The sequence below is a fragment of the Pseudomonas sp. W2Oct36 genome (assembly GCF_041060465.1).
Lineage (GTDB): Bacteria > Pseudomonadota > Gammaproteobacteria > Pseudomonadales > Pseudomonadaceae > Aquipseudomonas > Aquipseudomonas graminis_B.
The window spans coordinates 1-57,671 of record NZ_JAUERW010000001.1 but is presented as its reverse complement, the minus strand read 5'-3'; the positions used below and the strand labels follow the sequence as shown (position 1 = coordinate 57,671).

General features: G+C 62.4%; 37 protein-coding genes and 2 pseudogenes. 14 read left to right on the top strand and 25 right to left on the bottom strand.

Going from position 1 to position 57,671, the window contains the following annotated elements; translation table 11 throughout:
• Window positions 1-194: 194 nt before the first annotated feature.
• The 6 genes and pseudogenes from QWI18_RS00195 to QWI18_RS00170 all read right to left on the bottom strand — a co-directional run.
• A complete protein-coding gene (locus QWI18_RS00195) occupies window positions 195-458 on the bottom strand; it encodes a PAAR domain-containing protein (RefSeq protein WP_369317858.1) in 264 nt (87 codons plus the stop codon).
• Window positions 459-501: 43 nt separating this feature from the next.
• Complete coding sequence (locus tag QWI18_RS00190) at window positions 502-1,314, bottom strand: DUF2931 family protein (RefSeq protein ID WP_369317857.1); 813 nt, start codon at window positions 1,312-1,314, stop codon at window positions 502-504.
• Entirely contained in the window at window positions 1,311-1,853 is a 543-nt protein-coding gene (locus tag QWI18_RS00185; RefSeq protein ID WP_369317856.1) for a hypothetical protein, read from the bottom strand. The genes QWI18_RS00190 and QWI18_RS00185 overlap by 4 nt, the downstream gene beginning before the upstream one ends.
• Window positions 1,854-1,971: 118 nt before the next feature.
• Window positions 1,972-2,610: a DUF2931 family protein gene (locus tag QWI18_RS00180; RefSeq protein WP_065986138.1), complete on the bottom strand. Its 639-nt coding sequence runs from the start codon at window positions 2,608-2,610 to the stop codon at window positions 1,972-1,974.
• Window positions 2,607-3,479 (bottom strand): DUF2235 domain-containing protein, encoded by an 873-nt coding sequence (locus QWI18_RS00175; RefSeq protein WP_369318157.1) that lies wholly within the window; start codon window positions 3,477-3,479, stop codon window positions 2,607-2,609. The genes QWI18_RS00180 and QWI18_RS00175 overlap by 4 nt, the downstream gene beginning before the upstream one ends.
• Before the next feature lie 837 nt (window positions 3,480-4,316).
• Window positions 4,317-6,632: pseudogene (locus QWI18_RS00170) on the bottom strand (type VI secretion system Vgr family protein); the annotation flags it as partial.
• A gap of 249 nt (window positions 6,633-6,881) precedes the next feature.
• Between QWI18_RS00170 and QWI18_RS00165 the strand changes: the two are divergent.
• Complete coding sequence (locus tag QWI18_RS00165; protein WP_296313328.1) at window positions 6,882-8,024, top strand: MalY/PatB family protein; 1,143 nt, start codon at window positions 6,882-6,884, stop codon at window positions 8,022-8,024.
• Between the two features lie 166 nt (window positions 8,025-8,190).
• Here the strand turns inward: QWI18_RS00165 and QWI18_RS00160 are convergent, their stop codons facing one another.
• The 3 genes and pseudogenes from QWI18_RS00160 to QWI18_RS00150 all read right to left on the bottom strand — a co-directional run.
• Window positions 8,191-9,375 (bottom strand): DUF1624 domain-containing protein, encoded by a 1,185-nt coding sequence (locus QWI18_RS00160; RefSeq protein ID WP_369317855.1) that lies wholly within the window; start codon window positions 9,373-9,375, stop codon window positions 8,191-8,193.
• Between the two features lie 193 nt (window positions 9,376-9,568).
• Window positions 9,569-11,296 carry a gamma-glutamyltransferase gene (gene ggt / locus QWI18_RS00155; protein WP_369317854.1) on the bottom strand — a complete coding sequence of 576 codons (1,728 nt, stop codon included), beginning with the start codon at window positions 11,294-11,296 and terminating at the stop codon, window positions 9,569-9,571.
• 163 nt (window positions 11,297-11,459) lie between these two features.
• Window positions 11,460-11,999, bottom strand: a pseudogene (locus tag QWI18_RS00150) (TIGR04211 family SH3 domain-containing protein); the annotation flags it as partial.
• Between the two features lie 142 nt (window positions 12,000-12,141).
• On the opposite strand from QWI18_RS00150, the gene QWI18_RS00145 reads away from it, so the two are divergent.
• Window positions 12,142-12,333, top strand: coding sequence for a hypothetical protein (locus tag QWI18_RS00145; RefSeq protein WP_369317853.1), 192 nt, complete (start codon window positions 12,142-12,144; stop codon window positions 12,331-12,333).
• A 236-nt stretch (window positions 12,334-12,569) separates the two neighbouring features.
• On the opposite strand, the gene glgB is transcribed toward QWI18_RS00145, so the two are convergent.
• From glgB to QWI18_RS00130, 3 genes are read right to left on the bottom strand one after another with little or no spacing between them, the layout of a single operon-like run.
• Window positions 12,570-14,819 carry a 1,4-alpha-glucan branching protein GlgB gene (gene glgB / locus QWI18_RS00140; protein ID WP_192131743.1) on the bottom strand — a complete coding sequence of 750 codons (2,250 nt, stop codon included), beginning with the start codon at window positions 14,817-14,819 and terminating at the stop codon, window positions 12,570-12,572.
• A gap of 2 nt (window positions 14,820-14,821) precedes the next feature.
• Complete coding sequence (gene treS, locus QWI18_RS00135) at window positions 14,822-18,142, bottom strand: maltose alpha-D-glucosyltransferase (protein WP_369317852.1); 3,321 nt, start codon at window positions 18,140-18,142, stop codon at window positions 14,822-14,824.
• A gap of 16 nt (window positions 18,143-18,158) precedes the next feature.
• Window positions 18,159-20,195: an alpha-1,4-glucan--maltose-1-phosphate maltosyltransferase gene (locus QWI18_RS00130; RefSeq protein WP_369317851.1), complete on the bottom strand. Its 2,037-nt coding sequence runs from the start codon at window positions 20,193-20,195 to the stop codon at window positions 18,159-18,161.
• A gap of 375 nt (window positions 20,196-20,570) precedes the next feature.
• Here QWI18_RS00130 and QWI18_RS00125 point away from each other — a divergent pair, with 375 nt between their 5' ends.
• Window positions 20,571-20,747: a hypothetical protein gene (locus QWI18_RS00125; RefSeq protein ID WP_369317850.1), complete on the top strand. Its 177-nt coding sequence runs from the start codon at window positions 20,571-20,573 to the stop codon at window positions 20,745-20,747.
• 249 nt (window positions 20,748-20,996) lie between these two features.
• On the opposite strand, the gene QWI18_RS00120 is transcribed toward QWI18_RS00125, so the two are convergent.
• A complete protein-coding gene (locus tag QWI18_RS00120) occupies window positions 20,997-21,542 on the bottom strand; it encodes an MgtC/SapB family protein (RefSeq protein ID WP_369317849.1) in 546 nt (181 codons plus the stop codon).
• Window positions 21,543-21,770: 228 nt separating this feature from the next.
• Here QWI18_RS00120 and mapR point away from each other — a divergent pair, with 228 nt between their 5' ends.
• Window positions 21,771-23,207: a GntR family transcriptional regulator MpaR gene (mapR, locus tag QWI18_RS00115; protein WP_369317848.1), complete on the top strand. Its 1,437-nt coding sequence runs from the start codon at window positions 21,771-21,773 to the stop codon at window positions 23,205-23,207.
• Between the two features lie 166 nt (window positions 23,208-23,373).
• Here the strand turns inward: mapR and QWI18_RS00110 are convergent, their stop codons facing one another.
• From QWI18_RS00110 to QWI18_RS00075, 8 genes are all read right to left on the bottom strand, one after another.
• Window positions 23,374-24,120 (bottom strand): SDR family oxidoreductase, encoded by a 747-nt coding sequence (locus QWI18_RS00110; RefSeq protein ID WP_065990613.1) that lies wholly within the window; start codon window positions 24,118-24,120, stop codon window positions 23,374-23,376.
• A 48-nt stretch (window positions 24,121-24,168) separates the two neighbouring features.
• Complete coding sequence (locus QWI18_RS00105) at window positions 24,169-26,259, bottom strand: bifunctional diguanylate cyclase/phosphodiesterase (RefSeq protein WP_192131750.1); 2,091 nt, start codon at window positions 26,257-26,259, stop codon at window positions 24,169-24,171.
• A 126-nt stretch (window positions 26,260-26,385) separates the two neighbouring features.
• Complete coding sequence (locus tag QWI18_RS00100) at window positions 26,386-27,864, bottom strand: efflux transporter outer membrane subunit (RefSeq protein WP_296306357.1); 1,479 nt, start codon at window positions 27,862-27,864, stop codon at window positions 26,386-26,388.
• 8 nt (window positions 27,865-27,872) lie between these two features.
• The gene (locus QWI18_RS00095) at window positions 27,873-30,980 is read right to left on the bottom strand and encodes an efflux RND transporter permease subunit (RefSeq protein WP_065990611.1); all 3,108 of its coding nucleotides are present in this window, start codon (window positions 30,978-30,980) and stop codon (window positions 27,873-27,875) included.
• Window positions 30,981-31,092: 112 nt separating this feature from the next.
• On the bottom strand, window positions 31,093-34,188 hold the full coding sequence (locus QWI18_RS00090) for an MdtB/MuxB family multidrug efflux RND transporter permease subunit (protein ID WP_369317847.1): 3,096 nt from the start codon (window positions 34,186-34,188) through the stop codon (window positions 31,093-31,095).
• Complete coding sequence (locus tag QWI18_RS00085; protein WP_192131994.1) at window positions 34,185-35,525, bottom strand: MdtA/MuxA family multidrug efflux RND transporter periplasmic adaptor subunit; 1,341 nt, start codon at window positions 35,523-35,525, stop codon at window positions 34,185-34,187. The genes QWI18_RS00090 and QWI18_RS00085 overlap by 4 nt, the downstream gene beginning before the upstream one ends.
• Window positions 35,526-35,722: 197 nt before the next feature.
• Window positions 35,723-36,223, bottom strand: coding sequence for a thiol peroxidase (tpx, locus tag QWI18_RS00080; protein WP_192131756.1), 501 nt, complete (start codon window positions 36,221-36,223; stop codon window positions 35,723-35,725).
• Window positions 36,224-36,310: 87 nt separating this feature from the next.
• A complete protein-coding gene (locus tag QWI18_RS00075) occupies window positions 36,311-37,240 on the bottom strand; it encodes a LysR family transcriptional regulator (protein WP_369317846.1) in 930 nt (309 codons plus the stop codon).
• Between the two features lie 126 nt (window positions 37,241-37,366).
• Here QWI18_RS00075 and QWI18_RS00070 point away from each other — a divergent pair, with 126 nt between their 5' ends.
• Window positions 37,367-38,362, top strand: a complete 996-nt coding sequence (locus QWI18_RS00070) for an aldo/keto reductase (protein ID WP_369317845.1) — start codon at window positions 37,367-37,369, stop codon at window positions 38,360-38,362.
• 106 nt (window positions 38,363-38,468) lie between these two features.
• On the opposite strand, the gene QWI18_RS00065 is transcribed toward QWI18_RS00070, so the two are convergent.
• From QWI18_RS00065 to QWI18_RS00055, 3 genes are all read right to left on the bottom strand, one after another.
• Window positions 38,469-42,089 carry a translocation/assembly module TamB domain-containing protein gene (locus QWI18_RS00065; RefSeq protein ID WP_369318156.1) on the bottom strand — a complete coding sequence of 1,207 codons (3,621 nt, stop codon included), beginning with the start codon at window positions 42,087-42,089 and terminating at the stop codon, window positions 38,469-38,471.
• Window positions 42,090-42,157: 68 nt separating this feature from the next.
• Window positions 42,158-43,888, bottom strand: a complete 1,731-nt coding sequence (locus QWI18_RS00060; RefSeq protein WP_192131762.1) for an autotransporter assembly complex family protein — start codon at window positions 43,886-43,888, stop codon at window positions 42,158-42,160.
• A gap of 66 nt (window positions 43,889-43,954) precedes the next feature.
• Window positions 43,955-44,605, bottom strand: coding sequence for a GNAT family N-acetyltransferase (locus QWI18_RS00055; RefSeq protein WP_065990601.1), 651 nt, complete (start codon window positions 44,603-44,605; stop codon window positions 43,955-43,957).
• 221 nt (window positions 44,606-44,826) lie between these two features.
• Here QWI18_RS00055 and xthA point away from each other — a divergent pair, with 221 nt between their 5' ends.
• Both xthA and QWI18_RS00045 read left to right on the top strand, forming a co-directional pair.
• Window positions 44,827-45,639 carry an exodeoxyribonuclease III gene (gene xthA, locus QWI18_RS00050; RefSeq protein WP_192131764.1) on the top strand — a complete coding sequence of 271 codons (813 nt, stop codon included), beginning with the start codon at window positions 44,827-44,829 and terminating at the stop codon, window positions 45,637-45,639.
• A 139-nt stretch (window positions 45,640-45,778) separates the two neighbouring features.
• Window positions 45,779-47,125, top strand: a complete 1,347-nt coding sequence (locus QWI18_RS00045; RefSeq protein WP_369317844.1) for a substrate-binding domain-containing protein — start codon at window positions 45,779-45,781, stop codon at window positions 47,123-47,125.
• A 52-nt stretch (window positions 47,126-47,177) separates the two neighbouring features.
• Here QWI18_RS00045 and QWI18_RS00040 read toward each other — a convergent pair whose 3' ends face one another.
• A complete protein-coding gene (locus QWI18_RS00040) occupies window positions 47,178-48,410 on the bottom strand; it encodes an acyl-CoA dehydrogenase (protein ID WP_369317843.1) in 1,233 nt (410 codons plus the stop codon).
• Window positions 48,411-48,567: 157 nt separating this feature from the next.
• On the opposite strand from QWI18_RS00040, the gene QWI18_RS00035 reads away from it, so the two are divergent.
• The 7 genes from QWI18_RS00035 (at window position 48,568) to QWI18_RS00005 (ending at window position 57,389) form a co-directional block, all read left to right on the top strand.
• Window positions 48,568-49,512: a LysR family transcriptional regulator gene (locus QWI18_RS00035; protein ID WP_369317842.1), complete on the top strand. Its 945-nt coding sequence runs from the start codon at window positions 48,568-48,570 to the stop codon at window positions 49,510-49,512.
• Window positions 49,513-49,744: 232 nt separating this feature from the next.
• The gene (locus QWI18_RS00030) at window positions 49,745-50,125 is read left to right on the top strand and encodes a MerR family DNA-binding transcriptional regulator (RefSeq protein ID WP_192131772.1); all 381 of its coding nucleotides are present in this window, start codon (window positions 49,745-49,747) and stop codon (window positions 50,123-50,125) included.
• A 54-nt stretch (window positions 50,126-50,179) separates the two neighbouring features.
• Window positions 50,180-51,079 (top strand): hydroxymethylglutaryl-CoA lyase, encoded by a 900-nt coding sequence (locus QWI18_RS00025; RefSeq protein ID WP_369317841.1) that lies wholly within the window; start codon window positions 50,180-50,182, stop codon window positions 51,077-51,079.
• A 689-nt stretch (window positions 51,080-51,768) separates the two neighbouring features.
• Window positions 51,769-52,932 carry an isovaleryl-CoA dehydrogenase gene (locus QWI18_RS00020; protein WP_369317840.1) on the top strand — a complete coding sequence of 388 codons (1,164 nt, stop codon included), beginning with the start codon at window positions 51,769-51,771 and terminating at the stop codon, window positions 52,930-52,932.
• A 16-nt stretch (window positions 52,933-52,948) separates the two neighbouring features.
• Complete coding sequence (locus QWI18_RS00015; protein ID WP_369317839.1) at window positions 52,949-54,556, top strand: carboxyl transferase domain-containing protein; 1,608 nt, start codon at window positions 52,949-52,951, stop codon at window positions 54,554-54,556.
• A gap of 17 nt (window positions 54,557-54,573) precedes the next feature.
• Window positions 54,574-55,425 carry a gamma-carboxygeranoyl-CoA hydratase gene (locus tag QWI18_RS00010; RefSeq protein ID WP_192131779.1) on the top strand — a complete coding sequence of 284 codons (852 nt, stop codon included), beginning with the start codon at window positions 54,574-54,576 and terminating at the stop codon, window positions 55,423-55,425.
• On the top strand, window positions 55,425-57,389 hold the full coding sequence (locus tag QWI18_RS00005; protein ID WP_369317838.1) for an acetyl-CoA carboxylase biotin carboxylase subunit: 1,965 nt from the start codon (window positions 55,425-55,427) through the stop codon (window positions 57,387-57,389). The genes QWI18_RS00010 and QWI18_RS00005 overlap by 1 nt, the downstream gene beginning before the upstream one ends.
• Window positions 57,390-57,671 lie beyond the last annotated feature (282 nt).

The following is a 57,671-nucleotide window of genomic DNA, read 5'->3' as shown; positions in this document are numbered from 1 at the left end:
GCGCTTAAAGTTTAATAACGGTGGGCGTGTCCCGACAGGTGGTCTGTTATTTAAACGACAGCCGAACGAATTGAATTTCGCGACCCTAAGCGATCTGAATGGAGAGTTGTCAGGAGTTGGATCGACGGCATTGCACCGTCGATGACCATGAAGATTTTTCGTGGGGACATGGCGCAGGTTGCGCAGGTGGATTATCAGCTGATAACGGCGGCTCTCGGTCCACTGGCGATCAGGGCCGCACCACAGGCGGTCTTCATGCCGTCCAGCGCAACCGGGACTCCATCCACGGCGTACGTGCTGCTGCCTTCGGCGATGGGGAAAATACCTTTGCATAACGGGCAGCTGACGTTGTGCCCTACCCCGGCGATGGGCTTGCCGTTGAGGTTAGTCTGCGGGAAGGCTTCAAGCACGACGCCGCCGTGGGTGGTGAGGTCGCCTAGGCGGATGATGTCTTTCATAGTTGTGAAGTCTCTCGGTTAGTTTAATTCAGTCACTATCTGTTTACGGTGATTGCTTATAAGCGGCTGGGAACTGCTCACTCTTTGGAAGTGCATTCGGGTGTAGGAGCTTGTTTGCTGGCGAACGCGCTGTATCAGGCAACAGAATTGTTGTGCCATTTGACGGCCCGCACGACTCAACTGGAAATCGGCGCACATCGAACTTTGGCAGTTGAAATTGCCAACTGCCATACGGAATGCCGTGTTGGTCGACGTAGGCTTTGTTCTCAGGTTCGAGATCGATGTACTTGCCCTTGCTTGCGCCACGGTACGGGCCGAGCGGCTCGACTTTGGCTTGGTAGCGGCCAACTTCTTTGAAGCTCAGGCATGGCCCACCGACCCACACTTTGACGATACCTCCCGGAGCCATTCCCAACGTAATCGCGAAACGGTAGTCGTTCATCCATTCTTTTGAACTGCGGCAATACACGCGCTGTGGCGTCACCATCTCATCGCGTACCCACTGCGGTATCCGGATGCTGATTTTGTAAGCCTGAGGCTCCACTAGTGACTGCCAGCGCAGAAGAAGTTGGTCTGGTAAGTCAACGTTGTTGATGGGTTTTCCGCCAGATGTGCCCTTGTGCCAGCCCTCGGGCTTTCGCGTGTAACCGGCGACTCCGGCATGTACGTTAAAAAAAACGTATCCCCGCTGATCGAGCACATCGACGCTTTCAACCCATACTTCCATGTGTTTGGGCGCGGCGAAGCCGATATACCACGCCGGATATGGCAGCTTGACAGGTGGGGGTACTGAGCTACCCGTGGCACAGGCACTCAAGCTGAGTAGGAATCCGACTGCAAAACCCAGGCACCTCATTCCGGATAACCTTCTTGCGGACTATTGAGGTGCACGTTCCTGCGATTCGGCGGCGCCGGTTTGCTGAATAGAAACGGACCCTCAGGGGTCCAGTGCGCGGACAGGTGGATGTAACGAACTCGCAGCAATGACTCTTGCGCAGGTTCAAGTCTTACGAGCCTATCCGTCATTATCTGCTGCAAGATTCGATTCGCGATAGGCATGAGCTCATCCGGCATTGCGAGTTCAGGCCGCTCCTCCAGACCCTTGAATGGAACGCCGTGACGTATCCCCAGCTCACGCATGACACGCAATGCAATCAGGCTCAGTTCGCCATGCACGGGGCGTTCGAGCAGCACGGTTATCCAGTAGTCCTGCATGACCGGCTCAGCTTTGCCGCTAGGGTTAGTTGCTGCAGGCCAGGCCTTCACGGCAACGTAGCCATCGCGAGCCACGCCTGATTCGCGCAATACGTTGGCGTCCGCCTCTGCACGGGCCCAAGCCGCGTGGAACTCAACCTTTTGACCGGTCGGAACGCTGGCCTTGCAGGGCTGCGTCATCCACAACTTTTCTCGTGCTCGTGGGAGATAGCCCCCGCCGACATCGGAGTTAGCGCCGCACTGGATTCTGAGACGTTCATTTGTGCGGTGGCGCGATGGGTGCGGGGCCGCAGCAGCATTACCAGCTGCCATAGGGAATGCCGTGCTGGTCGATGTAGGCTTTGTTTTCAGGTTCGAGTGGGATGTACTTGCCCTTGCTCGCCCCACGATAGGGTCCGAGCGGTTCGATTTCAGCCTGAAAGCGGCCGACCTCCTTATGCTCTAAACACCCCGATCCGACCCAGACCTTTGCGATGCCTCCGGGCGCCATGCCCAGGCTTATGGTGTCCCGATATAGAGTGACAACTTCCTGATCCCAGCTACAAAACTCCCGCTGTGGCTTGATCATTTCATCGCGTACCCATTGGGGTATTTTGATCAAAACTTTATAGGTTTGTGGTTCAACTAAGGATTGCCAGCGCAGAAAAATTTGATCTGGTAAATCGACGTTATTGATGGGCTTGGACTTGCCTCCTCCTTCGTGCCAGCCATCCGGCTGACCCGTGTAGCTGGCGACGCCACCGTGCACGCGAAAAAAAGCAAGGCCGCGCTGATCCAGCACATCAACCGTCTCCACCCACACCTCCATATTTTGGGGCGCTGCCAACCCTACGTACCACGCCGGATACGGCAGCTCGGGCCTCGCTGGAAGTGGAGAGTTCGCTGCACAGGCACTCAGGCTGATTAGCAATCCCAGTGCATACGCCAAGCGCCTCATTCGGGATAACCTTCTTGCGGACGATTGAGGTGCACGTTCCTACGATTCAGCGGTGCCGGTTTGCTAAGTAAGAAGGGACCTTCAGGGGTCCAGTGCGCTGATATCTGGATGTAACGCGATCGTAGCAATGCCTCTTGCGCAGGTTCCAGGCGTACGAGCCGGTCCGTCATTACCTGCTGCAAGATTCGCTTAGCGATAGGCATAAGCTCCTCTGGCACTGCGAGTTCAGGCCGCGCTTCCAGACCCTTGAAGGGAACGCCGTGACGTATCCCCAGTTCACGCATAACACGCAGTGCAATCAAGCTCAGTTCGCCATGTACAGGGCGTTCGAGCAGTACGGTTATCCAGTAGTACTCCATGGCCGACGCAGCTTTGCCGCGAGAGTTAGTTGCTGCAGGCCAGGCTTTCACCGCAACGTAGCCATCGCGAGCCACGCCTGATTCGCGCAATACCTTGGCGTCCGCCTCCGCACGGGCCCAAGCGGCATGGGACTCAACTCTTTGACCCGACGGAACGCTGGCCTTGCAGGGCTGCGTCATCCACAACTTTTCTCGTGCTCGTGGGAGATAGCCCCCGCCGACATCCGAATGCGCGCCCGGCAGTCCGATTTGGAGGTGCGTGTGGTGGACGTTATTAAGAGAAAAGTCGGCGCGGTACTCGTCGAGCGCTTGAAGGTGAATGACCTGCCGCGCGCAGTCGGGTGGCAGATAGAGATTGACGCCCTGATTCAGGTCGTTGCCAGGACTGAAGTCCCCATTTAGAGGGTCTGAGATGGCCGCAACCGTATCGAACAGGCCAATCAGATTGATGCAAACATCAGCGGCGTTATCAAAGCTTTTCAGCAGACCGCCCCTCCCCCTTGCGAACATCTCGCTGAATATCCCGCGTCCGGGTTTAAGGACTTCGTTTGCGCAATGTCGTGCAGCAGCAGCTCCACGGCTGAAACCAAAGACGTCAAATTCGACTTTGCTTATCGCCACACTAGGATTTTTGGTAATGAATGCACGCAGGCGCTGCCTGATTGAGTCGGGTGCTTGTCTCACCCGCGCCACCACCCCAGTTTCACCCTGCCCGAGTCCTTGGCCGATCAGTCTGTCATCTTTGCCGCCACTACGTGTGCCGATGCCTTCCATGTAGACGGATAGGTAGGCGATCTTTTGGTCTTTATTAAGCGGCGTGGTGCTGTTATCCGGATACAAGTCATACAAATACGCCACATTGCTCGGCGCATTCCCGTAACTGTTGTTCGGCGCGCTGTTAAACGCACTCCCGTCAAACTCCCCAAACCCATACTGCTTGCACGTCGCTGCAATGCTCTCAAGCTCTTCAGCGCTAAAGCTGTCCAAGTCCTGCCGTCGGCACCGTTCAGTCGCCGCCGCATTGCTCTGGTTATTACCGGTCCCGTCAAAGAACAGCCCGATGCGCAGGGTGATGCCTTCGGTGGTTTCCTCTTCCTCTTCTTCCTCCTCAAGCTCAGGCGTGGGACGCGGTGTCAGCCATTCTTCAGGCTGAGGAAAGTCGATCGCGATGTTTCCAGGCAAAATCGTGTGGACGGGCATGGTCTTGCCGTCCTTGTCGGTCACGCCGTTGAACACTTCGCCAGCCTGCGTGGTGATCCGGTAACGGACGAAACGGGCAGCGGCCTGTTGCGCGTCGACCAGGGTGTACCCCGCCCCATAGCCATAAGGTATTGGCGTCACCGGGGTGGTCAGCGTGGTGGCACCGGCCTTCAGCACGTAAGCGGCCCGGTGATAGATATTCCCCGGCGCGCCCAGCTCGATCTCGCCATCCTTGATACGGATGAATGCGTCACCGCAATTCAGGAGGAGCTCTTCCGGGGCGCTGATTTCGATCCGGCCGGCCAGGCTTTCAATCTTGATGTCGTCTTGGGCGAGCGCGTGCAGTGCGGCACTTTGGGCGTGAAGCTGAACGTCGCCCTGAACCGCTTTGAGTTGCAGGCCCCTGGTCACAGCGCACAGGCTGATCGCACCTTCGGCGGTGCCGGTGATGTTGCGTCCGGCGCTGATGTCGGTTGAGCGTGACGAGGTGATGGCGACGCTTTCGCGACCGGAGGACACGCAGATCGCTTCGGGGCTGACCATGCCGATGCCGGCCGGTGCGTGCAGCAGCAGACCGGGCTCGGTGAGGTGAGTCAGCGCGTCGTTTAGTTGCGAGTGGCTGCGGGTGTCTGCGGCGATAGCACCAGCACTTCTCGCGGCCTGGGCCATGGTGCGTGCCACGGACAACGCGCTTTCCAGTTCCTCGATCACGGCATCCATGTCGAGCTGCTGACCGTGGGCTTTGGTCTGTTCATCCGCACTGATAAACAGCCCGCTTCCCGCCCGAATCGCGCCCCAGCCATCCGTGCGCAACTCCAACCCTTCGCCGCGCTTATCCTTCTCGTTGTCGACCAGATGCCCAAGGTTTAGCTGGCTCTTGCCGCTGTGCTCGGTGCTGAGTTTGATGTGTTCCTGGCCGCGGTCGTCTTCCATGCGCAGCTTGTTGTTGGCAGGGGTGCGCAGGACGTTGCGTTTGTAATCGCTGCGCAGCAGCGTCACAGGGTCGGGATGGCGACTGTCGTGCAGGGCATGGGCGATGTAAGGCCGATCAGGGTCGCCTTGCTCAAAGGCAATCGCCACTTCGGTCCCGCAGATCAGCGGCAAGTGCAGGCCGTGGGTATCCCCGGCATAGGGGCGGGCCAGCCTCAGCCAAAGGCTTTCTTGACCCAGCTTCCAGCTGTCGCGGTCAAACAGAAAGCTGACCTTGTAACGGCCTTCGCGGTCAATGTGGCTGTATGGATCGTTGGCCAGCGAACTGGTGACACGGGCCGGCACAGTGCCCGCTATCGCAGGCTTTGCCAGCAACGGCGGCCGAAAGCACACGCTCTCCGAATAGGGAATCGCTTCAAAGCTCAGCTCGAAACTGCGGTCCCGCGCGGCACGCAGCTGCAATCGAGTGATCACCGCACCCGGTTCAAACGCTTGCGGCGCACCACCCGAGATCTGCTGCACCTGCGCCAATCCCAACGAAGCACTGCTGCTCACACCACTTAAGCGAGTCTGATTATTCAGATACCGCTCATGCCGCAACCGGGCGTAGAAAAACCCGCTTTCACCCTCTAAATCTTCATCCTGATCCAGCTTGTCGCCGAGCACCTTGTACGGCTCGGCATAGTGATACGCCTCGCCGTAAGTGGTGGAATCCCCACGCGTCTGATCAACATCCCCATCGAGCCATGCGTTCGCATCCCGATGGTGATAAGCCCGAAAGTGTACGTTCTTCTCCACCACCTCATGACTGACCTGCAGCCCCCAAACCCCGTCCTGACCACTGCTGCCCAACCCCGACCGCGGCCGAAACGGCAAGCTCACACGCGGCCGAACGTAATGCCGCTGGTCATCATGAAACTCAACGACCGCAATCCCCAATCGCTCATCGTTAGTGAAGCGGAACCAGATCCCCACCTCGGGTAATAAGCGTGAAATAAACGCCAGATCGCTCTCGCCGTACTGCATCACCTGCTCGCGCTTCGGATACTCCCTTACCAGCGAGAACAAAAAGTCCTGCCCCTCAAAGTCATGCCGAGTACGCAGAACGCTCTCGACAATCTGCGGCACCGACTGATGCTGATAGATCCGGAACTGCCGCCCACGGGCCAGCAACGCAAGGCGCGGTTCAAGCGTCACTTCATAACGCGCCTCGTCAGCCGAACCAGAGAGCCGTTTAAACCCCGTCACAACCCCATGCAAAGTTCGCAACGGTTTAACCGGAGGCACCGGCAAACCACGAATCGCCACCGGCAACGTATGCGCCGCAGCATGCAGACTGAACTGCGCATCCTGCCCGAGCATCCGCTCGGCGCCGATGTCCTGCTCGATGGAAGTGAATTCCACCCGGTAACGAAACGGCTGACTCAGCTGTTCCTCGCCCTCGAAGGCAAGAACATCGAGTTCAATGGGCAAACGATGAACAACAAGCTTATGGCGACTGTGGTCGAAGAAAGGCGGCAACACGGTGAGCATGAATGAGCGTCCCTGGCAGGAAAAATCCCCCCTGAGCAGCGCGTAAAGATCTGATCAACTCGTCCATGAGAGAGGGCTGAGGCCGGCGAAGATGAGGCATTTCAAAGTGTGACTCCAGAGGGCGAGACACGAAGGAGACGGTTCCAGCGGCATTTACGGACTAATCCTACAATCCGTAAATCGACAGCAAGCCCGCCCGCCAATCTCTGGCACAATCCTCTCTTTTTTTCGAGCAGGACAGGCCAGCACATGGATCTGAATAACGTTTTTCAGCGCTTGAACACCGGCAGCAAAAAGTGGAGCCAGTACCCCGAGGACGTGCTGCCAATGTGGGTGGCGGACATGGATTTCCCGGTGGCCGCGCCCATTGTGCAGGCGCTGAAGAACCGTCTGGAGCATCCGCTGCTGGGCTATTCCGTGCCCCAGCAGGCGCTGCGTGAAACCCTGGTCAAGCATCTCGCCGAGCGTTACGGCTGGCAGATCGACGCGCAGGACCTAGTGTTTCTGCCCGGGGTCGAGCCCGGCGTGAACATGGCGCTCCACGCACTGGTCTCGCCGTCCAGCGCGGTGCTGGTGCAGACGCCCAACTACTCGCCGCTTCTGCACGCGCCGGCCAACTGGAAGCTGCCGCGCATCGATCTGCCCTTCCATGCCAACGCCCAGGGCGAATACCCCACCGACATTGCGGCGCTGGAACGCGCCCTGCCTGACCATGGCGCACTGCTGCTGAGCAATCCGCACAACCCGCTTGGCAAGGTCTTCGAACGCGACGAACTGCTCGCCATCGGCGAAGCCTGCGTGCGACGGGATGCGCTGATCATTTCCGATGAAATCCACGCCGACCTGCTGTTCGACGGCCGTCAGCACACGCCGATCGCTTCCCTGAGCCCGGAGATCGCGGCGCGCAGCGTGACGCTGATGTCGGCGAGCAAAGCGTGGAACATTGCCGGTCTGAAAACCGCGTTCGCCGTGGTGCAGAACGCCGAACTTCGCCAGCGTTTCAATGCCGGGCGGCTGGGGCTGGTCGACAGCGTGAACGCCCTGGGCCTGGAGGCGACTGAAGTGGCCTATCGCGAGGGCGGCTCGTGGCTGGCACAGGTAGTGGCGTATCTGCAGGACAACCGTGATTACCTCGCCGAGGCGATCAACACCCGTTTTCCGGGGATCACGATGCATTTGCCCCAGAGCACGTATCTGGCGTGGCTGGATTGCTCGGGCCTGGAACTAAAAAACCCACAACAGTTCTTCCTCGAACACGCCAAAGTCGCGCTCAGCGACGGGCTGGAATTCGGCGACGACTGCGGCCAGTTCGTGCGCCTGAACTTCGGCTGCCCGCGAGCGATGCTGAAAGAAGGCCTGGCGCGCATGGAACGCAGCCTGCGCGACGCCTGATGCCTTCCCGGCTAAAGCGGGTCCTACATGGGTTCCACCACCCGTCCCACTGGATGCATACGATGCTTTCAGTAGGACCGGCTTCAGCCGGGAAGAGGCCCGCGCCTGCACCGTAAGTTTTGCAGCGTGACGCCTGAAGCCCTGCGCAGCCCTGAAATGGGCGTGCTCAGAAATACTTCAGCCAGGCGATGTCCCGACGTCGCGCCTTGAGCGCGGCAAACCAGCTCACCGCCGGCAACAGCACAACGGTCAGCACCGCAGCGCAACCCCACAGGCCCAGTACCGAGGTGAAACCGAAGTACTGGCCTTGGGTGGTGCCCCAGATCGCCACCGCGCCGACATACAGCAGCTTGAGCACGTACAAGTGGAGCAGGTAGAAAAACATCGGCGCCGCGCCAAAGGTCACCAGAGGTAGCAGCCATGCCCGCCCCTGTTGACGCTCAAGCCAGGCCAGCACCAGCAAGCCAACCCCCAGGGTCAGACTGATAAACAGCAACGACGGCGGGTACTTGGTGACGTTGAGGACGCTCATCAGCGTCTGCGCCGTGGTGTCACCCTCCACCCACGGCTTCTCGCCATAGCCATTGATGCCGCGCAACGCGAGAAACAGCGTCAACGCGCCAAAACCCCAGGCAATCAGGTTGATCTCGCGCTTTTCTCCATTTGCGCCTCGGCCAAACCACGGCCCGGCGGCGTAACCCACGGCGATCACGCCGATCCACGGCAGCAGCGGGTAGGAGGTGCGCAGGCGCAAACTGTCGCCGACCTCGATCCAGCCGCGGTCATGGAGAATCGCCCACGGGATGTGCAAAGCCGAGCCCGCGGCAAAATGCACGTTGTCCAGCAAGTTGTGCCCGGCGATGATTGCCAGCCCCAGCGCCGCCAATACGCCGCGCGGCAAAACGACCATCGCTGACAGCGCGATCATGCTCAGGCCAATCGCCCAGATGACCTGTAAATAGATCACCGTCGGCGGAAACTGGAACGTCCAGGCGAAATTCACCAGCGTCAGTTCCAGCGCGATCAGCACCAGCCCGCGCTTGAACAGAAAGCCCGCCACCGCGCCTTTGCCCGCATGCCGTTCGCCGTACAGCCAGGCGGAAAGCCCCGTCAGAAACACGAACAGCGGCGCGCAGAAATGCGCGAGGGTGCGGCTGATGAACAGGTCAACGCTGGTGTGAGCGACATCCATCGGATCGCTGACCTGATGGTGCAGAAAGAAGGTCTCGCGCACGTGATCCAGCAGCATGAAGATGATGATCAGCCCACGCAGGGCATCGATCGATTGCAGGCGGCCGGGATGGGCGATGGACGTGGCGGGAGATTGCAGAGGGACAGACAGGGTTTGCATACGCGGTGGACTCTCGAAGCGCGATAACCGACAGGCCCGTGATCGACCTGAAAAACGGGTTATAACATAACACTTCGAAGGGGCCTGTGCGCAACCTGATTCACGCGCAGGGTCTGGCTTGGGAAGCGCTAAACCCTCCCGTCACCGGACAGGAGCACCCTGCCCCGTCCGATGAAGTCAGCTCCTTGGTGACTCAATAGCCCAAGGACAACCCCGTGCTACGACGCGGATCGTTGGCCCCGTAAAACCGGTTATTGCCCACCGGCTTGCCGCCCAGCGAAGGTGCGCCAACGAGGATCGCGGCCAGGTGGTTGGCGTCCTGGGGACCGGCAAACGTGTGACCCCAGCTTTCCAGGATCTTCCGTGTGTCAGGGCTGACGGCGAAGGCTTCCAGGTTGGTGGTTTCCGGCATCCACTGCTGGTGGAAGCGTGGCGCATCGACCGCTTCCTGAATATTCATGCCGTAGTCGATGACGTTGAGCATGGTCAGCAAGGTCGCGGTGATGATTCGGCTACCGCCAGGCGTGCCGACGACCATTAGCGTCTTGCCGTCCTTGGTGACGATGGTCGGACTCATCGATGACAACGGCGACTTGCCCGGTGCGATGGCGTTGGCTTCGCCCTGAATCAGGCCGTACATGTTCGGCACGCCGACCTTGGAGGTGAAGTCGTCCATCTCGTCGTTGAGGATCACGCCGGTGCTGCTCGCCATCACGCCAGCGCCGAACCAGTCGTTGAGGGTGTAGGTGACGGATACGGCGTTGCCCCATTTGTCGACGATGGAATAGTGCGTGGTGTTGTTGCCTTCGTGGGGCGCGACGCCGGGTTTGATATTCTGGGAGATCCCGGCTTTCTGCGGTTCGATGGCGGCGCGCAGCTTGGCCGCGTAGTCGCGGTCGAGCAGATGGCTGATCGGGTTTTTGACGAAATCCGGATCGCCCAGGTAGCTGTTGCGGTCGACGTAGGCGTGACGCATGGCCTCGATCTGGTAATGCAGCCCCTGGGCGGAGTGATAGCCCAGTTCCTGCATCGGGTAGCCTTCGAGGATGTTCATGATCTCGCAAATCACTACCCCGCCGGAGCTCGGCGGCGGCGCCGAGACCACGTGGTAGCCGCGGTAATCACACTCGATCGGCGCCAGTTCCCGGGTCGCGTATTTGTCGAGATCCGCCTGGGTGATGATGCCCTTCCCTGCCTGGCTCGAATCGACGATCGCCTTGGCCACCCAGCCTTTGTAGAAGCCGTCGCGGCCTTTGGCGGAGATTTCCTTGAGGGTTTTGGCCAGGTCTTTCTGCACCAGGGTGTCACCCACTTGCAGCGGCTGGCCCTTGTTCAGAAAGATCGTGCCCAGGTCCTTCGCATCTGCCTTGAACTCGTCGGTGGCGGTGCCGAGCAGGTCGACATCGCCTTGCTCCAGGACGAAACCGCTTTCAGCGAGTTTGATCGCCGGCGCAATGACTTCCGCGCGCTTTTTGGTGCCGTATTTGCTCAGCGCCATTTCCATCCCGGACACGGTGCCGGGCACGCCGACGGCCAGGTGACCCTTGGCACTCAGGTCCGGTACGACATTGCCTTCTTTGTCCAGGTACATGTTGGCGGTGGCCGCCAGGGGCGCTTTTTCGCGGAAGTCGAGGAAGGTCTTCCGCCCGTCTGCCAGCTGGATCGTCATGAAACCACCGCCGCCCAAGTTGCCGGCGGCCGGATAGACCACGGCCAGCGCGTAGCCCACGGCAACGGCCGCATCCACTGCATTGCCACCGGACTTGAGCACGTCGACACCGACATGGGTCGCCAGGTGCTGGGCGGTAACGACCATGCCGTTTTCAGCGGCGGCCGGGGCCACGGAGGCGGCGTGAGCGCAGGACAGACCAAGGATAAGCGCCGTCGCAACGAGCGGCTGGGCAAAGGGTTCGAACTTCATGGGCGGTTTCTCTTTTTCTTGTGAGGGGGGAACAGCGGCGGGCAGAAGGCGCCCCGCACTAAACTAGCGCATGGGGGGAAAGTTGCCAGTGGGGGTCAAAAACCCGGCATGGAGAATGCCGGGCTCGGTCCGTGTTTAGGCGGACGGCAGAACTGGGTTTGCTTCAGAACCAGCGATCGTTGCGCTTGCGGCCCTTGGTCAGGGACGGCAGGATCAGGCCCAGCAGCAAGCCGGCGCCGGCGATGCTGCCGCCGTACACCATGTAGCGCATCAGCACCTGATTGTTCTCGTCACCCAGCTTTGCCTGGGTGGTGCGCAAATCCGACTGGGCGCTGGCCAACTGCGCGTTCAGGTCCTTGGTCCGGGCTTCGAGCTCGTCGACCAGCTTCTTGCGCGATTCCAGGGTTTCCTGCATGCCCTGAACCTTGGTCTTCCAGTCATCGTCGATGGTCTTGAGTTGCGCGCTGAGGTCAGCGGCCTTCTGGGTCAATTGCGGCAAGCGCTCGGCCTGACCCGGCACTTCCTGCAGGTCAGCGGTGGGAATCCACACGTTGTCGCCGGCGCTGCCACGCACTTGGCTGTAATCGCCCTGGGTGTTGATCAGCTCGACCTTCTGGCCGGATTTCAGCGTGCCGACGATGCGGTAGCCATCGGTGGGGCCGCTGCGCACGTAGGTGCTGAGGGTATCGCTGACCCAGCGATCCTTGCTCGTGGTTTCGGCCAGTGCGAAGGGGCTGGCACAGCTCGCGGTTAAGACGGTAGTCAGCAGGCCGGCGTTGAGCAAACGGCGTCGAACGCCCGACACGGGGGTAAAGCGAAGGGAGGCATCGGAGGCAGAAATAGGCATGGATAATCTTCGACAAATTGACAAGAAGGCCGATGGGCGGGCCGCATGCAAGGGAATCACGCCTGATCGGACAGCGACGAACAACGCGCTGCAACGGCTGGAAAAGGCATCTGGCGCGGGCGAAATTCAGCCGCACGCCGAAGGCCATGGCCCGGGCGTACTGCGCGCGCAGTGGTCAACAGACCATTGAAAAGAGGTCAGGTTCACTGGGGAGGGATGACATTCGTCCGGGAAAGGTCCCACAACGCTTGTCGAAGTGACTGATACAACTGTGGGAGCGGGTCCGCTGGCGAATGCTTCATCAGGCGACGATGTCGACTGATGGAAAGCTATTCGCGAGCAAGCTCGCTCCCACAGGTTTTCCGCTGAGAGACTACTCGGCGAGTGCACCGCGGCTACACGCGCACAACGCCAGAGCAGGAGGTGTCAGACCTCGTGGTGCAGCTGCTCCACGGTCGGCTTGAGGATCACCACACCCAACGGCGGCAGGTTCAGGGACAACGAGAACGCCTGGCCGTGACTCTTGATCTCGTCGGTGCGCACGCCCCCGCCGTTGCCGAAGTTCGAACCGGCATAGATCCCCGCGTCGCTGTTGAACAGCTCGGCCCACTTGCCGCTGAACGGAACACCGACGCGATAGGCCTCACGCGGCACAGGCGTCAGGTTGGCGACCACCAGCAACGGCTCGCCCTCCTTGCTCCAGCGCAGGTAGGCATAGACGCTGTTGCCGGCATCGTCACCGATGACCCACTGGAAACCCTGGGGCTGGCAGTCTTGCTCGTACAGTGCCTTTTCGGTCCGATACAAACGGTTGAGGTCGCTGACCAGCGTGTGCACACCCTTGTGCTCGGCGTACTGCAGGAAATGCCAGTCCAGCTCGGTGTCGTGGTTCCACTCGCGCCACTGGCCGAACTCGCAGCCCATGAACAGCAGCTTCTTGCCCGGGTGGGTCCACATGAACGACAGGTACGCGCGCAGGTTGGCGAATTTCTGCCAGCGGTCGCCGGGCATCTTGTCGATCAGCGAATGCTTGCCGTGGACCACTTCGTCGTGGGAAATCGGCAGCACGAAACGCTCGGACCAGGCATACACCAGACCAAAACTGAGGCGATCATGGTGATGCTGGCGATTGATCGGGTCCTGCTCGACGTACTTGAGCGTGTCGTGCATCCAGCCCATGTTCCACTTGTAGGAGAAACCCAGCCCGCCCTGTTGGGTCGGCTGGGAAACGCCAGGCCACGAGGTGGATTCCTCGGCGATGACCAGCGCCCCGGGCGCTTCGATCGCGACCACGTCATTGAGGTGACGCAGGAAGTCGATGGCTTCCAGGTTCTCGCGGCCGCCGTAACGGTTCGGCACCCACTCCCCGGCGTTGCGGGAATAGTCGCGGTACAGCATCGACGCCACCGCATCCACGCGCAACGCATCGACGTGGAAGTTCTTCAGCCAGTGCAGCCCGGACGCGATCATGAAACCGTGGACTTCGGTGCGACCCAGGTTGTAGATCAGCGTGTTCCAGTCCTGATGGAAGCCCTCATGGGGGTTGGCGTATTCGTAGAGCGCAGTACCGTCGAATTGAGCCAGACCGTGTGCGTCGGTCGGGAAGTGGGCAGGCACCCAGTCAAGAATCACGCCGATGTCGTTGCGGTGGCACGCGTCAACGAATGCGGCGAAATCCTCCGGTTTGCCGTAACGCGCACTTGGGGCGAATTGCGACAACACCTGATAACCCCACGACCCGCCGAAGGGGTGTTCCATGATCGGCATCAGTTCGATGTGGGTGAAGCCCGTTTCCTTGATGTAAGGAATCAGATGCTCGGCCAGCTCGCGCCAGTTGTAAGGGCGATCGGGCTCATCATCGCCACCGTGGTGCCACTTCCACGACCCAGCGTGCAGCTCGTAGATCGACAGCGGCTGGTGGATGTCATGCTTCTCGCCCCGCGACTGCATCCAGTCGCTGTCCTGCCATTCGAAGGCAAGCGGCGCAGCGACTTTCGACGCCGTGGCCGGCGGCAGCTGGGTCGCCAGGGCCATCGGGTCGGCTTTCAGCGGCAGAACGCCGTGCTGGCCGAGGATCTCGTACTTGTAGGCCTCGCCCGGGCCGATGCGCGGAATGAAGATTTCCCACACGCCCGTCGGGTGACGCAGGCGCATCGGATGACGACGGCCATCCCAGCTGTTGAAATCACCCACCACCGAGACGCGGCGGGCGTTCGGTGCCCACACCGAGAAACGCACGCCATCGACACCGTCGACGTTCTTCACCTGTGCGCCCAGCGCGCTGCTCAGGTCACGGTGGTTACCCTCGGCGAACAGGTACAAATCCATCTCGCCCAGTTGCTCGCCGAAGCTATACGGGTCTTCGGTGATTTGCTCACCGGTGGCCCAGGAAATTTTCAGCAGATAGGGTTCACGCACCGCGAAGTGCCCGGCAAAGAAGCCCGGCTTGTCGGTCATGCTCAGTTCGCCAAGATCACGTTCGCCATCGCGAGCGAGCACGCGCACCGCCAGTGCATTGGGCAGATAGGCGCGGATTACCTGGCCTTCAGCGCCATCGCTGTGGGGGCCGAGCATCGAGAACGGGTCGCGGTGCTCCGCACGGATCAACGCGTCCATGTCAACGGCGCTTGGCAATGCTGCGTGGTTGCCATTACCGAATTGGTCAGAGGCACTCATTTTCATTCTCCATCAGACAGGTCTAGAAGCCCGCGCAAGCCTTGAAGCGGAACCGACAACCAAGTCGGCCGATTCTCGGCCTCGTAGGCCACTTCATAAGCGGCTTTTTCCAGGGTGAACAGCGCCAGCGCGGCCGCCTCACCTTTGGCATCTTTCCAGTCGTGACCCACCTCGACGGTGGCCTTGCGGTAGCCCTCCAGGAAGGCTTCCCGCGCCTGCAGCAAATACGTCTCGGCCACTTGCTGGCGGGCGGTGTCGGCCTGCACCGAGGTGTCGGCACTCTGCGCGTTGCGCATGGCCATCGCCGCAGCGTAGTCGAACGAACGCAGCACGCCGCTGACATCTTTGAACGGGCTGTACTTGGCCCGACGCTCCTGCAGGGGACGCGCCGGCTCGCCTTCGAAGTCGATCAGGTAAGCATCGCCCTTCACCACCAGCATCTGGCCGAGGTGCAGGTCGCCATGGACGCGCATTCTCAACCCGCCGACCGACTGCTTCGCCAGGGTTTTGACCTGAGCCAGCAGCGCTTTGCGCTTGCCCAGCAGTTCGGTGATGAGCTGCTGATCCTGGGCTTCCAGAGAGTCACGGTGCTGTTCGAGCAGCTGCAAGGCACGCTCGATCTGCGCCGAAACGCTCTTCGCCGAGGCCTCGCTGTCCTTGACGCTGGTCACTTCGGTCTTGAAGTCCGGGTTGTCCGTCGGCGCGCCGAGGATCACGTGCATCTCGCCCAGACGCTGACCCAGGAGGCCGGCAAAGTCTTTCAGTTCGATCAGCGCGTTGGCTTGCTGCTCCAGCGCCGACTGACCATGGGCCATGTGATCACGCACGGCGCGTTCGAGGTTGTTCTGCGTCCATTCCCACGCATCGCCCTGATTGCTCAGGTAACCCTGTGCGATCATCAGCAGGTTCTTCTCGCCCTGCCCGTCGACGCGCACGACTGCGCCCAACAGTGGCGAGATGTGCGGGTAACCCGCTTCGGTGAGGTACGCGCCCATTTCCAGCTCGGGGTGAGTACCGGCCGCGACACGGCGAATCATTTTCAGCACCAGCTTTTTGCCGACCACCACCGAGCTGTTGGACTGCTCGGCCGAGAGGTAGCGCACCTCGGCGTCTTCGTTCAGGCCCAGCGGTGCCAGTTGCGAGGTGCTCTGGAATTGCAGCTCGCCATCCGGCGTCGCCAGCACGGTGTTTTCCTGCATGCCGCGGATGACGCTGCGAATGAACGGCTCAAGGGTGAACGCATCGGTAATCAACCCGACCTGACGGCCGCGACGTACGCGGGACAGGGCCAGCTGTTGCGGCAAGGCGCTGCTGATGTCGTCTTCCGGCAACAGGCCGAATGGCAACTGGTAGCGCACCGTTTCGCCGCCGGAAGTGACTTCGATTTCGCTCAGCAACACCGGACGCACCGTGGTGCCGAAGCGCACGGCGTAGGCGATGTGGATGTTGTCGATGGCCGTACCTTTGCCAGCGAACCAGCGGCGTTTCGGCAGATAGACCGACAGTGACTGCTGCTCCATGGTCTGGCGCAGGGGTTCTTCGAGCAGTTCTTCCAGGCGCTGCTTGAGCACCAGGGTCGGGAAGTCCGGCATGCTCTGGGCCGGTTCAACGTGCCAACTGGGCATTTGATTCTCCGCGGCCAGCAAGAACCAGTAGAAGCCATAGGGCGGCAACGTCAGCAGGTAATTGAGCTGGCCAATAGGTGGGAAGGCGCTGCCGCCAAGCATCTCGACCGGAACGGTCGCGGCGTACGGGGCCAGTTCAAGCTCGGCGGCCTGGGAGGCGGCCGAGACGTTGGCGACACACAGGATGATTTCAGTCTTGCCGTCCGGCCCGGTGTACTCGCGGGTGTAGGCCAGGATGCGGCGGTTGCTCGGCGAAAGCATTTTCAGGGTGCCGCGGCCGAAGGCTTTCTGCTGCCGACGCACGGCAAGCATGCGGCGGGTCCAGTTCAGCAACGAGTGCGGGTCATGGTCCTGCGCCTCGACGTTGACCGACTGATAACCGTACAGCGGGTCCATGATCGGCGGCAGCACCAGGCTCGCCGGGTTGGCGCGGGAAAAGCCGCCGTTGCGGTCGATCGACCACTGCATCGGCGTGCGCACACCGTCGCGGTCGCCGAGGTAAATGTTGTCGCCCATGCCGATTTCGTCGCCGTAATACAGGGTCGGCGTGCCGGGCATGGACAACAGCATGCTGTTGAGCAGTTCAACGCGGCGGCGGTCACGTTCCAGCAAAGGCGCCAGGCGACGACGGATGCCCAGGTTGATCCGCGCGCGACGGTCCGAAGCGTAGTAATTCCACAGGTAATCACGCTCGCGGTCGGTGACCATCTCCAGCGTCAGTTCATCGTGGTTACGCAGGAAGATCGCCCACTGGCAGTTTTCCGGAATTTCAGGGGTCTGGCGCAGGATGTCGGTAATCGGAAAACGGTCTTCCTGGGCCACCGCCATGTACATGCGCGGCATCAGCGGAAAGTGAAACGCCATGTGGCATTCGTCGCCGTCCTTGCCCTTGCGATCACCGAAATACAGCTGGGTGTCTTCGGGCCACTGGTTGGCTTCGGCCAGCAGCATGCGATCGGGGTAATTGGCATCGATTTCAGCGCGAATCTGCTTGAGGACCTGGTGGGTCTCCGGCAGGTTTTCGTTGTTGGTGCCGTCACGCTCGATCAGATACGGAATCGCGTCCAGACGCAGGCCGTCGATGCCCATGTCCAGCCAGTAGCGCATGACCTCGATGACCGCCTTCATCACCTGCGGGTTGTCGAAGTTCAAGTCCGGCTGGTGGGAGTAGAAACGGTGCCAGAAGTACTGCTCGGCGACCGGGTCCCAGGTCCAGTTGGACTTCTCGGTGTCGAGAAAGATAATCCGGGTGCCGTCGTATTTCTGCGGGTCATCGGACCAGACGTAGAAATCCCGCGCCTTGGAGCCTTTTTTGGCATGCCGCGCGCGCTGGAACCACGCGTGCTGGTCCGAGGTGTGGTTGATGACCAGTTCGGTGATCACCCGCAGGCCGCGGTTGTGCGCCTCGGCGATGAATTTCTTGGCATCAGCCATGGTGCCGTAGTCGCTGTGCACACCGCGGTATTCGGAGATGTCATAGCCATCGTCGCGGCGGGGCGACGGGTAGAACGGCAGCAGCCAGATGGTGTTGACGCCCAGCTCGGCAATGTAATCGAGCTTGGCAATCAGCCCCGGGAAGTCACCGATGCCATCGTCGTTGGAATCGAAAAACGACTTAACGTGGACCTGGTAAATCACCGCATCCTTGTACCAGAGCGGGTCTTCGATAAAGGCAGCGTTGCGGGGTTTCTTTGCCATGACCACATCCTTTGAATTATTGGTTTGTGGCTTTGATGCGCCAGATGCCGAACGGCTGGTAAGACGGGTCCAGACGCATGAACTGGGTCTTGCCGTACCAGGTCCAGGAATGCCCGGTCATCAAATCTTCCCCCAACGTCGCGGCGTCATCCGACAGGCCCATTTCCCACAGCGGCAGTTCGAAATGCGCTTCCTGCGCGTTGCGCGGGTCAAGGTTCACGGCCACCAGAATGAAGTTGCTGCCATCCGCCGTGCGCTTGCCGAAGTACAGGATGTTGTCGTTGTACGCGGTGTAGATCTTCAGGCCCAAGTGCGTCTGCAGCGCCGGGTTCTGGCGACGGATGCGGTTGAGCTGGGCGATCTCGGCAATGATGTTGCCAGGCGCGGTGAAGTCCCGGGGACGGATTTCGTACTTCTCGGAATCCAGGTATTCCTCTTTGCCCGGTACCGGCGCCGATTCACACAGTTCGAAGCCCGAGTACATGCCCCACAGGCCCGAACCCATGGTCGCCAGCGCCGCGCGGATCAGGAAGCCGGGGCGCCCTGAATCGTGCAGGAACGGCGGGTTGATGTCCGGCGTGTTGACGAAGAAGTTCGGCCGGTAGCATTCACGCCATGGCGACTCATTGAGCTGGGTGAAATACTCGCTCAGCTCGGCCTTGTTATTGCGCCAGGTGAAATAGGTGTAGCTCTGGGAATAACCGACCTTGCCCAGGCGCGCCATCATCGCCGGTTTGGTGAAGGCTTCGGCGAGGAACATGACTTCCGGGTGCTGGCTGCGCACATCGGCAATCATCCACTGCCAGAACGGCAGCGGTTTGGTGTGCGGGTTGTCGACGCGGAAGATCTTCACGCCCTCTTTCACCCAGCCGAGGATCACGTCACGCAACTCGGTCCACAGGCCTGGAATGGCGTCCGGCGCATAGAAATCGACGTTGACGATGTCCTGGTATTTCTTCGGCGGGTTTTCCGCATAGCGGATGGTGCCGTCCGGACGCCAGGAGAACCAGCCCGGGTGCTCCTTGAGCCACAGGTGGTCCTGAGAGCACTGGATGGCGAAATCGAGGGCGATTTCCAGGCCATGCTCGGCTGCAGCGGCGACCAGCTCGCGGAAGTCTTCACGGGTGCCCAGTTGCGGGTGAATGGCGTCATGCCCGCCTTCAGCGCTGCCGATGGCGTAAGGGCTGCCCACATCATCCGCGCCTGCGGTCAGGGAGTTGTTCGGGCCTTTGCGGTGCGCGCGGCCAATCGGGTGGATCGGCGGGAAGTACAGCACGTCGAAGCCCATGTCGCGGATCATCGGCAGGCGCGTGTGAACGTCCTTGAAGGTGCCGTGGCGCTTTTTGTCATCGGTGATCGAACGCGGAAACAGCTCGTACCAGCTGGCGAACTGGGCCAGCTCACGTTCAACGTCCAGCGGGAATTCCAGGCTGCGGCTGAGGAAGGCGTGGTTGTCCGCCTTGGCCATGACGGCGGCAGTTTCGCTGTTCAGCAGCAGTGCGACCTTGGCCTCGTTTTCGGTGGCCTCGCCCAGGCGCTTGATCAGGCTGTCGAGCTGACCGCGCAATTCCAGGGTGCTGCGCTCGGCGGCGTGCACCAGGTGCAGGCGCCCTTCTTCCAGCTCCAGGTCGATCGTCACGCCCGCGGCGTACTTCTTTTCCAGCTCGTAGCGGTAGCTGCCGAACTGATCGATCCAGGCTTCGAGGCGGTAGATATAGCGGGTGAAGGTCGGCGGGGTGAATTCGCCAATCCAGCTGTCGTTGCCCAACTCGCGCATGGGCACGGACTGCCATTGTTCATCGTCAGCGGCCCGGTAGACGATACGTACGGCCATCTTGTCGTGGCCGTCCGCGTAGATTTTGCTGGTGACCGTGACCGGCTGACCGACAACGGCCTTGGCAGCCAGCTGACCGTTATCGATCACCGGTTGGGTGTCCTCGATCACGATCCGCGGCAGCTGCAAGGCTTGGGTCAGGGGGATAGGGTGGATAGAGTGGAGAACATCGTTGGCCAGGGAATCCGGGCCGTACGGCTGATCAGCAGTATCATTCATCGAGCATCACTCCTCACGCCCAGGGACGCCCGCTGTGGGGCGCCCATTGCTTCAGCGTCTTTGTCCATAACATAAGAGAGAGCCACGGGATCAACGCATCCGGACGTGGCAGCATAGGTTCCGAACGCCAGCCTCGGGCAAAAGTTCAAAGAGCTTGCGTGACGGTTGATCAACTCAGCGCACGGCACGCGGACTGGTTTTGCTCAGCACCGGGAAGGCAGCAGCGCAACGGTTGCAGTGAATCATTGGCAACGGGGAGCGGTCGTAACCTGGGAGTGCTGCGGCGTTGATGAACAGCCGCTCGACACGCTTGCCTCGATAACCTCACGCATGCCTCGATAACCCATGCCTCGATAACCAAAGGAAGGTAACACCATGAGCATTCCCGTTCCCGCAGAAACGCCCGATCCGAACATCGATGACCCCGAGCTGCCGGTGCCCAAGCCGGACGAGCCGCCTTCCCCGCTTATGCCCCCGGTGATCGAACCGCCGGCCGGTGACCCGCCGAGCAGCGAGCCGCCGGCGATTCTGGATGAGAAGTTTCCTGAATGATTGAAGGCCCTCCCCGGGGAAGCCGGTCCCTGCTGACGCAACACGTTTTGTGGGACCGGCTTTAGCCGGGAAGCTTTTAGCGGGCCAGCTGCGATTTCGAGGGTGCGCCGACTGGCCTCTTCCCGGCTGAAGCCGGTCCTACCTGCGCATGTTTTCCGTAGCACCGACTGCGCGTGTTTTCCGTAGGACCGGCTTCAGCCGGGAACGCGTCAGCAGCCCCACTATCGAAGTTGCCAAATGACCCCAGGCTCACGGCTCCTGCGCTTCGCCACCTGTGCTGCGAGCCGGATCCCTGGCGCGATCTTCCGGCGATTCAAAGCGCCTGACAATCCGCGGCATAAGGCTGAAAATCCCCAGCGCCAGCAACGTACTCAGCACCGCCGTCATCTCCCTGCCCATTCCCGCCGCGATACCGATCGCCGCCGTCATCCACAGACCGGCTGCCGTAGTCAGGCCCTTCACTTGCGTCGCGTTGAGCGCATCGCCCTTGAGGATGGTCCCGGCGCCGAGAAAGCCGATCCCCGCCACAATGCCCTGCACCACCCGGCTGAGTGCAGCGTCGTCGGCACCGGCCATACGCGGCACCAGCACAAACAGCGCAGCGCCCATGCACACCAGCATGTGAGTTCGAACCCCGGCCGCCTTGCCTTTGTGTTCCCGCTCGAAGCCCAGAATCCCGCCCAGCAGCGCCGCAATCACCAGGCGTATGGTCACGCGGGTGATCTGCCCGGCATCGGTGATGTCAGAGAACTCGGCCTGCAGTGTTTCCACCACTTCTTCCCACCAGGCATTCATCAGTGCATTCCCCTCATTCAGCGTCAGTGCCGTATGGACCGCAGCAGGGGCCGAGAGTGCGGGAGGTGCCCGACGACCCTCACCCCTGATCCGGTTCTCGGGTGCATATCTGCATCTGTACTAATTCGCAGACGACGCGCATATTCCGCCTGCACCGGGTCGCCCGCCCTTCCCGCCGGCCACCCACTGGCGGCTGCGCCCCAGACGCCCCTCAGCATGAGCCCCGCCATGAAGCGTTATGAAAAGTTTGCCGATGACATTGCCGAGCTGATCCGCACCGGGGTGCTTGCTGCGGGGCAGCGTGTGCCGTCGGTGCGCTACGCCAGCCAAACCCACGGCATCAGTCCGTCGACGGTGTTCCAGGCCTACTACTTGCTGGAACGTCGAGGCCTGATCCGGGCGCGGCCGCGCTCCGGCTACTTCGTCAACGACAGCATTCGCCTGCAAGGCCTGAGTGACAACGCCATCGAGCAGGATGCGCGCCCCGCGCCACAGCTGAGCGAATCCACCGAAGTCGACGTCAGCGAACTGGTGTTCTCTGTGCTGGAATCGATCAAGGACCCGAACACCGTGCCATTCGGCTCCGCCTTCCCCAGCGCCGCGCTGTTCCCGTTGCAGCGCCTGGCCCGCTCCCTCGCCAGTGCCACCCGCGACATGGACCCGCGCATGGTCGTCAGCGACCTCTCGCCCGGCAATCCAGCCCTGCGCCGGCAGATCGCCCTGCGTTACATGGTCGCCGGGCAGATGCTGCCCATGGACGAGCTGCTGATCACCAACGGGGCCCTGGAAGCCCTGAACCTGTGCCTGCAAGCGGTGACCGAGCCCGGTGATCTGGTGGCCATCGAGGCACCGGCGTTCTACGCCTGCCTGCAGGTGCTCGAACGGCTGAAGCTCAAGGCGGTGGAAATCCCGGTGCACCCGCAACAGGGCATTGACCTGGCAGTGCTTGAGCAGGCGCTCGAGCGTTACCCGATCAAGGCCTGCTGGAGCATGACCAGCTTCCAGAACCCCACCGGCGCGACGGTGCCTGAGGCGCGCAAACGGGAGCTGGTGCAGCTGCTGCGCAAGCATGAGGTGCCGCTGATCGAGGATGACGTGTACGCCGAGCTGTATTACGGCCAGCACGCGCCGAAACCGGCGAAGGCGTTCGACACCGAAGGCCTGGTCCTGCATTGCGGCTCGTTCGCCAAGAGCCTGGCGCCCGGGTATCGGGTGGGCTGGGTCGCTGCCGGGCGTTATGCGCAGAAGGTCGAGCGGCTGAAGATCATGACCTCGCTGTGCGCCTCGATGCCGGCCCAGGCCGCCATCGCCGATTACCTGCAACACGGCGGCTACGACCGGCACCTGCGCAAGTTGCGCCACAGCCTGGAAGATCAGCAGCGTGCCATGCTCGGCGCCATCGCCCGGTATTTCCCCGCGCAGACCCGCGTCAGCCAGCCCACCGGCGGGTACTTCCTGTGGGTGGAGCTGCCGGAACAGATCGATTCGCTGAAAGTGTTCCAGGCCGCCCTCGCTCAGGGCATCAGCATCGCCCCCGGCCCGATGTTTTCGCCAACGCGGCGCTTCCAGCCCTTCATCCGCCTGAACTACGGCAGCCCGTGGGGTGAAACGCCCGAGCGGGCGATGGAGACACTGGGGAAGATCATTCGCTCGATGAGGGGTTAAAAAGTGCCGGGCGAAGGGGCAGCGCTGCATATCTTAAGTGCCAGGACTGGCCCCTTCCCGGCTAAAGCCGGTCCTACAAGGGACCGCGTGCAGTCAGCGGAATTGAATGTGAACGCGGATGTAGGACCGGCTTCAGCCGGGAAGACGGCGGCACATTCAGCGGTGACTACCGACCGCCGCCCAGATCAATGAACGACCCCGTCGAATAGGACGCCTTGTCCGACAGCAGCCACAGAATCGCTTCCGCCACTTCATCGGCCAGTCCGCCACGGCCCATGGGGATGGTCGGTTCCAGCTTGCTGACGCGGTGAGGGTCGCCGCTCAGGGCGTGGAATTCGGTGAAGATGTAACCGGGGCGCACGGCGTTGACCCGCACCCCCTCGCCCGCCACTTCCTTGGCCAGCCCGACGGTGAAGGTGTCCAGGGCGCCCTTGGACGCCGCGTAGTCGACGTATTCACCGGGTGATCCGAGCCGTGCCGCCACGGACGAGACATTGACGATGCTGCCGCCGCGCCCGCCATGACGGGGCAACATGCGCAGCAGCGCGTGCTTGCTGCAGAGCATGGGCCCGACTACGTTGCTCATCATGATCTTCAGCAGACGAAACTCGGACATCGTGTCCAGCCGCGAAGCCTCGCCCACCGTGCCGGCGTTGTTGACCAGCGCAGTGATTCGGCCCATGTCGGCATCGACCCGGGCAAAAAGACGAATGATCTCATCCTCGTTGCTGACGTCCGCCTGTACCGCAATGGCATGCCCGCCCGCCTCGCGAATCTGCCCGCACAACCGCTCGGCCGAAGCGTGATCGGACAGATAGTTGATGCACACGCGATATCCCTGCGCTGCGGCCAGCACCGCCGTGGCGGCCCCGATACCCCGGGAGCCGCCGGTGATGAGGAGATTTTTATCCATAAACGTTCCCAGTCGATCAATGCGTGGAGGTGGGGTGGGTGTTAACACTCAATCGGTGATTTCGCGGACACGACGCCGGGCAGCTTCAATGTCAGCCATGAAACCCTCGGCCGGCAATGGAGAACCCAGCAGGTTGCCCTGCAACGCGTCGCAGCCCAGCCGCGTCAGGAAACTCTGTTGGCTGGCGGTCTCGACCCCTTCGGCAACGATGCGCAGGTTCAGCGCCTGACCCAGCGCAACGATCGCCGACACGATGGCCGCATCGTCGCTGTCGGGCTCCAGGTCGCGCACGAAACCGCGGTCGATTTTCAATTCGTTGGCCGGCAGGCGTTTGAGGTACATCAGGCTGGAGTAGCCGGTGCCGAAGTCGTCGATGGACAGGTCCACGTCCATGTCCGAGAGCTTGCGCAGCACGGTCATGCTCGCGTCGGCATCGCTCATGGCGGTGGTTTCGGTGATTTCCAGGGTCAGGCAGTTGGCCGGCAGCCCGTGGGTCGTCAATGCATCCGCGACGGCTTCGATCAGCCCGACATGGCTGAATTGCAATGCCGACAGGTTCACGGCAACGCGCCAGTCAGTGTTGCCGGCGTCGTACCAGCACTTCATCTGCCGGCAGGCCTCGCTCATTACCCATTCGCCGACCGGAATGATCAAGCCGGTTTTTTCCGCCAGACCGATGAAGGTATCCGGCATCAGCAGCCCGAGCTGCGGATGGTTCCAGCGCAACAGTGCTTCGGCACCGACCGGCCGGTGGGAGCTTGTGCTGAACTTGGGCTGGTAATGCAGGCAGAATTGCCCGTCACGCAGCGCAAGGCGCAGGTCCTGCTGCAACTGCAGCTTGTTGCGCGCATTGGTGTTCATCGACGCGTCGAAGAAGCTGTAGCCGTTCTTGCCGGCGTTCTTGGCGTGGTACATCGCGGCGTCGGCGTTCATCAGCAATTCCTGCTGGGTTCGGCCGTTCCCCGGGTACAGGCTGATGCCGATGCTCACTGTCACCTGCAGATCGTGTTCCTGCACGCTGAACGGCTGGTTCACCAGCGAGACCTGACGCGACGCCACGCTGACCGCCTCTTCGCCATCGTCGAGTTCGACCAGCAACACGAATTCATCGCCGCCGATGCGCGCCAGGGTGTCATGGCGATGGAAGTTCTCGCGCAATCGGAAGGCCACGGCCCGCAAGAGCTGGTCGCCGACGTGATGGCCGAACGCATCGTTCACCGGTTTGAAGCCATCCAGATCCAGAAACATCAGGGCGAACATGCCGCCCTGGGCATCGACCTTGCGCATGGCCTGATCGATACGATCGGCCAGCAACATGCGGTTGGGGAGCCCGGTCAGGTTGTCGTGCAGGGCCAGTTGCGTGAGCTCGCGGTTGGCCTCTTTCAACGACAGTGACAGTTGGGCGGTACGCGCCGCCATGCGCGCGTCCAGCACCGACGTCAGCAAGGTGATGCCCAGCACCGCCAGACTGGTGACCAGGACCACCTTGTCCAGACCGTCGGTGCGCAGGCCATTGGAAAGCGCGCCGCAGAAACTGCCCTGTGGAAAGTTGGCGGCGGTCATGGCGGTGTAGTGCATGCCCAGGATCGCAAACCCCATGACCACCGCCGCGCCCCCGCGTGCCAGGCGAACGTAAGGGGTTTCCTTGCGCAGCCGCACGGCGATGCTCAGCGCGACGGCGGACGCGGTGACGGCAATGACCAACGACAACCCGAACAAGGTGGGGTCGTAGTCGATGCCCGGCTGCATGCGCATCGCCGCCATGCCGGTGTAATGCATGGCGCAGCTGCCCAGGCCCATGACCAGTGCGCCGAACAGCATATTCGACAACGGGACGCGGTCGTGACTGACCAGCCACAAGGCAAAACCCGAGGAGAAAATGGTCATCAGCAACGAGAGCAGTGTCAGCGGTATGTCGTACGCCAGCTCGATGGGCAGCGTGAACGCAAGCATGCCGATGAAGTGCATCGACCAGATGCCGATGCCCATGGAGAGCGCGCCGCCGCACACCCACAGCATCCTCGCCCGACCGCGGGCCGACGCAATGCGCCCGGCCAGATCAAGGGTCGTGTAAGACGCGAGAATCGCTACGAGGACTGAAATCAGAACCAGCGAATTGGTGTAATGGCCGATCAACATGGCTGGCTCTTGGCTCAACGGAGTGCGGCCTTTCAGCCCTGATCAATTCGGCCGCGATTGTACCGAAATTCCTGTGAAAGTCCCGTCACTCCGTTGCGAAGGTGGCACATCGCTATTTAATTCACATCAGCGGTCGGAGACTTCGGCGCCCGCTTTCAGCCCGGTGGCAGCGTCCCAACCGCCGCCCAATGCCGCGATCAATTGGGCGCTGGCAACCAACCGGCTTTCCAGCACATTCAGCACACTGCGTTCGTTGCTCAGTGCGGTGGTCTGCACGTTGACCACGTCCAGGTAGCCGATCAGCCCTGCCTTGTACTGGTTGTTGGTCAGGCGCAGGGAGTCGCGCGCCGATTGCAGCGCCTCGTCGCGCACCCCGGATTCCTGCTCATAAACGCGCAACTGGGCCATGTAGTCTTCGACTTCCTTGAAGCCGTCGAGCACGGTCTGGCGGTACTGGGCGACGGTCTGGTCGTAGACCGCCTCGGTGCGGTCCACTTCGGCCGCACGCTGGCCACCGTCGAAGAGGGTCATCGCCAATTGCGGGCCGACCGACCAGAAGCGGTTGGGCAGGGAAATCCAGTTGCTGACGGTGCTGCTGCTGTAGCCGCCGCTCATGCTCAGGGTCAGGTCCGGGTAATACGCGGCCTTGGCCACGCCGATATTGGCGTTGGCGGTCATCACCGATCGCTCGGCTGCGGCGATGTCCGGGCGGCGTTCGAGCAATTGCGACGGCAGCTGCGCCGGAATCTGCGGCACCGCCGGAATTGAGGTGGTCGCCGCGAGGCTGAAGTCCGCCGGCGCCTGCCCCATCAGCACGGCAATCGCGTTTTCGAACTGCGCGCGCTGCCATTGCAGGTCGATCAGGTCGGCCTGAGTGCTCTTGAGTTGCGTCTGCGCCTGGGCCGTGGCATCGCGGCCGGAAATCCCGGCGCGGTACTGGTTCTGGGTCATGGTCAGCGAGCGCTGGTAGGCGTCGACGGTCGCTTCGAGCAAACGCTTCTGCTCATCGATCACCCGCAGTTGCAGGTAGTTCTGCACCAGCTGCGATTGCAGGCTCAGGCGCATCGACGCCAGGTCGGCGAGGCTGGCCTGGGCGCTGGCCTTGTCGGCTTCCAGCCCGCGGCGCAACTTGCCCCACACGTCGGCCTCCCAGCTCACGCCCAGTTGCGCGTTGTAGGTGTCGCGAATGCCGCTGCTGGAACTGCTCAGGCTGGAACTGCTGCTGCCGGTGCCCTGGCTCGAGCGGTTCTTGCTGGTGGTCAGGTCCAGCGTCGGGAAAAACGCGCCCCGCGCACTGCGCACCAACGCGGCGGCCTGCCGGTACTGCGCCTCGTACTGCGCCACGGTCTGGTTGGACGTATTGAGTGTTTCCACCAGCGCGTTGAGCTGGGCGTCGCCGTAGATTTCCCACCACGCGCCGCGCGCCATCGCATCGCTCGGGTTGGCCTGGGTCCAGCCTTCGGCCTGCTTGAAGTGCGCCGGGGTCGGCATGTCCGGTGTCTTGTAATCCGGGCCGACGGCGCAGGCACTGAGCAGCAGCGCACACAAGGCAACGCCGAAGGTCCTGTGAAACGGCAACGTCCGCTGTGGGCCAGGCGCTTTCATCGAGTCGTTCATAGCGGAGTGTCCAGGGCAGCATCCGTCTGCACACCGCGCCATTGGTTGAAACGATGGCGCAGACGGTCGAGATAAAGGTAAACCACGGGCGTGGTGTACAGCGTGAGGATCTGGCTGAGGATCAGGCCGCCGATGATGGTCAGGCCCAGTGGGCGACGCATTTCCGCCCCTTCGGCGCTGCTCAGCAGCAACGGCACGGCGCCGAGAATCGCCGCCAGCGTGGTCATCAGGATCGGTCGCAGGCGCTGCAGGCAGGCGTTGCGAATGGATTCCACCGGGGTCATGCCGCCCTGGCGTTCAAGCTGCAAGGCGAGGTCGATCATCAGAATCGCGTTCTTTTTCACCACGCCGATCAGCAGGAACAGCCCCAACAGCGAGATCAGGCTGAATTGCCCGCCGGTGAGGTAGATGCTCAACAGCGCGCCGACCCCCGCCGAGGGCAGCGTCGACAGTATGGTCAGTGGGTGGATGTAGCTTTCGTAGAGAATGCCCAGCACCAGGTACACCGCCACCAGCGCGCCAAGGATCATCCACGGCTGGCTCTTCTGGGTGGCGGCGAAAGCGTCGGAGGTCCCGGCCATCTTGGCGATCACGTCCTCGGGCAGGCCCACCGCCGCGACGGCGCGTTCAATGGCGGCGTTGGCCTGGTCGAGGGTGACGCCGTCGGACAGGTCAAAGGAGATGTTTTCCGAGGCGAACTGACCGTCGTGGCTGACGCGGTCGTCTTCCAGGCTGCGCTCGTAACGGGCAATGGTCGACAGCGGCACCCGCGCGCCGTCGGCAGTGATCACCTGGACCTGCTCCAGGGTGGTCGGGTCGAGGGCGTATTTCGGATTGACCTCCATGACCACCTGATACTGGTTCAGCGGGTCATAGATGGTCGATACCTGACGCTGGCTGTAGGCGTTGTTCAACACGGTGGTGACCATGTTCATGTCGATGCCCAGGCGCTTGGCCGCATCGCGGTCGACGATCAGCGTCACCTGCTGGGTGCCGCCGCCATCGTTAGCGTCGATGGCAGTCAGCTCCTTGAGCGACTTCAGTGCCGCGACGACCTTCGGATACCACAGGCGCAGGGTTTCCAGGTCGCCACTTTGCAGGATGTACTGGTATTGCGAGGTGGTCTGCTCGCGGCCGCCGCCCAGTTGCAGGTCCTGATCCGGCTGGAGGAACAGGCGCCCGCCCGGCACCAGCGGCATTTCCTTGCGCAGCCGCTCGACCACTTCCATGGCGCCGATGTTGCGTTCCTTGATCGGCTTCAGGCGCACGATGATGAACGCGTTGCCGGTGCCGCCGTTGCCGCCAATGAAGCCCGCGACGCTCTCCACGGCCGGATCCTTGAGGATCGCCGAGCGAAACGTGTCCATCTTCGGCTGCATCACGGAAAACGACAGGCCGTCATCCCCCCGTACAAACCCCATCAATTGGCCGGTGTCCTGCTGCGGCAGGAAGGTCTTGGGCACCACGACGTACAGGGCGATGTTGCCGACGATGGTCAGCAGCAGCGTCAGCAGGGTCAGGCGCCGATGGCGGAGCACCCAGCGCAGGCTGCGGTCATAACCGGCAACCATGCGGTCGTTGACGCGCTGACTCCAGCGCTGCAGGCGGTTTTCCGAGCCCGGCACATGGGGCTTGAGCCAGCGCGCGCACAGCATCGGCGTCAGGGTCAGCGAAACCACCAGGGAAACGACGATGGACACCGACAAGGTGATGGAAAACTCGCGGAACAGACTCTCCACCAGCCCGCCCATGAACAGGATCGAGATGAACACCGCGACCAGCGACACGTTCATCGACAGCAGCGTAAAGCCGACTTCCTTGGCGCCGAGATAAGCCGCCTCCATGGGGGGCACGCCGTCGTCGATGTGCCGGGAAATGTTCTCCAGCACCACGATGGCATCGTCGACCACCAGGCCGGTGGCGAGAATCAGCGCCATCAGCGACAGGTTGTTCAGCGAGAACCCGTACAGGTACATGATCGCGAAGGTGCCCACCAGCGACACCGGCACGGCCAGGGTCGGGATCAGCGAGGCACGGAAATTCCCGAGAAACAGGAACACCACCAGAATCACCAGCACCACGGCGATCAGCAGGGTCATTTCGGCTTCGTGCAGGGTGGCCTTGATCACCGGCGAGCGGTCCATGGCCAGGTCGAGCTTGACGCTGGCGGGCAGCACGGCCTGCAACGCTGGCAACTGCGCTTTGATCGCCGCTACGGTTTCGATGATGTTGGCGCCGGCCTGGCGGTTGATCACCAGCAGTACGGCGGCCTTGTCATTGAAGAAGCCGCTGTTGTAGCGGTCTTCCACCGAATCCTTGACCTTGGCCACATCTTTGAGCCGCAACGCCGCGCCATTGGCGTAATGGATGATCAGCGATTCGTAATCCTTGGCCTTCTCCAGCTGGTCATTGGCCTGCACCTGCCAGTTGTGCTCGCTGTTCTCCACCGAGCCTTTCGGGCGGCGCACATTGGAATTGGAAATGGTCGTGCGCACTTCGTCCAGCGACACGCCGTACTGGGACAGCAGCTTGGGCTCCAGCTCCACGCGCACGGCGGGCAGCGAGCTGCCGCCGATCTGCACTTCGCCGACGCCGTTCACCTGGGACAGGCTCTGGGAAAGGATCGTCGACGCCATGTCGTACAGCTCGCCCTTCTCCAGCACGTCGGAGGTAAGCGACAGCACCATGATCGGCGCCTGGGACGGGTTGACCTTCTTGTAGGTCGGCATGCTGCGCATCCCGCTGGGCAGCAGGCTGCGCGACGCATTGATGGCCGCCTGGACTTCCCGGGCAGCACCGTTGATGTCGCGGTCCATGTCGAACTGCAGAATGATCCGCGTCGAGCCCTGACTCGATCGGCTGCTCATGGTATTGACCCCGGCGATCACCCCGAGGGAGCGCTCCAGCGGCGTCGCCACGCTCGACGCCATGATTTCCGGGCTGGCGCCGGGCAACGAAGCGCTGACCACGATCACCGGAAAATCCATGTTCGGCAGCGGCGACACCGGCAGCAGACCGAAGCTCATCCCGCCCAGCAGCATGATTGCCAGGCTCAAGAGCATGGTCGCTACGGGGCGTTTGATGAAGGGCCCGGACAGATTCATGGGCGGGAGCTCCAAGCGGCAAGCTTCAAGCTGCAAGGGAAGGCAAAAGCCCCGGCCTGCGCATGGCTGCTTCTAGCTTGCAGCTTGAAGCTTGAGGCTTGCAGCTGGCCGGTCATACCGCCACCTCGGTTTTCTCGTTGCGCTGGAACCGGCGCCCCAACCGATCAAAGTACAAATAGATGACCGGCGTGGTGAACAGCGTCAGGACCTGGCTGACCAGCAAGCCGCCGACCATCACCAGACCCAGGGGCTGGCGCAGCTCGGCCCCGGAGCCTGAGGCGAACATCAGCGGGATCGCACCGAACAGTGCCGCCAGGGTGGTCATCAGAATCGGGCGGAAACGCAGCAGGGCCGCTTCGTAGATCGCGGTCTCCGGGTCGATGCCGCGGTTGCGTTCGGCGTCGAGGGCGAAGTCGATCATCATGATCGCGTTCTTCTTGACGATGCCGATCAGCAGGATGATGCCGATGATGGCGATCATGCCCAGGTCATTGCCGCTGAGGATCAGCGCCAGCAGCGCACCGATGGCCGCCGACGGCAGGGTCGACAGAATGGTGATCGGGTGGATGTAGCTCTCATAGAGCACGCCCAGCACGATGTACATGGTGATCACCGCCGCCAGCACCAGCAGCAGCGTGCTGGACAGCGAGGCCTGGAAGGCTTCGGCTGCGCCCTGGAATTCCGTCTGCACGCCGATCGGCATGCCGATGTCTTTCTGCACCTGCTCGATGACTTCCACGGCCTTGCCCAGCGCGACGCCCGGCGCCAGGTTGAACGACATCATCACCGCCGGAAACTGGCCGATGTGGGCAATCGCCAACTGCGCCTGACGTTGTTCGACCCGGGCCAGGCTCGACAGCTTGACCTGCCCGCCGTCGGTGGTCTTGACGTGAATCTGTTCCAGCGCCTCGGGCCCCAGCTCACTGCGCGAGTCGGCCTGCAACACCACCCGGTACTGGCTGGCCTGGGTGTAGATGGTGGAAATCTGCCGCTGGCCGAAGGCGTCATACAGCGCGTCGGTGATGTTGGCGACGGTCACGCCCAGCCGACTGGCGGCATCGCGGTCGATGTTGAGAAACACCTGCAGACCCCTGTCCTGCAAGTCGCTGGCGACATCGGTCAACTCCGGCCGCTGAGCCAGCGCCTCCACCAGTTTGCCGCTCCACAGATTGAGCAGGTCGGCGTCCGGCGAGGACATGCTGAACTGGTACTGGGTGCGGCTGACCCGGTCCTCGATGGTGAGGTCCTGCACCGGCTGCATGAACAGGCGGATGTCCGACAGCTGATCGACTTCGGGCTGCAGGCGCTGGATCACTTCGGACGCCGTCACATCCCGCTCGCTGTGGGGTTTGAGGTTGATCAGCATCCGACCGCTGTTGAGGGTCGCATTGTCACCGTCGACGCCGATGTACGACGACAGACTGGCGACCGCAGGGTCCTTCAGGATGATTTTCGCCAGGGCCTGCTGGCGCTGGCTCATGGAGGCGAACGACACCGACTGGGGCGCTTCGGAAATGCCCTGAATCACACCGGTGTCCTGCACCGGAAAGAAGCCCTTGGGCACGGCCAGATACAGCAATACCGTGATTCCAAGGGTGGCGATGGCGACCAGCAGGGTCAGCGGCTGATGCTTGAGCACCCACTGCAACTTGCGCCCGTAGGCGGCCACCAGCCAGTCGATCCACGCGCCGCTGGCCCGGTAAAAACGGCCCTGCTCTTCTTCTTTCGGCTCACGCTTGAGCAAGCGCGCGCACATCATCGGCGTCAGCGTCAGGGACACGACGAGGGAAATCAGGATCGCCACGGCCAGGGTGATGGCGAACTCGCGGAACAGCCGCCCGACCACATCGGCCATGAACAGCAGCGGAATAAGCACGGCAATCAGTGAGATGGTCAGCGAGATCAGCGTGAAACCAATCTGCCGGGCGCCCTTGAGCGCCGCCTGCAACGGCGTCTCGCCCTCCTCCAGGTGCCGGGAAATATTCTCCAGCATGACGATGGCGTCATCGACCACGAAACCGGTGGCAATGGTCATCGCCATCAACGTCAGGTTGTTGACCGAAAAGCCGGCCAGGTACATCACGCCGAAGGTGCCGATCAGCGACAGCGGCACGGCCACCGAGGGAATGATCGTCGCGCTGAAGCGCCGCAGAAACAGGAAGGTCACCAGCACCACCAGCACGATGGAAATCATCAACTCGTGCTGCACGTCGCTGACCGACGCGCGAATGGTCTGGGTGCGGTCGGTGAGCACGGTGACGTCAAGCCCGGCGGGCAGATTCTCGGTGATGCTGGGCAGCAGCGCCTTGATCCGGTCGACCACGTCGATCACGTTGGCGCCTGGCTGACGCTGGATGTTCAGCAGCACGGCCTGGTTCTCATTGGCCCACGCGGCAAGGCGATCGTTTTCGGCGCCGTCGACGATCTCGGCGACGTCCTTGAGTCGCAGCGGGCCGCCGTTGTTGTACGCCAGAATCAGGTTGGCGTATTCCTCGGGGGATTTGAGCTGGTCATTGGCGTCGAGCATCGACACCCGCGTCGGGCCGTCGAAATTACCCTTGGGCGTGTTGACGTTGGAGGCGCTGACCAGCGTCCGGACGTCCGCGAGGTTCAGGCCGTTGGCCGCCAGTGCGTCGGCGTTGACCTTGATCCGCACCGCCTGACGCTGGCCGCCGGCGATGGTGACCATGCCCACCCCGCTGATCTGCGCGATCTTCTGCGCCATGCGCGTGTCGACCAGATCATTGAGTTTGGGCAGCAGCATGGTTTTCGACGTAATGGCCAGGGTCAGCACCGGCGTGTCGGCCGGGTTGACCTTGTTATACGTCGGGGGCGCCGGCAGGTCGCTCGGCAGCAGGTTGGTCGCGCCGTTGATAGCCGCCTGCACCTCCTGCTCGGCGACGTCCATGTTGATGTCGAGGCTGAAACGCAGGGTGATGACCGAGGCCCCGCCGGAACTGGTCGAGGCCATCTGGGTCAGGCCCGGCATCTGCCCGAACTGGCGCTCAAGGGGCGCGGTCACGGCACTGGTCATCACTTGCGGACTCGCGCCGGGGTACAGCGTCATCACCCGAATGGTCGGGTAATCCACCTGCGGCAGCGCCGACACCGGCAGCAGCGTGTACGCGATCAGACCGGCCAGCACGATGGCGAGCATGCTCAGCGTGGTGGCGACCGGCCTGAGGATGAACAGGCGTGACAGGTTCATACGTTGCCTTTCTTCGCGGTCTCGGTACCCGCTGACTCACCGGGCTCCTTCGAGGGCTTGCCCTGCAACTGCTGACCCGGCGAGGCCGGCACGTCCTTGCTGTCGTTGACCACGTCCACCGCACTGCCGTCTTTCAGGCGGTCGGTGCCTTCGAGCACCACACGGTCGCCGGCCGCCAGACCTTCGGTAATCACCGTGGCGTTCTCGTCGCTTGGCCCGGTCTTGAGGGCGCGAATGCGCACGGTCTTGTCGCCGTCCATCACGTACACGAAGGTGCCGTTAACGCCGAACTGCACCGCGGCCGACGGCACCAGCACCACGTTTTTCAGGGTATTGGCCAGCAGGCGTGCGTTCACGAACTGATTGGGGAACAGCGCTTCGTTGTCGTTATCAAACCGCGCCTTGAACTTCAACGTGCCGGTGGTGATGTCGATCTGGTTATCGATGCTGGCGAGCACGCCGGTGGCCTGGAGCTTCAGGTCGCCACGGTCCCACGCCTCGACCGGCAACTTGCCGCCGCTGCGGTAACGGCTCAGCACCTCGGCGAGGTCTTTTTCCGGAAGCGTGAAGTTGACAGTGATCGGTTTGGTCTGGGTGATCACCGCCAGGGCGGTGGTGTCGTTGGCAGCGACCAGATTGCCGACGTCCAGCTGGCGCAGGCCGATGCGGCCCGAGATCGGCGCCCGGATCTGCGAGAACTCCAGGTTGAGCTTCGCGTCGCCCACGGCTGCCTGATTGGTCTTGATCGTCCCCTGGTACTGGCCGACCAGGGATTCGGCGGTGTCCAGGGTTTGCTTGGCGATGCTGTCTTCTTTGTACAGGCCCCGATAACGCTGTACGTCGAGTTGAGCATTCTTGAGCAGCGCCTGGTTCTGCATCAGCGTGCCTTCAGCCTGTTGCAGCGCGATCTGGTAGCTGCGCGGGTCGATCACCGCCAGCAAATCGCCGGCCTTGACCTGCTGGCCTTCCTGGAAATTGATCTTCATCAATTCGCCTGCCACGCGGCTGCGCACGTTGATCGTGTTCAGCGCGGTCACAGTGCCAAGGGCTTTGTAGTAAATGGGGAAGTCGCCGGTGTTCGCGACTGCGACCCGCACCGGTACCGGGGCGGTGGAGCCGCCGAACCCGGGACGCTTGGCCACCGCCTTGCCGTTGCCGCCGCTGCGGCTTGCGCTGGCCTGGGCCTGATCGCCTTTCTGCGCCGTGGCGTTCGGTTGCGACGCGGATCCCGGCCAGAAGCGCCAGCACAGGCCAGCGACGATCAACAGAACCAACAGGCTTATCAGCCAGCGACGGGAATTACGGGGGCCAGACAATTGCATGGATAAATCAACCAGTGTGCGCGTGAGCGTCTTCGGGAGGCTGAACAATAAGCATAGAGTCCGGCAAGGCAAAGGGGCTTTACCGGCAATTTACCTAGTGCTTACTCGGAATAAGGTGCTGACGTACCCATAAAAAACGGCCTGAGGGTGTCAGGCCGCCTGGATGTTGCCGGGTAATGCCGTCGACTGATGGCAATACGCCGCTTGCCAGCTTACTTCAATACGGCCAGCGCCGCGTCGTAGTTCGGCTCCTGGCCGATCTCCGGTACCAGTTCGCTGTGCAGCACCGTGTCGTTTTCGTCCAGCACCACGACAGCACGGGTGGTCAGCCCCACCATCGGCCCGTCGGCGATGGCAACGCCATAGTCCTGCATGAACTGCGCGCCGCGCATGGTCGACAGGTTCTTCACGTTTTCCAGACCTTCGGCGCCGCAGAAACGCGCCTGGGCAAACGGCAGGTCGGCGGAGATGCACAGCACAACGGCGTTGTTCAGCTCGTTGGCCTGGGCATTGAACGTGCGGATGGAGGTGGCGCAGGTCGGGGTGTCGACGCTCGGGAAGATGTTCAGCACCTTGCGCTTGCCGGCGAAGGTTTCCAGGGTTGCGTCGGACAGATCGGCCGCCACCAGTTTGAAGGCCGGCGCCTTGCTGCCGACGGTCGGCAGTTCGCCGCTGATCTGTACCGGAGAGCCTCTACGAGTCACTTGTGGCATGAGCTGAGTCCTTGTTTGAGTGGCATTCAAGGGCGGAAGTTAACCATGAAAAAGCGTGGCAACCTACCGCCAGAAACGATTTTATTGTCAGGAAACGGGGTGCATTACCGGTTTGTCCATCAGCCCCGGGCGGGCGCAGACGTCCACTACCCAGTCGACGAATACCCTCACCCGCCGCGACGTCTGCCGGTGTGCCGGGTACAGCGCGGTCAGGGGCAACAGCGGTTGTTCGACATCGCCCAGCACTTCGATCAGCTCGCCGCGGCGCAACGATTCGGCGACGTGGTAGTACGGCGTCTGCACCAGTCCGTACCCTGCGCTGCACGCCGCGAGGTAGCCATCGGCGCTGTTGGTCGCCAGAGCCTTGGGCAGGTCGGGCGCGTGAACTCGGCCATCAATGACGAACTCAAGCCCATAGCGTTTGTGGGTGGTGGAAGAGAAGTATTCGATGATCTGGTGGTGCTGCAGATCGGCCAGGGAGAGCGGCGTGCCCCTGCGCTGCAGATACCCGGGACTGGCGCACACCACCTGGCGCATGTGAGCGAGCGGTCGCGCCACCAGCGACTGATCGAGGGGCTCCCCGCCACGTATCACGCAGTCGTAGCCCTCCCGGATAAGGTCCACGGGACGATCGTTCATGCCCACTTCCATTGCCAGCCGGGGATAACGCTCGGTGAACTCTGGCAGCAGCGGCATGATGATCAGTCGGCCGATGCCCGACGGCATGTCGACTCGCAGCACGCCTTCCGGGTCCCGGGCCACCGAAGAGAACAACGATTCGGCCGCTTCAAGCTCGTTCAGCACGCTGACGCAGCGGTGGTAATAGGCCTGACCGTCCGGCGTCGGCGTCACCTGCCGCGTGGTGCGCATCAACAACTGCACGCCCAACTGTGCCTCCAGCTGCTTGATCAGAATGGTCACCGACGCCCGGGGCATGTGCAGGCTGTCGGCGGCCCTGGCGAAACCGCCCAGCTCGACAATGCGCGTGAAGGCCCGCATCGCGTTGAATTTATCCATGGCTTGTCACGGTTCCGCTGAGAGATTGTTTAGAAATTACCAATAGTGAAAGCACTTTTAGCCGGTTTATCCCGACGCTGTCGAGGCGCAAGAATGGTGGTCCTCTTGATCGACAAGGCATCCATCATGCAAACGCGTCAACTTGGCAAAAACGGCCCGCAGGTCTCGGCCCTGGGCCTGGGCTGCATGGGCATGACCGACTTCTATACGACGGGCGGCAACGCCGACGAAGCCATCGCCACCCTGCACCGGGCGCTGGAGAGGGGCGTCACCCTGCTGGACACCGCCGATATGTACGGCCCCCACACCAATGAGGAACTGCTGGGCAAGGCGCTGGCTGGCAAGCGGGATCAGGCGTTCATCGCCAGCAAGTTCGGCATCGTGCGTACGCCAGGCGACGCCGGCGCGCGCGGGGTCAATGGCAGTCCCGAATACATCCGCGCCGCGATCGATGACACGTTGCAGCGTCTGAAAATCGACACCCTGGATATGTATTACCAGCACCGCATTGATCCCGGCGTGGCGATCGAAGAGTCCGTTGGCGCCATGGCCGAGCTGGTCAAGGCAGGCAAGGTGCGCTTTCTCGGCTTGAGCGAGGCGTCGGCAAGCACCCTCGAACGCGCGCACAAGGTTCATCCCATTGCCGCCCTGCAGACCGAATATTCACTGTGGAGCCGCGAGCCGGAAGAAAACGGCGCGCTCGACACGTGCCGCCGGCTGGGCATTGCGTTTGTGCCGTACAGCCCGTTGGGGCGCGGTTTTCTGACCGGCGCACTGAAGAGCCCGGACGACTTCGCCGCCGATGACTATCGCCGCAGCAGTCCGAGGTTCCAGGGCGAGAACTTCGCCAAAAACCTGCTGCTGGTGAAGAAGGTGGAACAACTGGCGGCAGAAAAAGGCATTACCGCCGGCCAGCTGGCGTTGGCCTGGGTCCTCGCCCAGGGCAATGACGTGATTCCGATTCCCGGCACCAAGCAGCGCAAATACCTGGAAGAGAACGTCGCTGCGCTGGACGTGACCCTCAGCGCAGCAGAGTTGCAGGCGCTGAAAGACCTGTTCCCGGTTAACGCTGTCGCAGGCGGCCGTTATCCCGATGCGGCGATGAAGCTGGTCAACGGGTAAGCGGGTAACGCTCTCCAATCATCGCTGCGTCTTCGATGAACCCCGGCCTGTTGGCGGCGACACTCCGCCGCCAGCAGGCCCTGTCCCGCCCCGTTTCGCCGGGTTGTCAGAAGTCCCGCTTGTAGAAGATGTCCAGCGAACTCGCCACACCGCCCGCGACCTCCAGGTACACCTTCTTGCTCAGCAGGTAGCGCAAGGTCAGGGTGTTGGCCGGCTCGAACACCCCCACGCCGTAACGCAGGCTGAGCTTGTCGGTGATCTTGCCGCTGGCGACCACCGCCGTCTTGTCGCCGCTGCCCGAGGTGTCCAGATCGAAATCCTGAATCCCCAGCCCGGACGCCAGCTTGCCCGCCGTTGACGAACCGCCGGCCAGACCCAATGCCAGCGCCGCCTGGGCGACCATGTTGCTGTCTTCGCCGTTGGTGCTCAGCGGACGGCCCAGCACCAGATACGAGAGCGCCTGCTCCTGACTCATGGCAGGTTCGGAGAACACCGTGGTAGTCGGCTGCTCGGCGCTGCCGCTCAGGCGAATGCCGGCGATCACGTCGTCGGTCTGGCGGATGGCTTCGATGTCCAGATACGGCTGGTCGACCGGTCCTGCGAACAGCAGGCGCGCCTTGCGAATGGTCAGGCGCTGGCCGTAAGCGCGGTAGCGGCCGTCGTTGAGGTTCAGCTCGCCGCGGGTGTCCATGTTGTCGCCGATGTGCACGTGGCCGACGAGATTCGCAGTCAAACCGAAGCCGCTGAAACTCAAGGTCTCCTGGCCCACTTCGACGTTCACATCCATGGCGATGGCCAAGGGGGTTTTGCCCTGTTCGGTCTGCTGGCCCACGATCACGGTGTCATCAGAGACTTTCACCGTTGAAGGCGGCAGCTGGCGCACCGTGATCTCGCCTTTCGGGATCAGCACCTTGCCGGATACCGCGAGCCTGTCGCCCTGCAGGGTAATCTTCAGGTCCGGCGCCGCTTCCAGCTTGGCGTACGGTTCAACGGTGATCGGCAGGTGCGTGCCCTTCAGGTCAACGTCGACATCCAGCGCATTGGCCCAGGCCACATGCCCGCCAATGCTGCCTTGACCCGTCGTGCCGCTGCGCCAGTTGCCGGTCAGATCAACGCGCTCGCCGGCAATCAGGGCCTGCACATTGAGCTTTTCAAGACTCACCGGCAATTCGGGACCGGAGACTTCGGCGTCGTTGAGCGTCACGTTGCCGTTGACCTGAGGCGCCAGCAGGCCGCCCGAGATCCGCCCGCTGCCATTGAGCTTGCCGTTGAGCTTTTCCACCATGGGCACAAACGGCCTTGCGACCGACACGTCCAGGCCGCTGAGGGTGAAGTCGCCGGTCACGGGCTTGTTCCTGGCGATCGGATCGATGCTCAGTCGCGCCAGCAGTTCACCGAGCTTGCCGCCACGAAAATTGAGGCTGGTGTCGACTTTCTTCGGGGTCAGGCTGCTGGTCAGCTTCAGCGTGTCGTAGGGGAAGTCCAGCCACTGGTTCTTGTCCTTGACCCGCAGCGTCCCGCCACTGGCGTCGATGACCACCTGGCCATTGGGGCCGGCAGCGGGAACGTCCAGCTGGATGTCGGCATTCAACGCGCCCGTCCAGGCGAAATCCTTGGGCAGCCACTGCGCCAGGCTTTCCAGCGGGAAGCGCTTGAGGTGGTAGCGCAGGCGCGGTTCGGGCATCAGGCGCTGATCTTCGCCGCACAGGCTCGCAGGCCCCGACACCCAGCAATGAGCACCAAAGTTGACCTTGCCGTTGGCCAAACGCTCCAGCTTGGCCGGCTGTTGCAGCTTCCAGTCCTGCCCGCCGCTCTGGATGTCGCCGCTGGCCAGACGCCCGCGCCAATTACCTTTGTCCAGATTGCCGTCCAGCGCCAGGGCCAGTTTGAGCAGCGGACCTTTGAGATCGAGTTTGACTTGCTGACGCTTGATGTCGCCCTGGCCATTAACCGTCAGCGCGCCCAGCGCCGTGTCGCCGGCCTGAATGCCGGAGGTCTTCAGGTCAAGGGTGGCGCGCTGGGCGCTGTCGAGCCTGCCGGCCAGGGTCAAGCTCTGCAGCGTGTTCGCCTGAAACGCCAGTTGCGTGCCTTGCAAGGCCAGCTGCCCTTGGGGCGCCTGTACCGTGCCGGCGACGTCGATGCGCCCTTTCATCTGGCCTTGCAGGCCAGGCCATAGCTGACCCAGTCGCGCCAGGTTGATGTCCAGCTGGCCGGCGATTTTCTGCTGAAGGCTTCCTGTGCCCTGAATCCGGTTGTCGCCCAGGCGGATGTCCAGGGCGTTGAGGTTCCATTTGTTGTCGGCGCCATCGGCCTTGGCCTGCAGCACCGCGGGCTGACCGCGCAGGCGCCCCTTCAGGTCCAGATCGGCGTTCAGGGTGAGTTGCTCGTTGCGCATTGAACCCTTGCTGCGCAGCGGACCCGCCAAGGAGCCCGGCAATTCCGCGACCCAGTAAGCGGGATCGATGGCGCTGAGATCCAGTGCCGTGTCCCAGGCGATGCCGTCGGCAAATTGCAGATTCAGGTGACCGCTGGCCTTGCCCTGCCCGGCTGCCAGCTCAAGTTGAGGCAGGAAGATCTGTTGCAGATCGCCGCTGAACGGACTCTGAAGCGTGAACGGGCCGGCCGGGCCCTTGAAGTCGCCGGCGAAATGGCCGAGGTATTTGCCGTCGGTGTAGGACACTTCCCCGGTGAACGTATGCACGCTGACCTGGGGCTCGTCGATCAACGGGTACAGGCGATGCCAGGGAAAGTCGAGCCAGTCGATTTTCGCGTCGGCGCGCAGGCCCTGTTGCCAGTCCAGTTTGCCGCTCGCCTTGAGGCGCTGGTTGTCGCTGGCGGTCAGATCAAGCGCCGTAATGTCCGCGCCCTTGGCGTCGACCCGGCCTTGTAATGCCAGCGCCACCGGGCCTTTTTCCGCCGGAAGGCTGGCGTTGCCGGTGATGGCGTAGCCTTGAGCAAGATCGCCCTTGGCGTTGAGCATCAGATGATCGAGCTGCAACGTGTCCGGCAGATCAGCGCTGGGCTTGAAGTTGTCGCTGGTGATGGCGATGTCCGCCGGCAGGTTCTCCACCAGCGGTTGCAACTGCCCGACGAGCGTGGCGTCGAGGTAGCCCTTGCTCTGCGCGTTGAGGGTCAAAGTCTTGAGCAGGTCCCCTTGAATGTTCAGTGCCAGTGACAACGGCTGACCACTGACGTCGGGTAGCTTCAGCTGTCCTTCGGCGGTCAACGGCCAGTTACCCTCGGGTTTGAGCAGGCCCGACAGATCAAGGGCGATGTCATCACGACCGGCGTGCAGCGAATCGATCTTCAACCCCTCAGCGGTCCAGTGCGCCGCCAGCTTCACGTCGCGAACCTGTTCGGTGCCGTCCAGATGAAGACTGCCGATCTGCACGCGCCCTAGTTGCAGGGCCAGCGGCAGCTTGAGGTCCGGCAGCGTGATCGGCCCGCTGGCTGCCTCGTCGCTGGAGGGCGGAAACTGCAGCCTGATGTCGCCCGTTTGCAGGTTGTCGATGCAGAGCGTCATGCGCGCGAGGCACGCGGGTGACCAGTCGAAAACCGGTGCGTCGACTTCGACCTTGCTCTGGCCTTGCTGCCAGACCAGGTGATCCGCCTGCCACGCGCCGCCCAGACGACCGGAAAACCCTTCGACCGTCAGGCCCGGCACCCACCCGAGGGCCCAACGGCTGCCGCTTTGCGTACCGAGGAGGATGGTGGCCGTCAGCACCATCAAAATGATCAGCGACAGCAGCGTAATCGCCGTGATTGCCGCGGTGCGTTTCAACAAAGCCAGCTTCGTCACAGTTCAGGTCCCATCGAGAAGTGCAGACGAATACCGCCGTCTTCATCCAGCGCGTGGGCGAGGTCGAGGCGCAGCGGCCCCACCGGCGACACCCAGCGCACGCCAATGCCGACGCCGGTTTTCAGGCTCGGCAGGTCCAGTGAATTGAACGAGTTGCCCTGATCGACGAACGCCGCCACCCGCCATTTTTCGGCGATCGAGTATTGGTACTCGGCGCTTCCGGCGATCATGTAACGGCCGCCGATCTTGTCACCGTCGGAGTTCTCCGGGGACAGCGATTGGTAGTCATAGCCGCGCACGCTCTGGTCGCCACCGGCAAAAAAGCGCAGGGATGGCGGGATCGACTTGTAGCCGTTGCTGGCGCTGCCCCCAACCTGCACACGCCCGAGGAAGCGGTGGTTCTGCGCCACGGTGGTCAGCCCTTTGAGCATCACCGTGCCGTGCAGCAGGTTGGCGTCAGAACCCAGCCCTTCCTTGGCGACCTGGGTGTCGAACCGCAGCCGGTAGCCGTTGTGCGGGTCGATGCGGTTGTCGCTGCGCAGGTACGAATAGCTGACGCCGGGCATGAGCAAGGTGCTGAGGCCTTCGTCGTTGCCCAGCCGGTATTCTTCGCGCTGCCACTTCAGCGATATCACGCGCTCCCAGCCGCTGGGCAGTTTGCTGTGCCATTCGGGCCCAACGGTCAGCAGTTTGCTGAGGCTGTCGGTGTCGGCGATTTCTTCATATTGATAGCCACCGGCAAATCGCAATTTGTCGGTCAGGGGCGGGTCCAGCGGGATGTCGTAGAACAGGCCGACGTTCTGCCGAGGGGCGGAGATTTCCGCCTCGGCGCCATAACTGTGGCCCTGGGGATTGACCCAGTGGCGCGTCCAGTTGGCCTTTACCCGTGGGCCGACGTCGGTCGAATAGCCGACCCCGAGCCCCATGGTCCGCGGCTTGCGGGTCTGCAACTGCACGTCGACCGGAATGACCTGGGCCTGGGCATCGGTGGGCGATGCGTTGACCCGAACGCCTTCGAAATAGCCGCTCGACTGCATGGCCTGATTGAGTTCGGCGATCAGTTCGGAGTCGTAGGGCGTGTCTTGTTTGAACGGCACCATGCGCCGCAGCAAGTCTTCATCGAATGGCGCGTCGCCGCTGAAGGTCACTTTGCCAAGGGAGAAACGCGGCCCGCTGTCGTAGACCAGTTCGATGTCGGCGACACCGGCGCGCGGGTCGACGGAAAGGCGCTGGGTCACGAACCGGCCCTTGAAGAAGCCGTAGCGCGCCGCCTGGGTTTCAATCAGGTGCTTGGCGTCCTCGTAGACACCATGGTTGAGCACCGCGCCGGGCTTCAGGGCGTCACCCTTCGGCACCCGGAAGCTTTTAAGCTGGGTCGCCTGCCCGGTCACGCGGATGGATACGTTGCGCAGGTGCACAGGCTCGCCGGCCTGAACCTTCAACAGCAGTTGCAGGTTGTTGTCGACGTGGCGGACTTCGCTGTCAATCTGCGCCTGATAATAGCCAAGGGCCTGAGCGGCCTTTTGCGCCTGCTCGACGGCCCCGACGCTGAAGCGTTCGAGCGCTGGCTCGTCGCGCTCGCCGAGGCTGCCCACATACCCTTCGATGTTGGACTTGAGCGCGGCATTGGACGGCTTGACCCGGACTTCCAGCTGCGCATCGGCAAACGCCGCGCAACTGGACAACATCAGGAGAAAGCCACTGGTGTATCGATGGGGAAACTTCATAGGCGCGAATGCTACACGAGCGACGCGGGCTGCTGGAACCCGCGGAAATGGAGAAGCGTGCGCGGCTCAGGCCACAGAACCCAATGAAACCTGCGGATTTGGGTGGAAAAAGATGTGTTCGCGGACAGGTCCTACTGCCACCTCACCGATTTCCTCATAACCCTGTCGGTTATAGAACTCCAGATAATCGCCATTGCCGGTGTCGAGAACGATGCCCTGGGAATTCCTGTCCTGGGCACACCAGTCATGCAACGCCAGCAGCAACCGCTCGCCATAGTGCCGCCCCTGAAAGTCGGGATGCACGCCGAACAACGGCAGGACATGAACCGCTTCCGAAGGCACGCAGGCCAGCACGGCGTGGTAGTACTCCAGATAGCGCTGAGTGCAGCGCAGGCCGGTGGTCATCAACATGCGAATGCGCCAGGCCCAGCTTTCGGTGATGCCCAGCCGCCGCTGCGGAGGCGCAATCAGGGCAACGCCGACCAGGCGGTCCGCCACGAATAGCCCCAACGCCGGCAGGTCCTGCAGATAGTGCTGTTTGACCAGCGCCCGAATGGTCGCCTTGACCCGATGGTCGTAGCCGGAGCGGCCGGATTCGAAGAGGTAGGCAAAACTCGGCTCCTGGCGGTAGGCGAGGTACAGCAGCGCGCGGGTTTCGCGGGAGTAGCCGCTGTCGAGCTGACGGATCTCCGCCGTTTCGCTAGGCAGTTCAGGCATGGTGTGCGTCCTTTTGATGAGCCCCGGGGCGGCCGCTCGGGTGCTTGACTTCAAGGCTTCGAGTCGCCGCCCGCCAGCGCAGTTCCCGCGACGTGGCCGCCGATCAGAAATGCACACAGCGCAACCGCCATCGCACACAGCGCCTCTGACGCTGGCCGTGGCCGGGCAGGTCGGCTAGCATCGCCGTTTGTATTTGTAAGGAGCTGCCAGGAGCGCCGCCCATGAAAATTGTGTCTTTTAATATCAACGGCCTTCGCGCCCGACCGCATCAACTGGCGGCGTTGATCGAGAAACATCAGCCCGACGTCATTGGCCTGCAGGAAACCAAGGTCTCCGACGAGCAATTCCCCCAGGCCGAGATCGAAGCGCTGGGCTACCACGTTCATTTCCATGGCCAGAAGGGCCATTACGGCGTCGCACTGCTCTCCCGCCAGCCGCCGCTGTCGATCCACAAGGGCTTCGACAACGACGACGAAGAGGCCCAGCGCCGTTTCATCTGGGGCGCATTCGCTGATCGCAACGGCAATCCGGTCACGGTCATGAACGGCTATTTCCCACAAGGCGAAAGCCGTGATCACCCGACCAAGTTCCCGGCCAAGCTGCGCTTCTATGCAGATCTGCAGAACCTGCTGGAAACGAAATTCAGCAACGACCAGCCGCTGGTGGTGATGGGCGACGTCAACATCTCCCCGGAGGACAGCGACATCGGCATTGGCGCCGACAACGCCAAGCGCTGGTTGAAAACCGGCAAGTGCAGCTTCCTTCCGGAAGAGCGCGAGTGGCTCGGCAAGCTGAAGAACTGGGGCCTGGTGGACAGCTTCCGTCACTTGTACCCGGAAGTGGTCGATCAGTTCAGCTGGTTCGACTATCGCAGCCGCGGCTTTGAAGACGAGCCCAAGCGTGGCCTGCGCATCGACCTGATCCTCACGTCCCATGGCCTGCAACCGCGCATCAAGGCGGCGGGCGTGGACTACCATTTGCGGTCGATGGACAAGCCTTCCGACCACGCGCCGATCTGGCTTGAGCTGGAATAACCGAACCATCACAGTTCAGCCGCGCGGCGCCCTGCCCGCGGCTTCATCGTCCGAGGCGCTATAAGCCGCGGGCTGTCATCTGCGCGTCATTGGCCTGTCTTATTCTCCGGCCACCTCCACTCCTATAAAGATGCCGCACATGCTGCGCACCGGTGTTTTCATTTTCCTCGCTTCACTCTTCGCTTTTTCGGTAGATACCCACGCCGCTGCCCTGCCCGCGCCCAGTGACGGCTCGCCGGCCTTGCGCATTCAGGGCTCGAACACGATTGGCGCGCAACTGGGGCCGGCGCTGGTCAAAGGCCTGCTGGCGCAGCAAAGCGCACAGTCCATTCAGGAACAAGCGGGCGCGCACCCCAACGAGCGGCGTATCACCGCCCAGTTGCCGTCCGGCCAGAATGTCAGCATCGACATTGCGGCACACGGATCGAGCACAGGTTTCGTGGCCCTGAAGGACGGCTTGGCAGATGTAGCAGCCTCCTCGCGCCCCATCAAAAACAGTGAAGCCATGGAGCTGGCAGCCTTGGGCGACTTGCGCAGCCATCAGGCCGAGCAGGTCATCGCCATCGACGGCGTTGCGGTGATTCTCCATCCCGGCAACCCGCTGCGGGAGCTGAGCACAGTGCAACTGGCGAAAATCTTTTCCGGGGAGGTCCGCGACTGGGAGCAATTGGGCGGCACTGCCGGGGCCATTCATTTATATGCGCGGGATCAGCAGTCGGGCACCTTCGACACCTTCAACGAGCTGGTGCTGGCCAAGTCCGGCAAGACGTTGTCGAAGGAGGCCCGGCGGTTCGAGTCCAGCGAGGAATTGTCCGATCAGGTCAGCCAGGACCGCCAGGGCATCGGTTTCATCGGCCTGCCCTACGTCCGGCAGGCCAAGGCCGTGGCGATCATCGATGGCGAGTCCAAACCGATGCTGCCCACGGTCAGCCTGATCGCCACCGAAGACTATCCGCTGTCACGCCGCCTGTATTTCTACCTGCCGCCTGAGGCGAAGCAGCGCTGGGCCAAGGCGCTGGTGCGGTTCGCCCAGAGTCCGCAGGGACAGTCCATCGTGGCGCAAAACGGGTTTGTGGCGCAGACGGTGCAGGCGGTAAAAGTGCGGGCGACGACGCAGATGCCGCTGGCGTATCAAAATCTGGCGCGGGAGGCCGAGCGGCTGTCGGTGAATTTCCGTTTCGCCCAAGGCAGCGCGACCCTCGACACCAAGGCCATGCTTGATCTCAAGCGCGTGGTCGACTATCTGAAGGCCCATGACAAGCTGGATCAGAAGGTCACGCTGGTGGGATTTGGCGATGCCAAGAGCGACCCGGCGCGAGCGCAGTTGCTGTCCAGACTGCGCGCGATGGCAGTGCGCCGGGAGTTGCTGAAACATCAGGTGGTGCTGCGTGAAGTGCGCGGCTTCGGCGACGAAATGCCGGTGGCGACCAATGACGGCGATGAAGGCCGGATCAAGAACCGCCGGGTGGAGGTGTGGGTGGAGTGATGCGGTTCAAGCCCGCCAGCACTGTACGGCTTACTGGCGACGTCGTGGTCGGTCACCGATGTTCGCTGCGCATCATCTCCTTGGGCACGTACTTGCCAATCTCGAATTTGCCGATCGCCGCGCGGTGGACTTCGTCCGGGCCGTCGGCCAGGCGCAGGGTGCGCTGCATGGCGTACATGTAGGCCAGCGGGAAATCGCCGGACACCCCCGCACCGCCATGCATCTGGATCGCCCTGTCGATCACCCGCAGAGCGACGTTCGGCGCGACCACTTTGATCTGCGCGATCTCGCTCTTCGCCACCTTGTTGCCTACGGTGTCCATCATGTAGGCCGCTTTCAGGGTCAGCAGCCGGGCCATGTCGATTTCCATGCGCGAGTCGGCGATCTTGTCGATATTGCCCCCCAGTCGCGCCAGCGGCCGGCCAAACGCAGTGCGCTGCACCGAGCGTTTGCACATCAGTTCCAGCGCGCGCTCCGCCATCCCGACCGAGCGCATGCAATGGTGAATTCTGCCCGGGCCAAGGCGACCCTGGGCGATCTCGAAACCACGTCCTTCACCCAGCAGGACGTTTTCGTACGGCACGCGCACGTTTTCGAACAGCACTTCGGCGTGACCGTGGGGCGCATCGTCGTAGCCGAACACCGGCAGCGGCCGCAGGATTTTTACCCCTGGCGTGTCAGTCGGCACCAGGATCATCGAATGCTGCTGATGACGCGGGCCGTCCGGGTTGCTCAGGCCCATGAACACCATGATCTTGCAGCGCGGGTCGCAGGCGCCGGAGGTCCACCATTTGCGGCCGTTGATGACCCACTCATCGCCATCACGCACTGCGGTCGCGGCCATGTTGGTGGCATCCGAGGACGCCACGTCGGGTTCGGTCATCGCAAACGCCGAGCGAATCTCGCCGCGCAGCAAAGGTTCCAGCCACCGTTCCTTCTGCGCCTCACTGGCGTAGCGCACCAGCACCTCCATGTTGCCGGTGTCCGGCGCCGAACAGTTGAACGGCTCCGGGCCGAGCAGCGAGCGGCCCATGATCTCCGCCAGCGGCGCGTACTCGAGATTCGACAGCCCTGCCCCGCATTCGGATTCCGGCAGGAACAGGTTCCACAGCCCCTCGGCCTTTGCCTTCGCCTTGAGCGCCTCCATGATCGCCGTCGGCTGCCAGCGGTCGCCTTCGGCCACTTGGCGCTCGAACACGGGCTCGGCCGGGTACACGTGAGTGTCCATGAAGGCCGTCACGCGCTCGCGCAGTGCCTGAACCTTGGGGGAGTAAGCGAAATCCATGGGGCGGCTGCCTTCTATGAGGTGTTGTCAGGTCGTGAGCCGATGCTAGATCAGCGCCCCCCATTTATCTAACCTATTCTCGGCGTGTATAAACATTCATAACCGATATATGATTCGGCGCATTCCAAACAACAAGAACTGCACGAGGCGCACAGCAATGAACCTGAGCAAGGTCGATCTCAATCTCTTTATTGTGTTTGACGCCATCTACACCGAAGCCAATCTGACCCGCGCCGGTCAGATCGTCGGCATCACCCAGCCTGCGGTGTCCAACGCCCTGTCGCGCCTTCGCGAAACCTTCAACGATCCACTGTTCGTGCGCACCGCCCAGGGCATGGTGCCCACCCCGATGGCGCAGAACATCATCGGCCCGGTGCGCAACGCCCTGTCGCTGCTGCGGGTGTCGGTGCAGGAGAGCCGGATTTTCAATCCGCTGCAGGCCAACAAGAATTACCGCATCAGCATGACCGACCTCACCGAAGCGGTGATTCTGCCGGCACTGTTCCAGCGGCTGCGGCGCCTGGCGCCCGCCGTGACCATCGAAAGCTTTCTGTCCAAGCGCCGGGAGACGACCAAGGAACTCGCGGCGGGCCGACTGGATTTCGCCGTCGACGCGCCGCTGAATACCGACCCCCAGGTGCGCCACGTCAAGCTGATGGAAGACCGCTATGTGTGCGCCATGCGCCGGGGCCACCCGCTGGCGAACAAGGAGGCCATCAGCCTGGATGACTACCTCGGCGTCGCGCACATCCATATTTCCAGCCGGCGCAGTGGCTTGGGTTATGTGGATCTGGCGCTCGGAAAAATGGGTATTCAGCGCAAGGTGGCGTTGCGTTCGCAGCATTACCTGATGGCCTCGCAGGTGTTGCAGCAAACCGACATGGTGATGACCGTTCCCGAGCGCTTCGCCCGGCGCAATGACCTGCATTTCGTGTACCTGCCGGTCAACGACGTGCCGACCGTGGAAACCCACCTGTACTGGCACGAAAGCACCGATCAGGACCCCGCCAACCGCTGGATGCGTGAGCAGATCATCGAACTCTGCCAATTGGTGACTGCGCAGGAGCGCAAGTTGGGCAAGACCCTTGAAGCAGTGAAGTGAAGGTTCAGCGGCGCCTGCAGTCAATGTAGGACCGGCTTTAGCCGGGAAGAGGCCCTTGTGGACACCATCCATTTTGCGGTGTCGCTGCTGGCCCTTTCCCGGCTGAAGCCGGTCCTACGTTCAAAACGCCGTCCTACGATTGGCAAAAGCTGTCCAGTGTTTGATAACACCCTTGACGTTAACGTAAAGCCCCACTTACGTTACGCCCAGGCCTTCCGTATCGAGCACTGCCATGACCGCCACCACCTACAGCATTTCCGACCTCGCCCGCGAGCTGGACATCACCACCCGCACCATCCGTTTCTACGAAGAACAAGGCATGCTCAGCCCCGAACGCCGGGGGATGGAGCGGGTGTATTCGGCCCGTGACAAGGTCACCCTCAAACTCATTCTGCGCGGCAAGCGCATCGGCTTCTCTCTCGCCGAATGCCGCGACCTCATCGGTCTGTACGACCCCCACGGCGGCAACCACAAACAATTGAGCACCATGCTGAAAAAAATCGCCGAGCGTCGCGCGCAGCTGGATCAGCAGCTTCTGGACATTCAACAAATGCAACTAGAACTCGACACAGCAGAAGAACGCTGCAAGGCCGCACTGGAAATATCCAGCTGATTCAGTCCCATAGAACAACAACCTAAAGCCAAATCTTTCAGGAACGATGCCGCTATGTCTCTCCCTCAACGTGTGCGTCTGGTTGAAGTCGGCCCTCGGGATGGTCTGCAGAACGAATCCCGCCCGGTCAGCGTCAGCGACAAGCTGCAACTGGTGCACGACCTCGCCGATGCGGGCGTCAGCTATATCGAAGCGGGCAGTTTCGTGTCGCCAAAATGGGTGCCGCAGATGGCCGGCTCCGCTGAACTGTTCGCCGGCATCCAGCCGAAGGAAGGCGTGACCTACGCCGCGCTGGCACCCAACTTGCGCGGATTCGAAGACGCGCTGGCAGCGGGCGTGAAAGAGGTCGCGGTATTCGCCGCCGCCTCGGAATCGTTCTCCCAGCGCAACATCAACTGCTCGATCAGCGAGAGCCTGGACCGGTTTGTGCCGATCATGGAAGCCGCGCGCCTGCACGGCATCAGCGTTCGCGGCTACGTGTCGTGCGTACTGGGTTGCCCCTATGAAGGTGACATTTCACCGAAGCAAGTGGCGTCAGTTGCCAACGAGCTGTTCGCCATGGGCTGCTACGAGGTCTCCCTGGGCGACACCATCGGCACTGGCACGCCGGGCGCCACCCGCACGCTGTTCGACGTGGTCGCCGGACAGATCCCCCGGGGCAAGCTGTCCGGGCATTTCCACGACACCTACGGCCAGGCGCTGGCCAATCTCTACGCCAGCCTGCTGGAAGGCATTCACGTGTTCGACAGCTCCGTGGCCGGCCTCGGCGGGTGCCCCTACGCCAAAGGCGCGACCGGCAACGTGGCCAGCGAGGACGTGGTTTACCTGCTGAACGGCCTCGGCATTGAGACGGGTATCGATCTGGACAAGCTGATTGCAGCCGGTCAGCGCATCAGCGACACCCTCGGTCGGGCAAATGGGTCACGGGTGGCGAAGGCACGTCTGTCGGCCTGATGTGCGACAACTTGTCACACAGTGTTACCCTGCCCGCCATCGTGTTCAGGGAAACGGGTAACACGGAAACACCTGGCGACAGATTCAGCAGTGAATCCAGGCCGGTGAAATCCGCAAAGCCCCGCAAACCGGGAACTCTGAAAAGTTGGCATGGCTTCTGCTATGTCTTACGTACAACAAAAATAACAAATGCAATGACCCAATAAAAACAAGACGTATCGGCTCTGACATAACAAGAACAACACGGACAGAGACGCAGCTAACTGATTTTTTTGGAGTGGATCGCTCTACTTGAGGCTCTGGCCTCACGACCGGACTGAGAACAATAAAACTGCGTTCAGGCAGCTACCAGACGAGTCGGATCGAAAGATCGAAGCGGATCAGCGCTCAAAAAAATACGTTTGCTCTTGGCCCCGCTTGGGGGTCGCTCAGAAAAGCAAAAGAAGCTGGCTGCCAAAAACAACAACAGGCCACTTACTAATAAAAACGAGCATGCAATCGAACTTGAAGGGGAGCCCAGGCTCCCCTTCGTGCTATTCGTCATTCGTAAACCTCCCCTCCCGATTATCACCAGCGATAGCACTTCATCGTCGTTGACATCACCACGACTGCAGGCTTACGTTAACGTAAAGGTAACGCAGTTTCTTTTCCCCCTGTCAGCCCTCCAATAACAACACGGGATGCAGTCCATGAATTACCCCACGCTCAATTTCGGCCTCGGCGAAACCCTCGACATGCTGCGCGACCAGGTGCGCGCCTTCGTGGCCGCCGAGCTTGCCCCGCGTGCCGCACAGATCGACAAAGACAACCTCTTTCCCGCCGACATGTGGCGCAAGTTCGGCGACATGGGCCTGCTGGGCATCACCGTCGATGAGCAGTACGGCGGCGCAGGCCTGGGCTACCTGGCCCATGTCATCGCCATGGAAGAAATCAGCCGGGGTTCTGCCTCAGCGGCACTGTCCTACGGCGCCCATTCCAATCTCTGCGTCAACCAGATCAACCGCAACGGCACCCCCGAACAGAAAGCCCGCTACCTGCCCAAGCTGATCAGCGGCGAGCACGTGGGCGCCCTGGCGATGAGCGAACCCAACGCCGGCTCCGACGTGGTCTCGATGAAGCTGCGCGCCGACCGTCGGGGCGACCGCTTCGTGCTCAACGGCAGCAAGACCTGGATCACCAACGGCCCTGACGCCAACACTTACGTGATCTACGCCAAGACCGACCTGGAAAAAGGCGCCCACGGCATCAGCGCGTTCATCGTCGAACGCGACTGGCACGGCTTCTCCCGAGGCAGCAAATTCGACAAGCTCGGCATGCGCGGCTCCAACACCTGCGAGCTGTTCTTCGATGACGTCGAAGTGCCGGAAGAAAACCTGCTCGGCGCGCTCAACGGCGGCGTGAAGGTGCTGATGAGCGGCCTGGATTACGAGCGAGTCGTGCTCTCGGGCGGGCCGGTCGGGATCATGCAGGCGTGCATGGACGTCGTCCTGCCTTACATTCACGACCGCAAACAATTCGGCCAGAGCATCGGCGAGTTCCAGCTGATCCAGGGCAAGGTCGCCGACATGTACACCCAGCTCAACGCCAGCCGCGCCTACCTGTACGCCGTGGCGCAGGCCTGCGAGCGCGGCGAGACCACGCGAAAGGACGCCGCCGGGGTGATCCTCTACGCCGCCGAGCGCGCCACGCAATTTGCCCTGGACACCATCCAGATTCTCGGCGGCAACGGCTACATCAACGAATTCCCCGCCGGACGACTGCTGCGCGACGCCAAGCTCTACGAGATCGGCGCCGGCACCAGCGAAATCCGCCGCATGCTGATCGGGCGTGAGCTGTTCAACGAAACCCGCTGACAGCGCCGGAGGCCCCATGACCACTCTGCACACCCAGATCAACCCGCGTTCGCCGGAATTCGCCGCCAACAGCGAGGCTATGCGCAAGCAGCTCGACGCGCTGCATAACCTGCTCGACCACGTTCAGCGCGGCGGCGGTGCCAAGGCGCAGGAACGCCACACCTCCCGGGGCAAACTGCTGCCCCGGGAGCGGATCAACCGCCTGCTGGATCTCGGCTCGCCCTTCCTCGAACTCAGCCAGCTCGCCGCCCATGACGTGTACGGCGAAGACGTCCCGGCTGCGGGGCTGATCGCCGGGATCGGCCGGGTCGAAGGCGTCGAATGCATGATCATCGCCAACGACGCCACGGTGAAAGGCGGCACCTATTACCCGCTGACCGTGAAAAAACACCTGCGCGCCCAGACCATCGCCCAACAGAATCGCTTGCCGTGCATTTACCTGGTGGACTCCGGCGGCGCCAACCTGCCCCGTCAGGACGAAGTGTTCCCCGACCGTGAACACTTCGGCAGGATCTTCTTCAATCAGGCCAACCTGAGTGCTGAGGGCATCGCCCAGATCGCCGTGGTCATGGGTTCCTGCACTGCGGGCGGCGCCTATGTGCCGGCCATGGCCGACGAAACCATCATGGTCCGCGAACAAGCGACCATCTTTCTCGCCGGGCCGCCGCTGGTGAAAGCCGCCACAGGCGAAGTGGTCAGCGCCGAAGACCTCGGCGGGGCCGACGTGCACTGCAAGGTCTCCGGGGTGGCCGATCATTACGCCGACAGCGATGACCACGCCTTGGCGCTGGCACGGCGCTGTGTGGCCAACCTGAACTGGCGCAAGCTCGGCCAGTTGCAGACCCGCCCGCCTCAGGCGCCGTTATATGCGGATGACGAGCTGTATGGCGTGATCCCGGCGGACGCCAAGCAGCCGTTCGACGTGCGCGAAGTCATCGCGCGGCTGGTGGACGGTTCGGTGTTCGATGAATTCAAGGCGCTGTTCGGCACCACGCTGGTGTGCGGCTTCGCCCATCTGCACGGCTACCCGATCGCCATCCTCGCCAATAACGGGATTCTCTTCGCCGAAGCCGCGCAGAAAGGCGCGCACTTCATCGAACTGGCCTGCCAGCGCGGCATTCCGCTGTTGTTCCTGCAGAACATCACCGGCTTCATGGTCGGCCAGAAGTACGAAGCCGGCGGCATCGCCAAGCACGGCGCCAAGTTGGTGACTGCCGTGGCGTGCGCGAACGTGCGGAAGTTTACGGTGATCATCGGCGGCAGTTTTGGCGCGGGCAACTACGGCATGTGCGGCCGCGCTTATGACCCGCGCTTTCTGTGGATGTGGCCCAACGCGCGGATCGGCGTCATGGGCGGCGAACAGGCCGCAGGCGTGCTGGTGCAGGTCAAGCGTGAACAGGCCGAACGCAGCGGCCAGACGTTCAGTGCCGAGGAAGAAGCGGCTCTGCGCCAACCGATCCTCGATCAGTACGAGCATCAGGGCCATCCCTGGTATTCCAGCGCCCGGCTGTGGGACGACGGTGTCATTGACCCCGCGCAGACCCGCGACATTCTCGGCCTGGCCATCAGCGCCTCGCTCAACGCCGCCATCGAACCGACCCGCTTCGGCGTGTTCCGGATGTGACCCGAGAGAATCGCCCCATGAATGATTTCGCCACTCTCGACATCGCCCTCGACCCACGCGGGTTCGCCACGCTCTGGCTCAACCGGCCGGAGAAAAACAACGCCTTCAACGCGCAGATGATTCGCGAGCTGATCATCGCCCTTGACCAGTTGCAGCGGGACGACAGCCTGCGGTTTCTGCTGGTGCGCGGACGCGGCCGACACTTCAGCGCCGGTGCCGACCTGGCCTGGATGCAGGAGTCGGCCAACCTCGACTACAACACCAACCTGGGCGATGCCCGCGAGCTGGGTGAGTTGATGTACAACCTCGCCAAGTTCAAGGCGCCGACCCTCGCCGTCGTGCAAGGCGCGGCCTATGGCGGCGCACTGGGCCTGATCAGTTGCTGCGACATGGCCATCGGCGCCGATGACGCGCAGTTCTGCCTCTCGGAAGTGAAGATCGGCCTTGCTCCGGCGGTGATCAGCCCGTTCGTGGTGCAGGCGATTGGCGAACGTCACGCGCGACGCTACGCGCTGACCGCCGAACGTTTCGACGGCACCCGGGCGCGGGAGATCGGCCTGTTGGCCGAGTGTTACCCCGCTGCCGAGCTGGAACAGCACCTGGAACACTGGATCGCCAACCTGATGCTCAACAGCCCCCAGGCCATGCGCGTCAGCAAAGACCTGCTGCGCGAAGTCGCCGACGGTGAGCTGACCCCTGCCCTGCGCCGCTATTGCGAGAACGCCATTGCCCGCATTCGCGTCAGCGCCGAAGGCCAGGAAGGTCTGCGCGCGTTTCTGCAGAAGCGCGAACCGGCCTGGCGCGGCGAGCCGCGCACGCTATCCCAACCGCTGCAAGGCCCGCGGCCCCCACAAGGAGAGTCGCACTGATGAGCGTCCCGCACATGCAACCACTGAATTCGGTGCTGATCGCCAACCGTGGCGAAATCGCCTGCCGCGTCATGCGCACGGCCAAGGCCATGGGCCTGACCACCGTCGCCGTGCACAGCGCGACTGACGGCAACGCGCGGCACGTCCGTGAGGCGGACATCGCGGTGAACCTCGGGGGCAGCAAGCCCAGCGAAAGCTATCTGCAAATCGACAAGCTGATCGAAGCAGCCAAAGCCAGCGGCGCCCAGGCCATCCATCCCGGTTATGGGTTTCTCTCGGAAAACGCAGGTTTTGCCCGCGCGGTGGAACAGGCCGGCCTGATTTTCCTTGGCCCGCCCGCCTCGGCCATTGACGCCATGGGCAGCAAATCAGCGGCCAAGTCGCTGATGGAAACCGCTGGCGTGCCACTGGTGCCCGGCTATCACGGCGATGCTCAGGACGCCGCGACCTTCCGCGAAGTCGCCGCCCGGATCGGTTACCCGGTGCTGCTCAAGGCCACCGCCGGCGGTGGCGGCAAGGGCATGAAGGTGGTCGAGCGCGACGAGGATCTGGCCGAAGCGCTGGCGTCCGCGCAACGTGAGGCGCAGTCGTCGTTCGGCGACTCGCGCATGCTCGTCGAAAAGTACGTGCTCAAGCCGCGCCATGTGGAGATTCAGGTCTTTGCCGACCAGCACGGCCACTGCCTGTACCTCAACGAGCGCGACTGCTCGATTCAGCGCCGTCACCAGAAGGTCGTCGAAGAAGCCCCGGCGCCGGGCCTGACACCGCACATGCGTCAGGCGATGGGCGAAGCGGCGGTGCGCGCGGCACAGGCGATCGGCTACGTCGGCGCCGGCACGGTGGAGTTTCTGCTGGACGCCCGGGGCGATTTCTTCTTCATGGAAATGAACACGCGCCTGCAGGTCGAGCACCCGGTGACCGAGGCAATTACCGGGCTGGACCTGGTGGCCTGGCAGATTCGCGTGGCCCAGGGTGAGCCGCTGCCGATCACCCAGGCCGAAGTGCCGCTGAACGGCCACGCGATTGAGGTGCGGCTGTATGCGGAAGATCCGGCCAACGACTTTTTGCCCGCCACCGGGACGCTGACGCTGTATCGCGAATCATCTGCGGGGCCGGGGCGTCGCGTCGACAGCGGCGTGGCAGAAGGCGACGAGGTCTCGCCCTTCTATGACCCGATGCTCGGCAAACTGATCGCCTGGGGCCAGACCCGTGAACAAGCGCGCTTGCGATTGCTGGCGATGCTCGACGAATTTGCCATCGGCGGTTTGCGTACCAACCTCGGGTTTTTGCGCCGCATCATCGCCCACCCGGCCTTCGCCGACGCGGAACTGGACACCGGCTTTATCCCTCGCTATCAAGAGGATCTGCTGCCAGCGGCCGAGGGTTTGACAGAGGAATTCTGGCAGGTGGCGGCGCAGGCATACCTGAGCACCGCGCCAGTGACGGTCAGAGCCGACGACGCCCATTCGCCCTGGTCGGCCCGCACCGGGCTGCGCCTGGGCGGCCCAAGCGAAGTGACGTTGCACCTGGCGTGTGGCGCAGAGTCTCGAAGCATGGTGTTGCGAAGTGACTCCCAGCAGGGCGTTCGGCTGAACGGCGAGCATTTGCTGATCGAGCAGGACGGCGTGCGCCGGCAGACCCTTGCGATCCGCCGGGCTGACACGCTTTACCTGCAATGGCAGGGCGATGTGCATGGGATCCGCCCGGTTGACCCGATTGCCGACGTGGATTCAAACCACGGCCACCACGGCGGCCTCACCGCCCCCATGAACGGCAGCATCGTTCGGGTGTTGGTCGGCGTGGGCGAACAGGTGCAGGTCGGCACTCCGCTTGTGGTCCTGGAAGCGATGAAAATGGAACACAGCATCCGCGCGAACACCGCCGGCACCGTGACAGCGCTGTATTGCAGCGAAGGTGAGATGGTCAAGGAAGGGACAGTGCTGGTGGAGTTGGCCGCTGAATAAATGTCAAAACCCCGGTGGGATCGGGCGTGAACGCGAATGTAGGACCGGCTTTAGCCGGGAAGACGTCAGGTGGCGCACCGCAAAATCGATGGCGTTCACAATGGCCCCTTCCCGGCTAAAGCCGGTCCTACTATCGCACCGCGTGCAGCCAGTGAGATTGTGTGGGGTTTCACCCACGCATCGCGGGCATGCTGTAGTGGTCAACTAATTCCGGACACCTCGATAGGTTGTTTCAAGGCCATCGTCCGTTCGTAAACGGTCGGTGGCAGATACCCCAGTTTT

What these genes read in the sequence shown, in the direction of transcription:
- QWI18_RS00195 (WP_369317858.1), bottom strand. Translation starts at nt 458, where the DNA reads ATGAAAGACATCATCCGCCTAGGCGACCTCACCACCCACGGCGGCGTC.
- QWI18_RS00190 (WP_369317857.1), bottom strand. Translation starts at nt 1,314, where the DNA reads ATGAGGTGCCTGGGTTTTGCAGTCGGATTCCTACTCAGCTTGAGTGCC.
- QWI18_RS00185 (WP_369317856.1), bottom strand. Translation starts at nt 1,853, where the DNA reads ATGACGCAGCCCTGCAAGGCCAGCGTTCCGACCGGTCAAAAGGTTGAG.
- QWI18_RS00180 (WP_065986138.1), bottom strand. Translation starts at nt 2,610, where the DNA reads ATGAGGCGCTTGGCGTATGCACTGGGATTGCTAATCAGCCTGAGTGCC.
- QWI18_RS00175 (WP_369318157.1), bottom strand. Translation starts at nt 3,479, where the DNA reads ATGTTCGCAAGGGGGAGGGGCGGTCTGCTGAAAAGCTTTGATAACGCC.
- QWI18_RS00165 (WP_296313328.1), top strand. Translation starts at nt 6,882, where the DNA reads ATGGATCTGAATAACGTTTTTCAGCGCTTGAACACCGGCAGCAAAAAG.
- QWI18_RS00160 (WP_369317855.1), bottom strand. Translation starts at nt 9,375, where the DNA reads ATGCAAACCCTGTCTGTCCCTCTGCAATCTCCCGCCACGTCCATCGCC.
- ggt (WP_369317854.1), bottom strand. Translation starts at nt 11,296, where the DNA reads ATGAAGTTCGAACCCTTTGCCCAGCCGCTCGTTGCGACGGCGCTTATC.
- QWI18_RS00145 (WP_369317853.1), top strand. Translation starts at nt 12,142, where the DNA reads ATGGATAATCTTCGACAAATTGACAAGAAGGCCGATGGGCGGGCCGCA.
- glgB (WP_192131743.1), bottom strand. Translation starts at nt 14,819, where the DNA reads ATGAGTGCCTCTGACCAATTCGGTAATGGCAACCACGCAGCATTGCCA.
- treS (WP_369317852.1), bottom strand. Translation starts at nt 18,142, where the DNA reads ATGGCAAAGAAACCCCGCAACGCTGCCTTTATCGAAGACCCGCTCTGG.
- QWI18_RS00130 (WP_369317851.1), bottom strand. Translation starts at nt 20,195, where the DNA reads ATGAATGATACTGCTGATCAGCCGTACGGCCCGGATTCCCTGGCCAAC.
- QWI18_RS00125 (WP_369317850.1), top strand. Translation starts at nt 20,571, where the DNA reads ATGAGCATTCCCGTTCCCGCAGAAACGCCCGATCCGAACATCGATGAC.
- QWI18_RS00120 (WP_369317849.1), bottom strand. Translation starts at nt 21,542, where the DNA reads ATGAATGCCTGGTGGGAAGAAGTGGTGGAAACACTGCAGGCCGAGTTC.
- mapR (WP_369317848.1), top strand. Translation starts at nt 21,771, where the DNA reads ATGAAGCGTTATGAAAAGTTTGCCGATGACATTGCCGAGCTGATCCGC.
- QWI18_RS00110 (WP_065990613.1), bottom strand. Translation starts at nt 24,120, where the DNA reads ATGGATAAAAATCTCCTCATCACCGGCGGCTCCCGGGGTATCGGGGCC.
- QWI18_RS00105 (WP_192131750.1), bottom strand. Translation starts at nt 26,259, where the DNA reads ATGTTGATCGGCCATTACACCAATTCGCTGGTTCTGATTTCAGTCCTC.
- QWI18_RS00100 (WP_296306357.1), bottom strand. Translation starts at nt 27,864, where the DNA reads ATGAAAGCGCCTGGCCCACAGCGGACGTTGCCGTTTCACAGGACCTTC.
- QWI18_RS00095 (WP_065990611.1), bottom strand. Translation starts at nt 30,980, where the DNA reads ATGAATCTGTCCGGGCCCTTCATCAAACGCCCCGTAGCGACCATGCTC.
- QWI18_RS00090 (WP_369317847.1), bottom strand. Translation starts at nt 34,188, where the DNA reads ATGAACCTGTCACGCCTGTTCATCCTCAGGCCGGTCGCCACCACGCTG.
- tpx (WP_192131756.1), bottom strand. Translation starts at nt 36,223, where the DNA reads ATGCCACAAGTGACTCGTAGAGGCTCTCCGGTACAGATCAGCGGCGAA.
- QWI18_RS00075 (WP_369317846.1), bottom strand. Translation starts at nt 37,240, where the DNA reads ATGGATAAATTCAACGCGATGCGGGCCTTCACGCGCATTGTCGAGCTG.
- QWI18_RS00070 (WP_369317845.1), top strand. Translation starts at nt 37,367, where the DNA reads ATGCAAACGCGTCAACTTGGCAAAAACGGCCCGCAGGTCTCGGCCCTG.
- QWI18_RS00065 (WP_369318156.1), bottom strand. Translation starts at nt 42,089, where the DNA reads ATGGTGCTGACGGCCACCATCCTCCTCGGTACGCAAAGCGGCAGCCGT.
- QWI18_RS00060 (WP_192131762.1), bottom strand. Translation starts at nt 43,888, where the DNA reads ATGAAGTTTCCCCATCGATACACCAGTGGCTTTCTCCTGATGTTGTCC.
- QWI18_RS00055 (WP_065990601.1), bottom strand. Translation starts at nt 44,605, where the DNA reads ATGCCTGAACTGCCTAGCGAAACGGCGGAGATCCGTCAGCTCGACAGC.
- xthA (WP_192131764.1), top strand. Translation starts at nt 44,827, where the DNA reads ATGAAAATTGTGTCTTTTAATATCAACGGCCTTCGCGCCCGACCGCAT.
- QWI18_RS00045 (WP_369317844.1), top strand. Translation starts at nt 45,779, where the DNA reads ATGCTGCGCACCGGTGTTTTCATTTTCCTCGCTTCACTCTTCGCTTTT.
- QWI18_RS00040 (WP_369317843.1), bottom strand. Translation starts at nt 48,410, where the DNA reads ATGGATTTCGCTTACTCCCCCAAGGTTCAGGCACTGCGCGAGCGCGTG.
- QWI18_RS00035 (WP_369317842.1), top strand. Translation starts at nt 48,568, where the DNA reads ATGAACCTGAGCAAGGTCGATCTCAATCTCTTTATTGTGTTTGACGCC.
- QWI18_RS00030 (WP_192131772.1), top strand. Translation starts at nt 49,745, where the DNA reads ATGACCGCCACCACCTACAGCATTTCCGACCTCGCCCGCGAGCTGGAC.
- QWI18_RS00025 (WP_369317841.1), top strand. Translation starts at nt 50,180, where the DNA reads ATGTCTCTCCCTCAACGTGTGCGTCTGGTTGAAGTCGGCCCTCGGGAT.
- QWI18_RS00020 (WP_369317840.1), top strand. Translation starts at nt 51,769, where the DNA reads ATGAATTACCCCACGCTCAATTTCGGCCTCGGCGAAACCCTCGACATG.
- QWI18_RS00015 (WP_369317839.1), top strand. Translation starts at nt 52,949, where the DNA reads ATGACCACTCTGCACACCCAGATCAACCCGCGTTCGCCGGAATTCGCC.
- QWI18_RS00010 (WP_192131779.1), top strand. Translation starts at nt 54,574, where the DNA reads ATGAATGATTTCGCCACTCTCGACATCGCCCTCGACCCACGCGGGTTC.
- QWI18_RS00005 (WP_369317838.1), top strand. Translation starts at nt 55,425, where the DNA reads ATGAGCGTCCCGCACATGCAACCACTGAATTCGGTGCTGATCGCCAAC.